At 43.2% G+C, this 43,746-nt stretch carries 39 protein-coding genes; 16 read left to right on the top strand and 23 right to left on the bottom strand.

The features are described 5' to 3' along the window. A partial coding sequence (locus U2P89_RS12925; protein ID WP_322191593.1) for a hypothetical protein occupies window positions 1–229 on the top strand: 229 nt, incomplete at its 5' end. 79 nt (window positions 230–308) lie between these two features. On the opposite strand, the gene U2P89_RS12920 is transcribed toward U2P89_RS12925, so the two are convergent. The 11 genes from U2P89_RS12920 to U2P89_RS12870 form a co-directional block, all read right to left on the bottom strand. Then, window positions 309–1,694, bottom strand: a complete 1,386-nt coding sequence (locus tag U2P89_RS12920; RefSeq protein ID WP_091909743.1) for an MFS transporter — start codon at window positions 1,692–1,694, stop codon at window positions 309–311. A 103-nt stretch (window positions 1,695–1,797) separates the two neighbouring features. Further along, on the bottom strand, window positions 1,798–3,297 hold the full coding sequence (hutH, locus tag U2P89_RS12915) for a histidine ammonia-lyase (protein ID WP_092027799.1): 1,500 nt from the start codon (window positions 3,295–3,297) through the stop codon (window positions 1,798–1,800). A gap of 148 nt (window positions 3,298–3,445) precedes the next feature. Beyond that, window positions 3,446–4,072, bottom strand: coding sequence for a cyclodeaminase/cyclohydrolase family protein (locus tag U2P89_RS12910; protein WP_076930461.1), 627 nt, complete (start codon window positions 4,070–4,072; stop codon window positions 3,446–3,448). Between the two features lie 72 nt (window positions 4,073–4,144). After that, complete coding sequence (gene hutI, locus U2P89_RS12905) at window positions 4,145–5,392, bottom strand: imidazolonepropionase (protein WP_091909748.1); 1,248 nt, start codon at window positions 5,390–5,392, stop codon at window positions 4,145–4,147. Beyond that, window positions 5,385–5,792 carry a hypothetical protein gene (locus U2P89_RS12900; RefSeq protein ID WP_322191592.1) on the bottom strand — a complete coding sequence of 136 codons (408 nt, stop codon included), beginning with the start codon at window positions 5,790–5,792 and terminating at the stop codon, window positions 5,385–5,387. The genes hutI and U2P89_RS12900 overlap by 8 nt, the downstream gene beginning before the upstream one ends. A gap of 58 nt (window positions 5,793–5,850) precedes the next feature. Beyond that, entirely contained in the window at window positions 5,851–6,747 is an 897-nt protein-coding gene (gene ftcD / locus U2P89_RS12895) for a glutamate formimidoyltransferase (RefSeq protein ID WP_091909782.1), read from the bottom strand. 61 nt (window positions 6,748–6,808) lie between these two features. Continuing rightward, window positions 6,809–7,147 (bottom strand): DUF86 domain-containing protein, encoded by a 339-nt coding sequence (locus U2P89_RS12890; RefSeq protein ID WP_091909754.1) that lies wholly within the window; start codon window positions 7,145–7,147, stop codon window positions 6,809–6,811. Further along, window positions 7,140–7,439 carry a nucleotidyltransferase family protein gene (locus U2P89_RS12885; protein ID WP_091909758.1) on the bottom strand — a complete coding sequence of 100 codons (300 nt, stop codon included), beginning with the start codon at window positions 7,437–7,439 and terminating at the stop codon, window positions 7,140–7,142. The genes U2P89_RS12890 and U2P89_RS12885 overlap by 8 nt, the downstream gene beginning before the upstream one ends. Window positions 7,440–7,650: 211 nt before the next feature. Continuing rightward, window positions 7,651–9,633, bottom strand: a complete 1,983-nt coding sequence (locus tag U2P89_RS12880) for a urocanate hydratase (protein ID WP_091909762.1) — start codon at window positions 9,631–9,633, stop codon at window positions 7,651–7,653. 494 nt (window positions 9,634–10,127) lie between these two features. Beyond that, on the bottom strand, window positions 10,128–11,030 hold the full coding sequence (locus U2P89_RS12875; protein WP_322191591.1) for a glycerophosphodiester phosphodiesterase family protein: 903 nt from the start codon (window positions 11,028–11,030) through the stop codon (window positions 10,128–10,130). Between the two features lie 245 nt (window positions 11,031–11,275). After that, window positions 11,276–11,686 carry a DUF5856 family protein gene (locus U2P89_RS12870; protein WP_076930448.1) on the bottom strand — a complete coding sequence of 137 codons (411 nt, stop codon included), beginning with the start codon at window positions 11,684–11,686 and terminating at the stop codon, window positions 11,276–11,278. A gap of 175 nt (window positions 11,687–11,861) precedes the next feature. Between U2P89_RS12870 and U2P89_RS12865 the strand changes: the two genes are divergently transcribed. The 3 genes from U2P89_RS12865 (at window position 11,862) to U2P89_RS12855 (ending at window position 15,949) form a co-directional block, all read left to right on the top strand. Next, window positions 11,862–12,617 (top strand): copper homeostasis protein CutC, encoded by a 756-nt coding sequence (locus tag U2P89_RS12865; protein WP_322191590.1) that lies wholly within the window; start codon window positions 11,862–11,864, stop codon window positions 12,615–12,617. Window positions 12,618–12,821: 204 nt separating this feature from the next. Further along, complete coding sequence (locus tag U2P89_RS12860; RefSeq protein WP_322191589.1) at window positions 12,822–13,469, top strand: hypothetical protein; 648 nt, start codon at window positions 12,822–12,824, stop codon at window positions 13,467–13,469. Window positions 13,470–13,612: 143 nt separating this feature from the next. Then, window positions 13,613–15,949, top strand: a complete 2,337-nt coding sequence (locus U2P89_RS12855; RefSeq protein ID WP_092027807.1) for a glycoside hydrolase family 20 protein — start codon at window positions 13,613–13,615, stop codon at window positions 15,947–15,949. 176 nt (window positions 15,950–16,125) lie between these two features. On the opposite strand, the gene nfo is transcribed toward U2P89_RS12855, so the two are convergent. Beyond that, complete coding sequence (nfo, locus tag U2P89_RS12850; protein WP_091909131.1) at window positions 16,126–16,968, bottom strand: deoxyribonuclease IV; 843 nt, start codon at window positions 16,966–16,968, stop codon at window positions 16,126–16,128. Between the two features lie 124 nt (window positions 16,969–17,092). Beyond that, on the bottom strand, window positions 17,093–17,713 hold the full coding sequence (locus U2P89_RS12845; protein ID WP_091909134.1) for an RNA polymerase sigma factor: 621 nt from the start codon (window positions 17,711–17,713) through the stop codon (window positions 17,093–17,095). A gap of 269 nt (window positions 17,714–17,982) precedes the next feature. Between U2P89_RS12845 and U2P89_RS12840 the strand changes: the two genes are divergently transcribed. The 6 genes from U2P89_RS12840 to U2P89_RS12815 all read left to right on the top strand — a co-directional run bounded on the left by U2P89_RS12840 (window position 17,983) and on the right by U2P89_RS12815 (window position 27,424). Continuing rightward, window positions 17,983–19,011, top strand: coding sequence for a FecR family protein (locus tag U2P89_RS12840; protein ID WP_322191588.1), 1,029 nt, complete (start codon window positions 17,983–17,985; stop codon window positions 19,009–19,011). Window positions 19,012–19,020: 9 nt separating this feature from the next. Next, the gene (locus U2P89_RS12835; protein ID WP_322191587.1) at window positions 19,021–22,401 is read left to right on the top strand and encodes a TonB-dependent receptor; all 3,381 of its coding nucleotides are present in this window, start codon (window positions 19,021–19,023) and stop codon (window positions 22,399–22,401) included. Between the two features lie 31 nt (window positions 22,402–22,432). Beyond that, window positions 22,433–24,208 (top strand): RagB/SusD family nutrient uptake outer membrane protein, encoded by a 1,776-nt coding sequence (locus tag U2P89_RS12830; protein ID WP_091909143.1) that lies wholly within the window; start codon window positions 22,433–22,435, stop codon window positions 24,206–24,208. A gap of 80 nt (window positions 24,209–24,288) precedes the next feature. Further along, the gene (locus U2P89_RS12825) at window positions 24,289–25,005 is read left to right on the top strand and encodes an endonuclease/exonuclease/phosphatase family protein (protein ID WP_313382256.1); all 717 of its coding nucleotides are present in this window, start codon (window positions 24,289–24,291) and stop codon (window positions 25,003–25,005) included. A 10-nt stretch (window positions 25,006–25,015) separates the two neighbouring features. Further along, complete coding sequence (locus tag U2P89_RS12820; protein ID WP_091909147.1) at window positions 25,016–25,780, top strand: hypothetical protein; 765 nt, start codon at window positions 25,016–25,018, stop codon at window positions 25,778–25,780. Window positions 25,781–25,873: 93 nt separating this feature from the next. Beyond that, the gene (locus tag U2P89_RS12815; RefSeq protein ID WP_091909150.1) at window positions 25,874–27,424 is read left to right on the top strand and encodes a hypothetical protein; all 1,551 of its coding nucleotides are present in this window, start codon (window positions 25,874–25,876) and stop codon (window positions 27,422–27,424) included. 201 nt (window positions 27,425–27,625) lie between these two features. On the opposite strand, the gene U2P89_RS12810 is transcribed toward U2P89_RS12815, so the two are convergent. The 7 genes from U2P89_RS12810 to pstS all read right to left on the bottom strand — a co-directional run bounded on the left by U2P89_RS12810 (window position 27,626) and on the right by pstS (window position 34,798). Next, on the bottom strand, window positions 27,626–29,383 hold the full coding sequence (locus tag U2P89_RS12810; protein WP_091909153.1) for an ATP-binding protein: 1,758 nt from the start codon (window positions 29,381–29,383) through the stop codon (window positions 27,626–27,628). A 94-nt stretch (window positions 29,384–29,477) separates the two neighbouring features. Then, the gene (locus U2P89_RS12805; RefSeq protein WP_313382254.1) at window positions 29,478–30,188 is read right to left on the bottom strand and encodes a response regulator transcription factor; all 711 of its coding nucleotides are present in this window, start codon (window positions 30,186–30,188) and stop codon (window positions 29,478–29,480) included. Then, the gene (locus U2P89_RS12800; RefSeq protein WP_019540744.1) at window positions 30,185–30,940 is read right to left on the bottom strand and encodes a phosphate signaling complex PhoU family protein; all 756 of its coding nucleotides are present in this window, start codon (window positions 30,938–30,940) and stop codon (window positions 30,185–30,187) included. The genes U2P89_RS12805 and U2P89_RS12800 overlap by 4 nt, the downstream gene beginning before the upstream one ends. A gap of 146 nt (window positions 30,941–31,086) precedes the next feature. After that, window positions 31,087–31,872 carry a phosphate ABC transporter ATP-binding protein PstB gene (gene pstB, locus U2P89_RS12795; RefSeq protein ID WP_313382252.1) on the bottom strand — a complete coding sequence of 262 codons (786 nt, stop codon included), beginning with the start codon at window positions 31,870–31,872 and terminating at the stop codon, window positions 31,087–31,089. Next, complete coding sequence (gene pstA / locus U2P89_RS12790) at window positions 31,860–32,735, bottom strand: phosphate ABC transporter permease PstA (protein WP_322191586.1); 876 nt, start codon at window positions 32,733–32,735, stop codon at window positions 31,860–31,862. Before pstA ends, pstB begins: the two co-directional genes overlap by 13 nt. Beyond that, window positions 32,732–33,589: a phosphate ABC transporter permease subunit PstC gene (pstC, locus tag U2P89_RS12785; RefSeq protein ID WP_091909159.1), complete on the bottom strand. Its 858-nt coding sequence runs from the start codon at window positions 33,587–33,589 to the stop codon at window positions 32,732–32,734. Before pstC ends, pstA begins: the two co-directional genes overlap by 4 nt. Window positions 33,590–33,736: 147 nt before the next feature. Next, window positions 33,737–34,798: a phosphate ABC transporter substrate-binding protein PstS gene (pstS, locus tag U2P89_RS12780; RefSeq protein WP_313382249.1), complete on the bottom strand. Its 1,062-nt coding sequence runs from the start codon at window positions 34,796–34,798 to the stop codon at window positions 33,737–33,739. 231 nt (window positions 34,799–35,029) lie between these two features. Between pstS and queC the strand changes: the two genes are divergently transcribed. Together queC and queF are read left to right on the top strand one after the other, a co-directional pair. Then, window positions 35,030–35,704, top strand: coding sequence for a 7-cyano-7-deazaguanine synthase QueC (gene queC, locus U2P89_RS12775; RefSeq protein ID WP_091909180.1), 675 nt, complete (start codon window positions 35,030–35,032; stop codon window positions 35,702–35,704). 78 nt (window positions 35,705–35,782) lie between these two features. After that, on the top strand, window positions 35,783–36,262 hold the full coding sequence (gene queF / locus U2P89_RS12770) for a preQ(1) synthase (RefSeq protein ID WP_276744904.1): 480 nt from the start codon (window positions 35,783–35,785) through the stop codon (window positions 36,260–36,262). Here queF and U2P89_RS12765 read toward each other — a convergent pair. Further along, a complete protein-coding gene (locus U2P89_RS12765) occupies window positions 36,219–37,007 on the bottom strand; it encodes a family 16 glycosylhydrolase (RefSeq protein WP_076930429.1) in 789 nt (262 codons plus the stop codon). The two genes, queF and U2P89_RS12765, sit on opposite strands and share 44 nt — an antisense overlap. 239 nt (window positions 37,008–37,246) lie before the next feature. On the opposite strand from U2P89_RS12765, the gene U2P89_RS12760 reads away from it, so the two are divergent. From U2P89_RS12760 to U2P89_RS12750, 3 genes are all read left to right on the top strand, one after another. Then, entirely contained in the window at window positions 37,247–38,491 is a 1,245-nt protein-coding gene (locus U2P89_RS12760; protein ID WP_092027820.1) for a pyridoxal phosphate-dependent aminotransferase, read from the top strand. Next, entirely contained in the window at window positions 38,445–39,692 is a 1,248-nt protein-coding gene (locus tag U2P89_RS12755) for an ABC transporter permease (protein ID WP_322191585.1), read from the top strand. The genes U2P89_RS12760 and U2P89_RS12755 overlap by 47 nt, the downstream gene beginning before the upstream one ends. A 124-nt stretch (window positions 39,693–39,816) precedes the next feature. After that, on the top strand, window positions 39,817–40,164 hold the full coding sequence (locus tag U2P89_RS12750) for a DMT family transporter (RefSeq protein ID WP_416188638.1): 348 nt from the start codon (window positions 39,817–39,819) through the stop codon (window positions 40,162–40,164). A 1,173-nt stretch (window positions 40,165–41,337) separates the two neighbouring features. Here the strand turns inward: U2P89_RS12750 and U2P89_RS12745 are convergent. Next, window positions 41,338–41,841, bottom strand: a complete 504-nt coding sequence (locus U2P89_RS12745) for a hypothetical protein (RefSeq protein WP_322191584.1) — start codon at window positions 41,839–41,841, stop codon at window positions 41,338–41,340. Between the two features lie 20 nt (window positions 41,842–41,861). Further along, window positions 41,862–43,109: a hypothetical protein gene (locus U2P89_RS12740; RefSeq protein ID WP_322191583.1), complete on the bottom strand. Its 1,248-nt coding sequence runs from the start codon at window positions 43,107–43,109 to the stop codon at window positions 41,862–41,864. A gap of 160 nt (window positions 43,110–43,269) precedes the next feature. On the opposite strand from U2P89_RS12740, the gene U2P89_RS12735 reads away from it, so the two are divergent. Further along, window positions 43,270–43,737, top strand: a complete 468-nt coding sequence (locus U2P89_RS12735; RefSeq protein ID WP_322191582.1) for a hypothetical protein — start codon at window positions 43,270–43,272, stop codon at window positions 43,735–43,737. Window positions 43,738–43,746: the final 9 nt, after the last annotated feature.

Genomic DNA, 43,746 nt, shown 5'->3' with positions numbered 1-43,746 from the left:
TGTCTTTATAATAATCGCTTCCCCGGAGGTTTTCATGCCCGGGAAGTTTCCGGTCGACGTCAAACAGTTGGATAGGGGCAATCATATTTGTGATGAACCTGATCCGGCACATGAGGGATATTCCCCTGTCTTATTTTGTCTCGTTACTATCGAAACTGATGAAAGTGAGAAATATAAACATTTATCCACTCAAGCCACAAATGGAATTGTGTGCATGATTGGGATTTAATAAGCAGACCCTATATACAAAACTTTTGGGGGCAAATTTATGGATTTGGTATTCTTAAGTAACTAACCACCTGGACACTTTATTTCTGAATATTGGGTGATTCCAATCCGTAACCTTTCTTTTTGTCTTCCGCTTTCAGTAAAAAGGCTACAATCAATGCCAGTATGCCAAAACCGGTAAAAATCATCATCGGTAATGTATAATCATATGTATTCACTGTAAGTCCGTCTCGGACAGTTTGTCCGGTAATACAATATTTTTCAAGGACCCAACCAATCAACAGGGGTACTCCAGCCAGACCCCAGTTCTGTACCCAGAAGATAAGAGAATAAGCGGTACCCAATCGTTTTTCGGGTACAATTTTGGGAACTGAAGGCCACATGGCCGAGGGTACCAGTGAAAAAGCAATTCCCAGAATCACTACCAGCACCATAGCAAAGATCCAACTGTTCAAACCTGGTATGGAGAAAAGTGCATGTACCAATATCAGCAATAATGAACCGATGATCATAATAGTAGCGCCTCTCCCTTTTTTATCGTAAATTCCTCCGAACAGGGGTGTCAGCAGGATATTCCCGAAAGGTAATAACATGGGTATCATTCCGGCCAGATCTTCTGCTACGCCGAATTTATTCACCATCAAATCAGTAGCATATTTGAGGAAGGGAAAAACGGCGGAATAAAACAAAACGCACAAGATAGCGATATACCACCATCCCCTGTTATTTAATATTTTCCCGATATCCGATATTTTAAACTCGTCTTCAGGATTCTTCTCTTCAGCATTATCTATGGCTTCCGAGGCATCCAGCTTCCGATCCATCACCATATAGGCAAAGAAGGCAATCAGCCCGATACAAAGACCAATCAGCGCTACTAATACCGGACGGGATACGTCGACAATACCCGTCGCTTTGGCAATCGGCACGGAGAAACCCAATGCAAGCGCAGTACCGATACGGGCCATAGCGACCTGCATTCCCATAGCAGTAGCCAATTCTTTCCCCTTGAACCATTTCACAATGATCTTCGACACGGTGATACCGGCCACCTCAACTCCTACGGCAAAAATGGCAAATCCGATACTGGCCCAGAAAACCTGTGCATCCAGCCCGAACAGGGTTGTCCCCCGTAACGATTCGGTAGATACCGCCCAGTATTTAAGTGCCGTCCCGATAACCATTACTGCAGCGGCTCCCACTCCTGTGAGCCTGACTCCCAGCTTATCAAGGATGATTCCTCCCAATATAAGCATCAACAGGAAGATATTGAACCAGCCATATGAACTGGTAAATGTACCGTACTCGGCCCGGCTCCATCCGAGTTGTGCTTCCAGCAGGCCGGCCAAGGGCGCCATGATATCTGTTAAAAAATATCCGCACATCATTGTGAAGGAGACAATGAAAAGTGCAGACCACCTTGCCGCTGCAGAATCTCTGAGCGATTGTCTGATTTTTTCTACCATTTTCTTGTTATTTTTTGATGTCTGTTTTTTTGAAGAGACAAATATAGTTAATCTTCACCATTTATCGGGGAAAACCAGTACTGTTTTTCATCTGTCAGGTTGCTTAAATATCATCTACCTCTAACCGGTTAAGAAATGAAGTCGTTTTTCGTATTTCTTTATACATCACAATATCTTCATCGATAAAAGGCACTTCTTTGCGATAAGCTTTCAGTATCTTTTCTATCAACGGGGAAGATTTAAGGGGGCGTCTGAATTCCATCGCCTGCGCCGCATTCATCAGTTCAATGGAAAGAATGATATCGAGATTATCCATCACTTTGAGCAGTTTGACAGCCGAGGTGGCGCCCATGCTCACATGATCTTCCTGGCCGTTGGACGAAACGATCGAGTCGGTACTTGCCGGAGCACAATACATCTTGTTCTGGCTCACTACCGAGGCCGCCACATATTGAGGTATCATAAAACCCGAGTTAAGACCCGGGTTGGCTACCAGAAATTCCGGGAGTTCCCGTTTGCCAAGGATAAGCTGGGCGGTACGCCGCTCGGATATATTTCCCAGTTCTGCCAGGGCGATGGCCAGGAAATCGAAAGCCACGGCAAGGGGTTGTCCATGGAAATTACCACCTGAAATGATCTCGTCATCATCCGGGAAAATGGTAGGATTGTCGGTCACAGAATTGACCTCCGTCATCACCACCGATTTCACATAATTAATAGCATCTTTGGTCGCGCCATGCACCTGTGGCACGCAACGGAAAGAATAAGGATCTTGCAAATGTTCCTTTTCTCCTGAGATGATGTCGCTTCCTTCCAGGAATCTGCGTATATTCCTTCCTGTTTCCAGTTGTCCCTGATGAGGTCGTATAAGTTGTAGTTTCTCTTCAAACGGTTCGAGATGGCCGTCGTATGCATCAAGCGACATGGCAGCGATCAGGTCGGCCCGTTTGGATAACCGCTCCGCTTTCATAATGGCATAGACTCCGTGAGCCGACATAAACTGTGTACCGTTCAACAGAGCCAGTCCTTCTTTACTCTTCAACCGGATCGGCTTCCATCCGAATTCATCGAGCACCACGCCTATATCCTGTTTCTTTCCTTTGTAGAAAACATCACCTACACCGATCAAAGGGAGGAAGAGATTAGCCAGCGGTGCGAGGTCACCTGAAGCGCCCAGTGAACCTTTATCGTACACGATGGGTAGGATATCGTTGTTAAACAGGTCAAGCATCCGTTGCACCGTCACCGCCTGCACTCCGCTATAACCCAATGAGAGGGCATATGCTTTAAGCAGGAACATCAGCTTGACGATCAATGGAGGCACCTCTTCACCCACGCTGCAAGCATGTGATTTCACCAGATTTTCCTGAAGTGTGCTTAGGTCGTCATTCGAAATCGTGCGGTTGTACAATGAACCAAATCCGGTAGTGATGCCATAGATCGGTCCTGTTTGATTTTCCATTTTCTTATCAAGGTAATCTCGGCATTTTTGTATCCGCTCCTTGGCCTCAGGAGACAGTTCCAGCTTTATATTCTCGGTAATGATCCATTTCAGGTCATCCAATGTAAGTTCTTTTTCCCCTATATAGTAGATATTTTTCATATGACTAAAACTATTATTTTCAATGGTGTCATATGGAACTCGCTTTTAGTCATGCTCTTATGTGAGAACAATTATCATGCTCGTTTCATAGGATTATTTTACTTTATTCGATATATGAAATCTTTATTTTCCGGTTCGTTCCACTCCATTAAATTATAGATTTCACCCAATCAGTCATTTCGTTCTCCCTGGTAATAGTATCTTTTTCAATCCTTTCACATTTTTCTTTTAGTTCTTCGACAAACACCGTATCGTTGATACCACCCAGGTTGATACGGACATTGAGCAACGCTCCCATAATGGCGGTACGACAAGCCATCAGGCCGACCATCCCGTCAGTCACGGCATTCTTATTTCCCTTTCGGATCGTTTCAATGATGGTATCTAACATTTTATGTGCCCGTTCTGCTACTTCCATCGGGACGAGCGAAGCAACCTTCATGGCTTCCTGAATTTTTTCGCTACGCAGTTTTTTTTGTTCATCCGTCTCCTTGGGCAGTTTGTAGGCATCCATCACCAAACTGTATGCATCGGCGTCACGATCGATGTCGTTGATGAAATGTAGCCTGTTCTCCTCCATCTCTTCCACGATTTTTTTCATTTGCTCCTCCACACCGGCATAATTTTTCTTGCCGACGGTCAGGTTGGCCATCATCCCTGTCAATGCCGAAGCGATAGCGGCATTCAATGCCGAAGAACTGCCGCCGCCTGGAAGAGCTTCATTAGCCGCGGTTTTTTCAAGAAATTCTTTTAAAGTTAAATCCTGTAGTTTCATAAATTAAAAATTGAAAGTTGAAAATTGAAAATTAATAGTGAAAAGTGGTGAATGAATTAGCACATTGGCATATTAGCACATTGAAAAGACAATCTCTCCTCTTTTTATTACCGTTTCCACGATATTCATCCCCACATGATAAGGCAGGAACTTATAGGAAGGGAATTGCAGCAATATCAGGTCTCCCTGCTTACCGACATCGATGCTGCCGATATAGTCAGCCCGGTTGATGGCTGCCGCACTGTTGATGGTAAAAGCAGTGACTGCTTCTTCGGGCGATAACTGCATATAAATACAAGCAATGGCGAAGAGCAACGGTACCGACGCAGTGAATGAGCTTCCGGGATTGAGATCGGTAGCCAGCGCTACCATACAATCGGTATCGATCATCTCCCTGCCCCGGGCATATTTCTCCCGCAATGAAAAGGCAGTAAGGGGTAATAGTGTGGCTACGACATCTGCTTCGGCCATGGCCCGAATTCCTTCGTCCGATGCCTGCAACAGGTGGTCGGCAGAGAGACAACGAAGTTCTGCTGCCAATTCAGCTCCTCCCATCGGCACTATTTCATCAGCATGCATCTTCAACAGGAATCCATGCTCCCGCGCCGCTGCCAGGTAGCGGCGCGATTGTTCCACGGAGAAAACACCTTTCTCGCAGAAGATATCGACCGCTTCGGCCAACTTTTCTCCTGCCACAAGAGGAAACATCTCACGGATATTGAAATCGATAAATTCATCTTCTTTCCCCTTCCACTCCTCCGGTATGGCATGAGCCCCCATAAAGGTTGGTATGATATCCATCGGATGGGTTTCATTCAGGCGGCGCATCACGCGGAGCTGTTTTAGTTCGGTATCCCTGTCGAGCCCGTATCCGCTCTTTCCTTCCACAGTGGTAATACCCAGCCGCATCATCGCATCGAGCCGCTGCCTGCCGGATTCTATCAACTCCTCTTCCGTCGCTTCACGTGTAGCACGGGCCGTATTTACAATGCCTCCTCCACGGTTCATAATATCCATATAGCTATCGCCCCGCATCCGCCAGGAGAACTCCTCCTCACGGTATCCGCCGAACACGAAATGGGTATGCGGATCGACAAACCCGGGAAGCAATGCCTTGCCGCTAGCATCGATCAGGGTGTAATCCCGTTCGCTTACAGGGATCCCTTCCCCGGGATGAAGCACATGAGATATGATACCGCCGGTCACGATCACCGTCCCGCCTTTAATCACCTGCAAGTCGGACATCTCCCTACCCCGTTTTCCTTCAAAACCGCTGCAAGTAACTACCTGGGCGGCATTTTTTACGATCAGGTTATTCATCTGTTCGTTTAAATTTATTCATCATCAAACCTCCGGTGAATGGAGCAAAACTTGCTATTTCAAACGATCTGCGATTCGGATCCATCTTGAAATAATAGGGCAATGACCCGCCATAACTTGATATTATATCTCGCAAATAGATACTATCTCCTGTGATCTCATACGTATAAATACCACTTCCTATTTTAGGAAGCTCGTAGCCATTTCTTTTTTCTTTTCCTCTTCTTAGTTCGAATGTTTTCTTTGAGGTAAACATCCTTGTATTAAAATCAATAGTATCTATTTTTGTGTCCGTATGCACCCATACACCATTTAGATATTTGGTATTCAATTCATCATTATTTTCCTTACTACACAACAACACAGTGAAAATAGACATTAATTGTAGTACTGTTTTCATTTTAATCGGTATTCAGTTGTTTGTTATTATTTTTCAATATTGTTTTCATGTAGTCCTATTATTCCATTAAACGGGTTTCAAGTACCTGATTGACAGAGAAATTCTCGAGTCCCAGATAGTATGCGGCCGTATCAACCAATGCTTCCATCGGAACAAGTCCGATCACTTCGGCGCCCACCACAGGCACTCCGTAACGTTGCGCTTCGATGCGCACTAGCTCATGGGCCCGGTAGATCGCTGTTTTGGTGTAGTCGGTCAGGTTCATCGATACCTGTGTGATGCCACGATCTTCCAGCACCACACCCATCGCTTTGCAGAACCGCAATCCTCCGCCGACATGGCGTACTTTTTTGCTGATAGCGGTCGCGATCTCCAGATTATTAGTACCCAAGTTCACATTGTAAGCCACCAACGGCATGCGTGCGCCGATGGCAACGACCCCGGCCGTGGGATGCGGTTTAAAAGGGCCGAAATCGGGTGTCCATTCCGGCAGTTTCATCTTATCGGACAATCCCTCAAATTCGCCCTTACGTACGGCGGAGAGATTTTCGCGGTGCGTTGCCGAAGCCGATTTCTCGTAAAGATAGACCGGAAGGCCGAATCTCTCTCCCACCGTTTGTGCAACCTCTTTCGATAGTGCTACTGCCTCCTCCATCGTCACATTTTTAATCGGGATAAACGGCACCACATCCACCGCTCCCATGCGGGGGTGCTGTCCGTGGTGTTGTGTAAGGTCGATCAGTTCCACTGCTCGTCCTATCGCTTCAATCACTGCGTTTTTCAATGCTTCCGGTTCACCTGCTACGGTAATCACCGACCGGTTATGATCCGCATCTCCACTGTAATCCAACAGTTTTACACCCTCTTTACCGCGGAATGCATCCGCAATCTTCTCGATCTTTTGTTTGTCGCGCCCCTCACTGAAATTGGGCACACATTCCATGATTTTGTTCATAATACCTCCTCCAACTCCCACTATAAGGAAGCGATTTAAAGTTTTATCAGTAATTATTTGACTATTTATTTAGAAACTCGTTCACTTCTTGTTTTAACAAAGGCAAATGATTTATTACAATACTCCATAATATATCCGGCACCAAAGTATCATAACCATGAATTATATAGTTCCGTGTATCAACAATCTGACGAGCATTTGTAATGGAAATATTACTGTCTGCTTTTAATATCCGGTTCATTGCTTCTCCTATTACCTCAATATTACGTTCAACGGCTCGTCTCAACAAAGTATTATTCAAAAATTCATCGTATTGTTTTGGTATCGACACAAAAAATAATTCAATTTCATCAATAGCATAGAGGATATCTTCCAGAGACTTTTTTATATTATCATCCATAAATTAATACTTTAGTATTTTCTATGTTATTCCTTAGATATGAATTACGGATAGGTTGTTCTTCCATTAGATCTACTTTCCTTTCAAATATATCTTCCAATGAATATTTAAAATCAAAGAAATGCAAAAAATGATCTTTGACGGTTTTTTTATCAAAATCCACAATCAAATCAATATCACTTTCTTCGTCAAAGTGATCGGTAAGTACTGAACCGAAAGCAAAAAGCTTGTTCACATTGTATTTGCGGCACAAATCGGCTATCTGAGAATTATATGCACTGAAAAAGTCCATAACAGATTATTTTAAACGATTAAACGGTAATTTTACAAAATACTTTTTGTGTTGCAATTTTAATTATAAATTTTCAATTCCGCGCAAACATCCTACTGCTCATTGCAAATATAGCGAAAGCTGAAAGCAGTGTCAAGCTTGCTTGAACACTGCCAAGGCGCATCCTATATTCTACAAATATAGCAATAATTTTACGTATCTCTACTCGTTATTATAAAATGATATCATTCAGTATCTCATCATCCACAAGATAAGGTTCGGTGATATGATAACCGTCTGCGTGTGACCGGTTAAACGCATTCACTGTACTTATAGCATTAGAGTTACGGGCCCATGAACGGCGTGCCACACCTCCCATCACATCCCACAACATGGCCGAACGTAGGATCTCATCCACCCGCCTGCTGCCGTCACATACCATACCAAAGCCGCCGTTAACTGCTTTCCCAATACCCACGCCGCCACCGTTATGCAGCGCCACCAGGCTCATGCCACGGGCTGCATTGCCGGCAAAGCACTGCACTGCCATATCGGCCATCACGTTGCTGCCGTCCTTGATATTGGCAGTTTCCCTGAATGGTGAATCGGTACCGCTCACATCGTGATGATCACGTCCCAGCATCACGGGGCCAATCTCACCGTTACGCACCATCTCGTTAAATTTCAACGCGATCTTCAGCCGTCCTTCCGCATCCTGATAGAGAATACGGGCTTGTGTACCGACTACCAACCGGTTCTTCTCCGCATCGCGGATCCATATCCAGTTGTCGCGATCCTGTCCCCGCCGATCCGGATCGATGCACTCCATCGCCGCCCGGTCGGTTCTGACCAGGTCTTCATGCTTTCCGCTCAGGCATACCCAACGGAAAGGACCGTAGCCATAGTCGAACAGTTCAGGCCCCATAATATCCTCCACATACGAAGGCCAGATAAATCCCTCTTTCTCGTCCCTGCCGTTCTTCGATATCTCCTTCACTCCGGCATCATACACCGCTTTCATAAAAGAATTGCCATAGTCGAAGAAGTAAGTACCTTTGTCCACCAATTTCCGGATTACATCGAAATGGCGTCGGAGCGATGCATCGACCAGTTCCCTGAATGTCAACCGATCTTTATGTAATAGACGGGTACGCTCTTCAAAGGTGATGCCGGCAGGGCAATAACCACCTGTATAGGGTTCATGACACGAAGTCTGGTCGCTTAGCAGTTCTATATGGATATTGTGCTGTTCCGCATATTCCAGCAGATCGACAATATTTCCGTGGTAAGCGATAGAAAGTGGCTCTTTGCGTTTAATCGCTTCATCCGCCCAATGGAATGCCTCGGGCAAATTGCCGGTAATCCGTTGCACCCATCCTTGTGAATGACGTGTTTCAATACGCGAAACATCCACCTCGGCAATAAGTGAAACCGCACCGGCAATATCGGCCGCTTTGGGTTGCGCACCACTCATCCCGCCCAGACCGGAGGAAACAAACAATCGTCCCCGCAGATCACCGTCTTGCGGAATACCCAGCTTTAGCCGGCCCGCATTCAATAGCGTATTGAATGTCCCATGGACGATACCTTGCGGCCCGATATACATCCAACCGCCGGCGGTCATCTGTCCATAGTTAGCTACTCCCATCTGGGCAGCGACCTCCCAATCTGCCAGATTATCGAACATACCCACCATCATCGAGTTAGTGATAATCACCCTGGGGGCATCCGGCCTCGACCTGAACAGTCCCAGCGGATGCCCGCTCTCGATCACCAGTGTCTGTTCCCGCGTCAACTCTTCCAGATACATTTTGATCAGCCGGTATTGCATCCAGTTCTGGCATACCTGCCCGGTTTCACCATACGTGACCAATTCATAGGGATAGAGCGCGATATCGAAACAAAGGTTATTATCGATCATCACCTGAAAGGCTTTCCCCTCCACGCATTTTCCTTTATACTGATCGATGGATTTGGCTTTCAGGCCTCCTTCGGGACGATAGCGGTAGCCGTAGATCCGGCCGCGCGTTTTCAGTTCTTCCAGAAATTCGGGTGCTAACTCTGCATGCAATTCCGTGGGAATATAACGCAGTGCATTTTCCAATGCTGTTTTTGTCTGGCTGCTTGTCAGGCTGAACCCACGATCAGGCGCACGACGGATTCCTTCGCGAAATGCAGGATATGAAGGCAATTGATTAGGTAAGGTTATTCGCATTGCTTTAAATTTTTAATTTTTAATGCTGGAAGTAGATCAACATACTTCTTTACAAAATTAGCAATTGGTAGCATTTTAAACAAACTTTGATTTTGCTTAAACCTAAGTTCAACTATCGTTCAAAGAATGAGAAAATATGCATAGGATAAAGCAGTTAAGATGGATCAAAGAACAGTAAGAAACAATCCTTATGTCAGAAAAATGATAAAACAAATAAATTCATTCTTCAAGTTAAACTGGTTCGTATTCGTTTGTGTATTGTCAGGAATAATTATCGGTTACATATACTGGTATTATTGGGGAATATATTACGGCACTCTCCCTCTCTCTTCCGTGTGCTGGGTAAATTGTACCTACGGAGGATTGATCGGGGGATTCCTGGGTAGTTTAATAAAGGAATAATTTTGAGGAACCCCCGATGACGTTACAAATATTACAAAAGTGCATACCTCAGCATTTATGCGAAACAGGGAAAGATAAGAGAAGACGGGGCATCAATCCTTCAGGGCTTTCCATACTTCAACCGGATAGTCTGACTCAATGATGTCGGGACTTATCCTGATTGCTTGTCTGTAGGCAGATTCTCTTTCTTCGGCTGTTCTTAGCCGGTCGAGTGATGGAGCGTATGACACCATACATCTGACACCTTTGGCCCGTAACTGTTCTACAATATGTCTGTTGGAGTCGTTAATCGTCTGTCCTACATAAGCAATCATGCTTTCCCAGGGAACACCCGAAATAGCAATATCTGCGAATTCTTCATCAGTCCTTGCGAATACTGACAACATGATTCCCGGTAATCTGTCGGAATAATATCTTGCCTGTGCTCCGGTGTGTACTGTAAGCATTACATGCTTTTCCGCCTTGTGCTTCTTGATCAACTCCACAATCATATGAAGCGGTACATCTTTCTTATCGAGATTGACAACGGTCTTACCTTTACTCCATTTGATCACCTCTTCGAGTGTGGGTATTTTGGCAGAAGTGACATTTCCTTCATGATCTTTTAGTCTTACCGATTGTAGCTCGGAGAAGGTATAATCAGAGAGATTACCGGTCGCATCAGTAGTCCTGTCCAGTGTGGCATCATGCATAAGTACAATAATACTATCTTTGGTCAGGCGGGGATCTATCTCGAAGAAAGCAGGCATTTGGCTCAACACATGCTGGAATCCTTCAATGCTATTTTCCGGATATCCGGCTTCACGACCTCCTCTATGCCCGCTTACCAAGATTGAGCTATCACCTTTATAGGCAAAATATTGATACGTATCTTTGAGCTTTTTAAATTTAATATAATTTTCTTCACCCTTTCCGGATTTGCAGCTGTTAAGAGACAGCAGTATAACCAACAAAAGAGAGATAGCAAAAAGTAGATTGTTATTGATTTTTATCATAATTATCCTATAGCTTATTCGAGTTTTGCAACATCGTATAATAGTAACTAAATCATGCGAAAGGTCTCAAAGAGTATTCGCTCTTCAAAAATATAACATAAAGATAGAAAAAACTAATAATATGCTCACTAAACGGATAAAAATATGTATGGGCAACCCAAAGAATAATAATACCGGACAACTAACAAGTATAAAAAAGAGCGAACAAAGCCGCTCTTTCCATTTTTTCATTTTTAAGGTTTTGGTTATTGCAATCTGACAAGACGGTAAAGGAGCTGTTGAATAGCTTCCTGGATATCATCGAGGATCGATCCTGAAAAGTCTTCTGTAAACAAATCACGTTTGGAATCCACATACTCGTAGAAGCCCGTAGCGTGTTTTACAATATCTCCCGGGACAGAAGTCTGGGGAATCACGATATCCAAATCACCCTTCAACGCGTAAGTAGTTTCGGTAATCCGGTCCAGCAAGCCAGTCAGAGTATCTATAGCCTGATCCAGAGCAATATGCTGGGCATAACTACCTTTACCTGTCACATGCCAATGATAAAGCTTTAAACTATTGTTAAATGAAAAAAGTTCTCCAATGAAAGTTCCGATTTCCTTGCTAGCGGAACTTGTCTTTGATTTTGGTTGTTTTGCTGTTACTGTGCTCATAACTATTATTTTTAGATCGTTAATATATATCAAACAAACCAGAAAGAAAAAAGTGCTCACTTGTTGATTGAAGATATTTATAACCCATACACTTTAACTATATATTAGTTACTTTATATCGCGAAATACCCGCCTAATTTTGTATCTTTGAAGATATTTTAAAAAAGATTGCAACATGAATTACAAACTGGAAATCTGTGCCAACTCCGTCGCCAGTTGCCTGGAAGCCCAAAAGGGAGGTGCTTATCGGGTAGAACTATGTGCTGCCATCCCAGAAGGGGGCACCACCCCGTCTTATGGCGATATTACCGTGGCAAGGGAATTGTTGGATATCAAGCTGAATGTAATTATCCGTCCGAGAAGTGGAGACTTTCTCTATTCGGCACTGGAGCATAGGATCATGCTGAAAGATATCGAAATAGCCCGCCAACTGGGAGTCGACGGTGTAGTGATCGGATGCCTCACGGCAGAGGGTGAAGTGGATATGGAGCGGAACCGGGAACTGATTGACGCTGCGGGGGAGATGAGCGTCACCTTTCACCGAGCATTCGATATGTGTCGTGATCCATTCGACAGTCTTGAAAAAATCATTTCTCTGGGATGCCATAGGATACTCACTTCGGGGCAACAGCAACAGGCAGAACAAGGTGTTCCACTTCTGAAAGAGTTGGTGCAACGCGCGGACGACCGCATTATCATTATGCCCGGCAGTGGCATCAACATGAACAATATAACTACCATTGCAAGGGAGACCGGAGCAAAGGAGTTCCATCTTTCTGCAAGAAAACCGGTAGAAAGTGCCATGATCTATCGCAATCCCAATATCAAAATGGGAGGCACTGCGGTGATGATTGAGGAATATGAACAACAGGTCACTAATTCGAATTTGGTACGTAATACGTTGAAAGCGTTGGAAAATCTTTCCATTTAAATAGCTTTTCTCTCAGCTTTCACTATATTTCCATTATATAGGATGCGCCTTGGAAAATCTCAAGCAAGCTTGGTTTTTCTCTCGGCTTTCACTATATTTGCATCATATCTATTTAAATTCCAACAATTATGGGTAGAAATAGTAAAATGCTAATGACAAAATAAATACTGTTTCTTGAATCGGGCCTCTAAATCATTTTGGAATATGAAACACAGTTGTCCTATTTTAATAGTTTTGTTTGCATTGATCATATCTTCCTGCTCCGAAGACGATGCAAAACTCATTTATGAGCCGGGCATATACAGGCCTTACAAACAGGATATCTCACCTATTTACGCTTTTACCGACAACAAAGAGATTGATGGTAGTTCTATAAAAGTAACAGGCCCGTCGGGAAAGACCGGTGATATTCATATTGTAGATATGGAACCCAGGGTGGATGCATTGAGAGAACCAACAATACGATATAACACCATTCTTCTGGGAAGAAGAGGTACGACCAGAGTCTTCTGTCCAACCTGTTTGGATGTCCCTATGCAAATAAGTGTAAAGAATGATAGCCTCTTTTTGGCGCCAAAAGATTTGACAGAGGCAGTGAAATTTGCCCCCTATACTGAAATGGGCCTTGCTGTTGTCAGCGGAGAGGAAGCGGAACTCCATACAACTTTACGGGGGAAAATAACGGAAGGAGGATTTATACTATCTACTTATAATATTTTCATTAAATCTTCAAGTAATACAAAAGGCACTGCTGATGCCAATTATCTCGATCTCGATTATCTGAAAAGCGAACTTAAGAAGAACGACACTTTGGTATATGTAAAAAAAGAAACTTATTTTAGGAAACCATAGGAAACTGGCCCCTTTCCATTATTGATGAGTCTATCAACAGATATGCAATAGAATTAAAAGACCTCAATAATAAAAAAGTAAAGAGTATCTTTGCGCTATCAATCGCGTAAAGAAAAAGTGAATAATTACAAAACCCAAAGAAAATGAAGAGAATCAAACAATTGATTATTGCCATAGTGATCGCTCTGCTTACTGTGTCCTGTAATACAGGAGGCAGTGGTATGGCGGAAGCCAATTATGAAGTAGTCCCCTTACCCAACGAAATTAACATAAAGAAGGGAATCCCTTTCACATTTTCCGGAAGTACCAGGATCGTCTATCCGGAAGGTAATGAAAAGATGCAACGCAATGCCGAGTTCCTGGCAGAATATATGGAATTATCCACGGGAATCAAACCGGTTGTCACGATTGACATTCATGATCAGAACGCCGTTATCCTGTCCACAGGATTAAAAAATGAAAATCCCGAAGCATACCAAATCACCGTCGACGAGCAAACCATCCGGATTGACGGTGCCTCTGAAGCTGCGGTATTCTACGGTATCCAAACATTGCGCAAGGCCACTCCTGTGGAGAAAACAGGAGCTGTTTCCTATGCCCCTGCCACGATTATCGATGCACCCCGTTTCGGTTACCGCGGCTCAATGCTCGACATAGCCCGCCACTTCCAGCCGGTGGAATTTGTAAAGAAATATATCAATCTGCTGGCACTGCATAATATCAACCGTTTCCACTGGCATCTGACCGACGACCAGGGATGGAGGATACAGATCGATGCGTACCCGAAACTAACAGAAGTAGGATCGATGCGTAAAGAAACGGTGATCGGCCGTAACAGCGGTGAATATGACGGTATACCACACGGTGGTTTCTATACAAAAGAAGAACTCAAAGAAATAGTGGCATACGCACAAGAACGCTATATTACCGTGATCCCCGAAGTGGATCTTCCCGGACATATGCTGGCAGCACTGGCTGCTTATCCTGAATTGGGATGTACCGGCGGACCATACGAAGTAGAGGGATCATGGGGGGTATTTGATGATGTACTCTGCGCAGGAAACGATTCCACCTATATCTTCCTTGAAGCGGTATTGACAGAGGTGATGGAGATATTCCCATCGGAGTATATCCATATCGGTGGGGATGAATCGCCGAAAACACGTTGGGAAGAATGCCCCCGCTGCCAGGCACGGATCAAGGAACTGGGACTGAAGGACCACGACGGACATACTGCAGAACACTACTTGCAGAGTTATGTGACTGCCCGCATGGAACAATTCCTGAACAGCCACGGAAGAAGAATCATCGGATGGGATGAGATTCTCGAAGGTGAACTGGCTCCGAATGCTACCGTGATGTCGTGGCGCGGTATGGGTGGAGGTATTGAAGCTGCACAGATGGGACATGATGTGATCATGACACCTACCACTTATGCTTATTTCGATTATTATCAGACGCACAATACCGAAGAGGAACCTTTTGGCATTGGCGGATACCTCCCTATTGAACAGGTTTATAGCTTTGAACCGGCACCGGAAACACTTACTCCTGCACAAAGAAGACATATCCTCGGGGCACAGGCCAATCTCTGGACCGAATATATCAAAACACCTGATCATGTGGAGTATATGCTCTTGCCCAGACTGGCTGCCATGAGCGAGGTACAGTGGATGCAACCCGAAAAGAAAGATTATCAGCAATTCCTAAAACGATTGCCGAGACTGCTGAAGCTTTATGACAAACTGGGATATAACTATGCCAGACATATCTTTGATGTGCAGGCCACACTTACTTCCAATACCGACAAGAATGCCCTTGATGTGGAATTCTCCACCATTGACAATGCTCCGGTATATTACACCCTGGATGGCAGTGAACCGACGGAAACCTCAACACGTTATGAAGGCAGATTCTCCATACAGGAGGACGCCACACTGAAAGCAGTCGCCATCCGTGAAGGAGGAGAAAATAGCCGCCTCTTCAATGAGACAATCAAAGTCACCAAGTCGACCTATAAACCTATCGAGTTATTGACAAAACCAGCCTCCGGCTATGCTTATACAGGGGCAACCATGTTGGTGGACGGCCTAAATGGCAGCAGCACCAATTACCGTACCGGACGATGGATGGGTTTTCAACGGGACGATCTTGTAGCAGTAATCGATATGCTGGAACCTGCGGAAATCAGTACTGCTGAAATCCGTACTGCTGTGGTTACCGGCGATTGGATCTTCAATGCTTCGGCCATTGAGATAGCCACTTCTGACGACAACAAGCATTTCACGACGGTAGCCACGAAGAAGATTGTAGACGATGCAACAGATAATTATGAAGGGATTTTCACCCATGATGTTTCATTTGACCCGGTGATTGCCCGCTATTTCAAGGTGACGGTGAAAACCTCTGTGATACCCGAATGGCATCCCGGAAAAGGAGGAAAAGGATTTATCTTTGTAGATGAAATAAGATTAGACTAAAATTAAACGGGATATGTACGGACAAAACCGTATTAAGACCCAATATATCAACAAGGCCTGCACGGGATACGATCCCTGATGCAGGCCTTGTCATCTATTATGAAACCGTTTACCAATATTGTATTCAAACAGGTTTACCAACCTTTCTGAACATTATATTTCCTCAACCTTATTATTTATTTTTGCAGCGAGTAAAGCAATTGGATTTCTTCGGCCCAGAGCGATTCATCCGGGGTCTCAAGGATTAACGGCAGATCGTCGAGCCGCGGATCGTTCACGATAAAAGAGAACATATCCATACCCATCACTCCCTTACCGAGGCTGTCGTGCCTGTCTACCCGAGTTGCCAACTCTTTTTTCGAGTCATTGATATGCATCCCTTTTAAATAGTGGAAACCCACTATCCGGTCGAACCGGCTGAACGTCTCATCATACCCTTCTCTCGTTCTGATCTCATAACCGGCAGCGAGAGTGTGTGCCGTATCGAGGCAGACACCTACCCTACTCTTATCATCTACCTTATCGATAATATGGGCAATCTGCTCGAAAGTGTACCCAAGGTTGGTCCCCTGCCCGGCGGTATTCTCGATAACGGCTGTCACTCCATTCGTCTTTTCAAGTGCTATGTTGATCGACTCGGCAATCCGGTCTAGGCAGGCATCGACCGGCATTTGATTCAGGTGGCTTCCCGGATGGAAATTAAACCGGTTCAATCCCAGTTGTTCGCAGCGTTTCATCTCATCATTAAAGGCTCCCCTTGATTTCTTCAGGGCCTCTTCTTCAGGATGGCCCAGATTGATCAGATAACTGTCGTGCGGAAGAATATGATCGGGTGAATAACCCAATTCTTCGCAACGCGACTTAAAAAGGTCGATATTCTGTTGGGTATAGGGTGATGCAAACCACTGACGCTGGTTCTTCGTAAAGAAAGCAAATGCCTTTGCCCTGATGGCGTGCGCGTTGAGGGGTGCATTCTCCACACCACCTGATGCACTGATATGAGCTCCGATAAATTTCATGATTTATTTTATTTTGATCGTATATTTGTTATTTAATGCTTTGAGGGTCGAAAATGTTCAGTTATCGATGTCCGGCAAAGATATGATGGTAAAGGTTCAATTACAAAAGAAGAATAAACATTCTTCAAAAAAAGAGGGTACGCAATGAAAATATCTTTTTGCCGTTTAAGGCCGAATTAAAATCTTCGATCAGTTCAGGATGATTGTTTTTCAGATGCGATCTCACAATCGACAGCGATTCCGAATATTTATTGTATACTGTTTTTTTGCTCACGGACAACATTTTTGCAGTTTCTTCCACCGACCAGTCATTAATCCGCAACCAGAATGTTTTCCGCACTACATAGGGCTGTTTATCCAATGCTTCACGAATTACCAGTAATAACTCTCTTTCATCCAGTCCAGCAGTAATATCCTGATAGTTAAACTCCATAGTTTCTTCCAATTGATCTATGGAGATCATATTTTTCAATGTTTCCCGATACACATCCAGCACTCTGAAACGAAGGTTTCTCAACATATAGGATTGTACTGACCCCTGTTCATTACATTTCAGGAAAGAGGGATCTTCCCACACCTTCATCCAGAATTCCTGAATAAGATCGTCTGTTTGCTCCTGATCGTTCAATGCCTGGTAAACAAATTTGTAGATTAATTTGATATAACGGTCATAGAGCAAAGCAAAAGCTTTCCGATCCTTTTCCGAAATTAACCCAAGCAAAAAATAATCCGTCTTTTTAATCATAGGGTCTCCTTAACTGCATCTGATTTCACTACAAAGAAACATTATTTCATCCATAAAAAGGAAGATAAACCGCATTAAGTTTTTACTACGAAAAAATTACAAAAATGTTACTATTTTTTCATTCATCGAAAAATGGTCAGTCCATAATCGTCACAATAATAAACATTATGAGATAAATCAAAAAACACATTAAGTTTTATTAACCAAAAAGTCAGGGAAAAACAAACTCTTAATTCCGTAATATATGTAAGAAAGAACCGAAAATGAATATGGATAAAGATAAGTTGCCTGAAAAAAATAATGAAGAAAAATTTTTATTAAAATATTTTCTTTGGCGCATTCATAACAATGAAACCACTCAAAAGGAGAAAAATGTCATAGAATTATTAAAGCAGTCTTATGAACCGGCTAGAGGAACAAGAAGATTAACCGACAAAGAGTTAAAACAAGCCATCACAAGGAACCGGAAACAAATCATGAAAGAGATCGGGACCTCCCAATATTCCAAAGGAAAGACTATACGGCGCATTCCTTTAGTTATAGGAAGCAGTGCCGCCGCAATTGCTTTACTTCTTATCTTATTGACATTCCCGTTCATCAAAGATCCATCTCTTACAGATACAACCGCAATACCGTTGGAATCTTCTTTGATTGAAAAACAATTTACAACCGGTAACGATATGAAAAAGATCGTACTGGCCGATGGCTCTACCATTTTCCTCAATCAGGGAACGACTATCAGCCTGCGACAGGGAAAATTTAATGCCCATACCCGTGAAATATGGCTGGATGAAGGAGAAGCATTCTTCGATGTAAAAAAAGAGGCAAGCCGACCTTTTATCGTTCATACCCCCAATGGGATCAGTACACAGGTATTAGGTACTTCCTTCAATATAAGAGCGTATGCCCAACTGGAAGAACAGGTAATCTCGGTCAATACGGGTCGTGTACAGGTATATGATGAAAAAGAGAATAAAATTATCCTGGATCCGGATTATAAAGTCTCTGTCAAAAACGGGAATAACGAGTTTGTAGCCGGTAAAACAGATGCCAGAAACATATCTGCATGGCGGTCAGGAACAATTATGCTGGAACAGGCAACCATCAGGGAAGTTGCTTTCAGGCTGAAACAGGCATTTAATATTACCCTGATCTACGATCATGCTGTAAATGACAACGAAAGGATAGTAACATCATTTACTTTAAACACACCACAAGAAGAAGTACTTACCACAATATGTAAATTATATAATGTGCATTATAAAAGAAATAACAACAGAGTTGAATTGATTAAATAGGACAAAATTATGGGAATTAAAATGGATGAAATGCGTAGGATCACCCTCTCAGTCGTGATATTGTGTTGGGTGAGTATTGGAAATTTGTCTGCCACTGTACAGAATGTCAGTAGTTTTCCTGCCGAGTCGATGATACACAGGTTGGAGCGACTCAATGAAATTGGAAAAACTACAGGGCAATCCGTATCATACAATGCTACAGAGATTCAGAATGAAGAAGCTCCTGCATTTGATGCCGAAACCAATAATATGGAAGAGTGGCTGTATAAATCACTGAGCCAATCGGAATTTACATATGAGAAGAGGAATAATAACCATTACCTCGTTTTTCGAAACAAGCAGGCAGAACCCGAACCGGAACAAACACAGCAGGTGTCTGTTCTCTCCGGACGTGTAACAGATATACTTAATGAGCCACTTATCGGCGTAAATATTGTAGAAAAAGGAACTTCCAACGGAACCGTGACTGATATGGAAGGACGGTTCTCTTTATCGGCTCCTGCCGATGCCGTTATCGTATTTTCTTACATTGGATATACTGCCCAGGAAATACCCCGTAACGGCCGGAGCACGATAGACATCGTATTGAATGAAGATTCTGAATTACTCGATGAAGTGGTTGTGGTTGGGTATGGTACACAACGAAAAGTTAATTTGACAGGATCTGTAGGTGTGATCTCATCTGAAGACCTGATAAAGAGACCGATAGCCAATGTATCTACCGGTTTACAGGGACTTGTGCCTGGGATGACTGTTACAGCCAATGCAAACGGAGGATTACCGGGGCAATCCAATGCTACGATACAGATCCGGGGTGTCGGCTCAAGAGGCAACAATAATCCCCTTGTATTGATCGATGGTGCGGAAGGAGATATGAACATCATCAATCCGAACGATATCGAAAGCATCTCAGTATTAAAGGATGCTGCTTCTGCAGCTATCTATGGGAACAGGGCCGCCAACGGAGTTATCCTGATTACAACAAAAAACATATCGGGAAACGAACGTGCACCACGTATCAATATTGACACATACTATGCCGTACAAACACCTACCAAACTCCCAAAAATGGCTGACAGCCCTACATTCATGGCATGGGAAAATGAGGCTCAGGCAAATGTGGGAGGTATTCAGAATTATACCCCGGAGGATATTCAGAAAGCCATTGACGGAACAGATCCCAACTATTATGCTAACACCAATTGGATTGACGCAACATTTTTATCATCAGCTCCGCAATACAACCTGAACGCCAGTATCGACGGGAAAGCACGAAATATGGGCTATCTGCTTTCTTACGGTTACCTGAATCAGGATGGTTTGACCGTGGGCAAATCTACACATACAAACCGACACAATATCAGGTTAAAACTCAATACAAGAGTAGCCAACCGTTTCGATATTACAGCTAATATGGGCTATATTGACCGCCAATTTTCTGCACCAAATGCGTCTTTCGACCTTACCGGAGGTGTATTGTATAACGCTATGCGGACACGCCCCACCGTACCTGTACACTTTACTGATGGGCACTGGGGCTACGGGGGCGGTCAAAGCAATCAGGTAGCTTATCTTACCGACGGAGGTGGGCAACAATTCTCTTCACAGGAATTTACAGGTAATTTCACAGTAAAAGTAGATATTCTCAGAGGATGGACCGCTTCGGCCAATTATATCACACGCCAGTCAAACAGTTTCAGAAACCTGTTAAGTAAGACCATTCATTTCTACTATCCGGAAACAAATGACATCTGGTACACAACGAACACCCCTAACTCTATAGAAAACAGAGACTATCGTACCTTAAGCCAAACTCTATTCGCACAAACCGATTATGAATTAACTATCGGCGATCACTCTCTCAACGCGATGCTTGGGTTTCAACAGGAATGGCAAAGAGCCGACCAGTTCAATGCTCTTAGAAGAAACCTGATCACGGAAAAAGACCCAATCCTTGACTTTGGTTCACCTGATTCTCAAGCCAACAGTGCAACAGCCAACCATTGGGCAATGCGTTCCGGATTTGGACGTATCAATTACAATTTCAAGGAACGTTATTTATTGGAAGCCAACCTGCGGTATGATCTTACCTCCCGCTTCATCAAAAGGAACAGGGCGGAATGGTTTCCCTCATTCTCAGGGGCGTGGCGTATTTCCGAAGAAGAGTTTATGAGTTCTACAAAGGATCATATAGATCAATTGAAAGTCCGTGCCTCATGGGGTATATTAGGTAATCAGTTCTCAACCGGATCGGACAACTATCCATATATGTCCCGTATCGCCAGTGTTACTGTTCCCACCATAGGTGCTGTGGCCAACGACGGGTATGCTGAAACCTATATCGGTAACCCCAATCTGTTATGGGAAATGCTGCATACAACCAATATCGGAATTGATGCCAACTTCTTGAACAACCGTTTAACTTTTACCGGAGATTACTATGTACGTAAAACCCGACGAATGATATACCAGAGAGAGTTACCCGCCGTAGGTGGATTTCCCTCGGTCATGGATGAAAACGGAGGAGAAATGCAAAACAAAGGCTGGGAACTTGAAATTGGTTGGCAAGACCGAATAGGACAAGATTTCACCTATGGAGCAACATTTATGCTGGCAGATGTGAAAAATAAAATCACCGAATGGGAAGGTTCCATTGTCGGATCTGATAATATTACTATGGTCGGTTATCCCAATCAGGCCCTTTACGGATTGGTTGCCGACGGAATTGCCGTGCCAACTGATTTTGAAAAATACAATCCTGTTTCAGGGAGATATGAAAATCCAAAATTCCCCATCATGTCAGGAGATGCCGGATTGGTACAACCAGGTGATATAAAGTACAAGGATCTGGATGGTGACGGTGTCATTGATCTTGATAATGACCGGAAAGTGGTAGGTAGTTCCATTCCCCGCTATACTTACTCTTTTAAGGGTAATATGGGGTACAAGGGATTCGATTTCAGTTTCCTGTTTCAGGGAGTAGGAAAAGTAGACGGATATATTTACGGACCTGCCCGCCATGCATTCACTGACCAGTCGACCTATCCACAATGGTTCCATGCCGACCGGTATCAGGCATCCAATCCCAATCCCAATGCAGCTTATCCGCGCTTCACATACAATCAGAGCTACAACCAGCGCTTTTCTACTTTCTGGATGGAAAATGCTGCCTATCTCCGGTTAAAGAATATACAATTAGGATATACGCTTCCGGCCAAACTAACTCAGAAAATCAATGTCGATCGGTGCCGGATATATACATCTGCTGATAATTTACTGACGCTTACGAATTATTTCTCTTCGGCCGATCCCGAAAGACCGGTTCAGGGTGGAGGAAACTATCCGCAAATCAAGACATTTGTTTTCGGTGTAAATATTACTCTTCATTAAACACAATAATGTAAAAAATAAAAATAATCGTATGAAAAAGAATATATTATTGATACTGGCTTTATTTCCGTTTCTTTTCTCCTGCAACGACAGTTTTCTGGAAAGAGCGCCTTTGGATGAACTCTCTGACGAAAACTTCTGGGAATCGGAACTACAGGTAAAGAATGCCGCAAATGCCTGCTATTGGGCTTTGGTAGGAAAGGACTTACCCATCAATATGTCGGAAGGGCTGAGTGACAATGCTCCCTGGTATACGATGAGTGGATGGCGGCAAATAGGTAGTGGATTGTACGGATCCGATTTCAGCACGCTGAATACCCGTTTCCGGGATTCTTACAGACAGTTAAGAAGATGTAACCACTTCCTTAATAATTACACGAGAGCTACAACGGTAGATCCCGAAATATTAGAACGATATGCCGGAGAAGTCCGTTTTCTAAGGGCGCTCCTTTATTTCTATCTTACCAGTTTCTGGGGAGATGTTCCTTTTGTAACAGAACCTGTAAATGCTGGAGATGAAGCCATGATGGCCCCTCGGACATCGAGGGAAACAATCGTCGACTTTATGTTGGATGAGTTAAGTGAAGCAGCTGAAAGTCTACCTCCACATATTGCCCCTGCAACTACCGACTTCGGACGTATCTCTGGTGCTGCAGCAAAGGCATTTGAGTCGCGTGTGGCATTACAAAACAAACGCTGGGAAAGAGCAAGGGATGCCGCCAAAGAGTTGATGCCCGGCGGGCGATTTGCCTATCATCAGCTTTATTCCACAGGCCGTCCAAACCAGGATTATTTTGACCTGTTCACGTTTATAGGAAGGGCTTCCAGAAATGCAAACAACAAAGAAGCCATCTTGTCGTATGTATATAATTTTGAACTCTCCAACCCGACCCGACATAATTTAAGCAGGGAATTACAGGTACCCGATCAGATCATTCGCTTCAATCCGACAAAATCTCTTGTCGACAGCTACTTATGTATTGACGGATTACCGATCGACAAATCGCCATTATATAAAGGAAACGGCACCTATACACCGGCATACAGCGCTTACGACAGTGTATTTGTAAATCGTGATCCCAGACTCAAACAATCCATCGTATATCCCGGCTACGACAAATGGCACGGAAGAGTTGACGGCAGAGGCACGACCAATCCTGACGAAGATGCTTCCAGAACGAACATTTTCAGATCTCCCAAATTCAATAACGACGGTAGAGGTGCCGTAACTTACACAGGATATTATTGCCTGAAATATTGCGAGCCTTCGAAAGTTCCGATTTACAATCAGGACGATAATGACATTATTCTCATTCGTTACGGAGAGGTACTCCTGAATTATGCAGAGGCTATGTATAATCTGGGGAGCCTGAATCAAAGCGTAATAGACGAAACCATCAATATCCTCAGAGACAGAGTGGGTATGAAAAGAATGGTGTTGAGCGAATTGGAAGCCAATGGCCTGGATCTGAAAACGGAATTGCAACGCGAACGCCGTGTGGAACTCTTCATGGAAGGACATCGTTGGTTCGATCTGGTAAGATGGGAACAAGGATATGAATTGGGAGTGGACAAATCTGAAACTCCCGAACGTCAGCAAATGGGTATTTTAAAAGGTATCCGCAGGGATTATGCCTATGACCAGTCGGTATTCACATCCAGCACGAAATTCGACGAGAACGGATTTCTCATTTTTGATGATTCCCGTGTTTTTGAAAATCCTAAAAATTATCTATTCTCCCTTCCCTACAGACAAATGGAACTGAATCCGAATCTGCGGCCAAATAATCCTGGATGGGACGACTAATCAGACTAAAACTGTACTCGATAATGAATAAATTAAAATATATAGTGTGTTCCTTATTGTTATTACTAACATGTGGGACATTGGCATCACAAACCACTATCCGGGTATTGAACATCAATACCCGGATGTCCGGACAAATGGCAGGATACAATGCTGCCCCCTTTGCAGATTATATAGAACAGTATAATCCCGATTTCGTGATGCTACAGGAAATAGATTACAAAACAGCACGAAACGGATTCCGGGATTTTACAACAGAACTGGCAGCGGAAACAGGATATTTTTCAGCTTTTGGACGCGCAATCACATATTCCCAGGGAGAATATGGAGTAGCCATACTCTCCAAATATCCTATCGAAAAAATATCCAATACACAACTGACCGGCAACGCCAGTGAAATGAAGGAAATGCGCACTGTCTTGTTTATTGATGTAACCCTACCCGGTACAGAGGAGAAAGTACGGATGGCAGTAACCCACCTGGATCACTCGACCAATGGTGTAAGACAATCTATGGTACAGCAGTTGAATGCCGCTATAGGAACCTCTCTTCCTACTTTACTGGCAGGTGATTTCAACGCATTTCCCAGTGAAACGGCAATAAGTACCGGGATGGCATCATGGAAAAGGGTATGTAATAATTTCGCTACATTTCCGGCTTCCAATCCAGCCAGCAAGATAGATTACATCTTTGCCAAACCAACGGATAAATGGAATGTCAAATCATACCAGGTATTATCCAATAGTGCAGCAATAACAGACCATTGTGCCATGTTGGCAGAGGTCGAATTTCAATAAGTATTATGTTATGAAACAAATCAATTTATACCTGATTGCTTCATTCTTCTGTTTTCTAATAACCGGTTGCTCAGGAAACGATAATATAGAGCCGGAACCCGGTACAGAATGGGATAAAACGCGAACGGCAAAAGTGACGTTTGTTTCCGATTTAACAGGTAATAATCCTTATACTACGAACAACTACAATGCTGTGAGTTTGGCAATAAAAGGAAACGACAGCCATGTTATTATACTGGACAGGGCTAATGTCACTTACGGAGCCTCAAGAATTAACCCGGGAGCCAATATTGCCGTTTCAGCCGAACGATTTCCCATTTTTGTTCCTGTTTCAACAACAGAAACGGAATACAGAGGGAGTGTTGTATTATATGAGAAACCTGTTCCGGAGATGGAACAAACAGTTGTTGCAGATGCATGCAGAATGATGCCGGTTGGTGTTGAAATTAAGCAAGGTCTTACAGCTCGCACGGCACTCCTCTCTTTTGATTCCGAAAATCAGATATCAGCTTCTGCCAGCCTGTTCAGATCGGCCCAAACATCTTCGACTCTGGTAACCGGTACAATCAGGAGAAACCTGGTGCCTGTTCTGGAATCCACAACTTCCACACTTACCGACGGCTCATATACACTGGAAATAATAGAGAATTCCGACAGGAATAGTGAATACGTTATTTATCTGTTCGGCTCTACGAAATGGAAGTTCCGGGATTTCACCGAAGGGTCGGTCAGCGGCAATATAAAAAGTTTTCTGTTACAGGTAGAGTTCTTATAGAATAAAACAAGATTATCAACAGGATAACATAGATCGGATCGTAGTTATCCAGGCATTAAAACAGAATATAAACAATTAAAAAACAGATATGATATGAAAAGGTGCAAACAGATAATTTATACGCTATTGGCATTGAGTCTGGCCATATTTGCCACCTGTAGCGATGGAGAGGTCGCTGTGGATTATACCGACGATAATGCTTATCCGCCGCCGGTAGTAAATATTACCTCTTCCACATCATTGGAAGAAGCCTTATTCCAACAAACCCAAACGGTAACAGGAAGTATTGAATCCAACAATGGATTACGCGACATCTATATTACATTACTCAAAGGCAATGCTGATGTCGGATATGAAGAAATAAGCAGAAATAACAGGGTCTTTCAAATACTCGATAGTTTCCCGAATGAATTAGATTTCTCTCTGAATATATCTCTTTCCGATGCGTCGACAACAGCGATAGGCATATTTGCTACCGACATTTATACAAAAACAACCATTGCTCCTATCGTGATAGAAAAACTCAAAGGAGTGCCGCCAAGGGTTACACTTAATCCATCGGAAATCGACCAGATTGAACTTAATGAGTCTGTAACTATCGAAGGAACCACCTCATCTGCCGAAGATTTAGCATCCATTACCTACGCACTGGTTAGAAAAACTCCTTATCTGGAATTGTCTACGCCTGGGCTGATTGAAGTTGGTTCCTCTGAAACAGAGAAGAGTTTTAGTTTCGATATCACGGTAGACGATGAAAGGGCAGATGCTATCAGTGTGGTTGTGACCGATAAAGAGGGATTTAAAACAACGGCATATGCAGATATCAAATCAATTACCGGTATACCGGAAGGCAGGGCACTTATATTTGAAGATTTTGAAATGGCTCCTGAATGGGAAATTATGTCTAACGCCGGAGTAATTCCCACACAGCCTTACCTGTTCTCAATAGAAGGAATTCAGGTAGGTAATGAAATAAAGAATGTAGTGACACTGAAAGAAGCAGTAGATGCTCCTTCCGGAAGTATTGACTTTGCTTTTGTCAATATCTGGAGAAATTCCGATCGGGTACCGGTTGGCAGCAGAGGTTTTGCATACGTAAGTGCTGCTCGTTTAAGTGGAGGTCCGGTAGGACGGCAGGTTGATACGGACTGGCTCGGCGGCATGACAAAAAATGCTATCGGATTTAGAATCCTTTCCCAAGAAGAGGTCGCTACCCTGGATCTGGATAATTTCTTTGAAACAACCACTGGGAACTGGGAAACATTCGAAGCTTTATCCGCTTTGGATAGTTATGTTGCTCCTGCTATGGTCAACAACGATGCCAATAGAATATTGAGACAGCGGACTAATGCCGGAGCCAGCGGAAATTGTAGTATGGAAATCACATCCGGCACATACATTGCTTTCAGACGGGTAGTTAACGGATCGGAGGATAAATTGGGTATCATGAAAGTTATTGAAGCCGCAGACGATATGGATGCAACCAGTGATGACGGCTGTAAGATAGCCGATCCAATCACCGGAGGTACTACCCCCGGAGCCTCTGCTCACTATACGGGCCCTAATCTGCCAGGATTTGTATACGAAGGAGTAACGAAACTCTACGGTAGAACTACTAAATTGAAAATAATTGTACAGCAATAATGCAATGTTAAAGATAGCATATTATTCCCGAAAAGCCATTAATTCAAAACAGCAGGAATAATATTGAAATAAACCCCAAAAGTTTTTCTAACTCTTGGGGTTTATTGATATCCGGACAGTTATTTTTATTATGAGCGTCCGTTGAATACATATACAACTTGTATAGGGTTACTTAATCAGAGTAGTTACCTTGTTTTAGGTTTATTTTATAATCTTCGGAAAAGTCATCAGGAAGCGTAACCCTCCTTCCGGCCGGTTCTTTGCCACGATACTTCCTTTATGAAACAACACTGCATTCCTGACAATGGAAAGTCCTAATCCTGATCCACCGGTATTACGTGTTCGACCTTCACTCACCCGGTAAAAGCGTTCAAAAATACGTACCAGGTGTTTCTCATCAACTCCTGTACCCGTATCATAAAACTCAAAGAAGTAGGTATTCTCATTTTCGTTATAACAACGCGCCATAATATCTATATTTTCACCGCCATAGGAAATAGCATTTTCTATCAGGTTCCTGAAAATAGAATAAAGAAGCGTGCGACTGCCATAAACCACCACATTATCGCTTACATCTACATTAAATGTACTACTCTTCTCCTTCAGTTTGTCAGACAGATCATTTCTCAATTCGCGCAGTAGCTCTTTCATATTCACCTGCTCCTGTTCGAACCGGTCGGGCGCCTCTTCTATCTTGGTCAGCATACTGATATCCTGAATTAATTCCGAAAGACGGATAGTCTGTGTATAAGCCCTGTCGAGAAAACCGTGAATACGTTCATTGTTGTCACCCTTATCATCGTAGAGGTTGAGGATCGTTTCCAGATAACCACGAATGCTGGTGACCGGCGTACGAAGTTCATGTGCGATATTATTGGTCATTTCCTGTTTGAGCAGGCGTGTTTTCTCCGATTTGGTAATATCACTGATATAGAATTCAAAACTCTCATCTTCAAAAATAATAATCCGCACATTAAATTGTCTGCCACTCTTCTCAATACGTTTCGAAAAAATATTTCCTTCTCTTGGTTTTGTATTAAGAAAATTGACAAACTCGCTGAAAATTGGATCTTCAAAGATCAGTTCAGTCTCCAATGTTGGATTATCCAAGATCATATTCAGGAATTGCAGGAAATGAGAATTAGCATAGATTTCCCTACGATCTTTCGAAAAGATGGCGATTCCCTCTTCAGAAAGTTGAAAATGCTGCAGCAGTTTCTCACGCTCAGCCGCCAGTTTACGTCGATTTTCCTGCAACAGGTTGTAGTTCTCCACAATATCGGCACTCACCTCTCCCACCTCATCATCGGCAAAAACGAAACTGGCCGGTATCTTAACATCATTTCTCACGTTCAACGAAAATTCCCTTAACTCTTTCAACGATCTGGAGAATCGGTTGGAGAAATAAAGCATCATCAGTATACACACCACGAAAAAGAGAAGTATATATATGATAAACGAACTCCCGGAATTGATAAATGATTGTAGTTTCACATCATACGGAACCGCTAACCGGATAAAATAACCTTCATTGTATTTTTTGGAATAATAGAGATATTTGATATTATCACTATCCGAGATACGGATATTCGACCCATTTCCAAAACCAATCGATTTCTGGACTTCGGGACGTTTCAGATGGTTCTCCATCTTACTGACATCCAAAAAGTTGTCGTAGAGTACACGTCCCTCCCAGTTTATAATGGTAAAACGCACATCAGAGGGCATATAGCGTAACAGTTCCCCCACCCGTTCCGGCTCTTTTTGCAAATCAATGCTATTCTCGTTGAGATACCGGTACACAATATCGGCGTTATTCTCAAGTGTACGCTCCAGACTGAGTGTACGTTCATTTTTGAACTGTTGCTGTTCAAACAGGATAATCCCCACAGTGAAAAGCCCTATGATCACTGAGAAGTTAAGTAAGATACGAGTTTTAAAAGATACTTTTCGTTTCATTTTCTAAAAACTAAAAGTGAATTTGCTTAAGACCGATGGGCAGGGGCAAATTTATCTGCATTATGTCGAGTAATGACAGAAAATCACCGAATCATCACATTGTCAAATCGTCTTTAGCGTCGATATTCAGATAATAACCGAATCCGGAACGATTTACAATAATACCTGCATAATCTCCCAACTTCTTTCTCAGGCGAGTAATATGCACATCGACAGTACGGTCGAGCACAAACTCGTTCTCACCCCATACGCTGTTGAGTATTTCCGTGCGGGTAAGCAAATTAGGCGATGTACGTGCCAGCAGAGAAAGGATTTCAAACTCTTTTTTAGTGAGTGATACCTCATTTCCGTCGATGGTCACACGGTTGCCCTGCAGATCAATATTCAATCCTTTATAGCTCCAGTCGGTCGGCACAGGCTCAGCCGGCGCCATTTTAGTGAGTGCACTACGTTTGAGCAATGCTTTTACACGGACAAGCACTTCTTTCACCGAGAATGGTTTGGCTATATAATCATCTCCCCCCAATGAAAATCCGGTCAGCATATCGTTTTCAGTATTCTTGGCCGTAAGGAAAATAATCGGCACGAAATTTCCCGATTTTCGTAATTTTTCGGCCACTTTAAACCCGGAAATTCCACCCATCATCACATCGAGGATAATAACCCCATGTATATCGGTGATCATCTCCAATGCGTCCTCTCCTGAATGGGCTACATCTACGATATATCCCTCGTTCTCCAGATTGAATTGCAGGATATCGCAGATATCCTTTTCGTCGTCAACAACTAAAATTCTACCTTTCATCTTGCTTCATCTCCTGATTTTTCACCGGCTACCGGTTTTTTGGATTCTTTCACATGGCGGATATCTCTTCCCTCGATCACATATACAGCCGATTCAGCTATATCCACCGCCTTATCACCAATACGTTCCAGATAGTAAGAGATACTGTTGAGGTTCATAATATTTACCAGTGACTGCGAACTCTGTACTTCGTTCTGGAAATCTTCTGCCAGTTGACGCTCGATTTTCCGTTCCAGTTTATCTACCTTATCGTCCATCTGTATGGTATCGTATGCCATTTCATTACTCACACCGGTAAAGGCGAAAAGTGCATTTTTCAGCATCTTGTCTGTCTGCACAAACATCTTATCGATAGGTTTTTTATATTTCTCGAATCCAGCCAACGAAAAATCTATTCCTTCCAATGCGAAAGCAATATTCTCGATCAGATCGCCCACCCGCTCCATCGAAATAGTCATATCGTGATAGGCCATCAGTCGGCGCAAATCAGAAGCCCGGGGTGTAAAAAGCATGATGGCGTTAATCACTTTTTCCTTGATAGTGACATCCAGCGAATTAATCAATTTCTCATTCCGTTTCAACTGGGGAATGATCTCTTTGTTACGATTATCCCGAACCAGATCAGAAGCCAGTTTTATCTGTGTCAGTACAATTTCCGAAATCAACTGGAAATCACCATGCAACTGATCTATATAGTTGTCTTTGATTCCCCTCACGTATGGGGCATTACCTTTTTCGTTCCCGCTGTTCATTGTTCCCTCATTATTTAAGATAATCTATGCTCCTGTTCCTAACAGGCAAAAATACTCATTTTTCTTTATCTCACAACGTAAACGTTTACTCCGTTAGTTGTTTTCAATATTCGGGGTTGACCCCGTATTATCTAACTAAAGTGCTCTTACCCAAAAACACCGGTCAGATACTCTTCTGTACGTTTGTTCTGTGGTTTGGTAAACATCTGTGTGGTATTTCCATGTTCCACGAGCTCACCCAAATACATGAACATGGAATTATCCGATATACGTGCTGCCTGCGACATATTATGGGTCACTATGATGATGGTGAAATCCTTTTTCAGTTGCAACAGCAACTCCTCAATCTTATTGGTAGATATCGGATCGAGCGCCGAGGTGGGTTCATCCATCAGTAATACCTCAGGGTTCAAAGCAAGCGCACGGGCTATGCAAAGCCGTTGTTGCTGGCCTCCCGAGAGGAATGATCCCCTTTTTGTCATCACATCCTTCACCTCGTCCCACAGTCCCACACTTTGCAGGCTTTGCTCCACAATATCATCTTTTTCCCGCTTTTTCAGGCGGATGCCATTCAGTTTATATCCCGCCAGTACATTATCGTAGATACTCATCGTAGGGAAAGGATTGGGTTGTTGAAACACCATTCCGGCCATACGGCGTACCTCCATCGGATCCATTGCCAGTACATTTTTCCCTTTCAGTATGATCTCTCCGGTGGTTTTGATATGGGGATAAAGATCATGCATACGGTTAATGGCGCGCAGAAGCGTACTCTTTCCGCAGCCCGACGGCCCCATGATGGCGGTGATGGTATTGGGATAGATATTGGTCGACACCTTATTCACGGCAAAACTGCCGGGTGAATAGGAGACCGACACCTCTTTCAATTGAAGAATGGGAGTCTTTCCGCTTGCTATTTTTACACTTTCCATTTACGTGCTACAATTTTGGCTATCCAGTTTAACAGGAATATTACGATCAATAAAAGGAGCGACGATGACCAGATCAAATCTACTAAGTTCGGGTCGTTGTAGAAATCCCAGATCAGCAGTGGAATTGCACTGGTGGGTTCCATCACTTTCCAGTTCACTACAGACGCTCCGAGTGCGGTAAGCATCAGTGGAGCGGTCTCTCCCATCACACGTGATACGGCAAGGAGTATACCGGTAAAGATTCCTCCAAATCCGGAAGGGATTAATATCCTGAATACCACGCTGGTGTATGACGATCCTAATGCAAGTCCCGCCTCTTTATAGGCTACAGGTAACATTTTCAGCGTCTCTTCGGTAGAACGTACAATCATCGGCAGCATCATAATAGTAAGCGCCACACTACCGGCCAGGGCCGAATAACCACCCAGCGGCTTCACTATCCATGCATAAGCAATTATTCCGATGACGATGGAGGGCATTCCCTGCAGCAGGTCGGTCAGATAACTCACCACCCCTGCAAACCGTTTTCCCCTGTTGTCGGCAAGATAAATCCCGATAAACAATCCCAGGAATACCGAAAAGAGGATGGCCATTCCCACGATCAGTACCGTACCCGTGATCCCGTTCAATATCCCACCGGGAATAGGTTCATCGTTCATCCGTGCCAGCATGGCATCCATCGACGAAGGGGTCACCTCTGTGAAGAGACGCAAATTGAAATTCTTATATCCTTTCGAGATCACATCCCACAAGATAAAGAACAGAGGGAACATGGCTACCAGTGAAAAAAGGCAAACCAGTACAAAGGTCGTTTTATCCTTTCCTTTCCGCCATCCCGTATGTGTTATTTTATGATGGTTCATGTCCTCGCTAACTTTTTCATTACCATTTTGGCTATCAAATTGATGAGTGCCGTAATAATAAACAGCAACAGGCCGATGGCGATCAATGCGCTTAGTTTAAGCCCGTCGGCTTCACCAAACTGGTTGGCAATCACACTCGCCATGGTATTTCCCGTATCGCGCAATCCCTGCGGTATCCTGTTAGTATTCCCAATCAGCATGGTTACCGCCATCGTCTCACCAAGGGCGCGTCCCAACGCCAGGATAAAGGAGGCTACAATTCCCGATGCTGCGGTAGGAAGACTGATATGCTGCACGACCTCTAACCGTGTGGCTCCAAGGCTATATGCCCCCTCTTTGAGCTTATTGGGAACCATTGACAGAAATTCAGCACTTAGTGACGAAGCATAAGGAATGATCATGATCGCCAATACGACTGATGAGAGAAATATACCGAATCCCTGTGCATTGACTCCTATCTCTATGATAATGGGACGAACGGTATAGAATCCCCATAAACCATACACAATAGAGGGAATACCGGCCAGCAGATCCACAATGGAACTCACAAAAGAGGATAGTTTGGTACCCTTAAAATATTCACCGTTGAACAGAGCTACTGCCAGTGCAAAGGGAATACAAAGCAAAAGGGAAAAAAACGCAGTATAGAGCGTTCCCATGATAAAAGAGAGCGCACCATATTCTTCCGTCGCCGAACGGGGATCCCATTCAGCATTGGTTACAAATCCCCAGATACCATATTCACCGAAAGCTTCTACAGAACGGCTCACCAATGCATAAATAATTCCTGCCGCAAGCAACAGGATTACTAACGCCGCTAAGAAAAGTACTATCCGGAATAATTTATCTTTCATTCATTTAATAATTACTAATTAATAATTACTAATTACAAATTGATTAACAGCCTCTTATTTTTTATTATTTCTGATTTCGACTAAATATTAGCAATTTCTCCCTGAATCAACAAATCGCTAAATCATCAAATTATCAATTGTCAATTGTCAATTGATTAACTCCCCGCCGTAATGTATCTCTCCGATCAGTTTTTTTGTCTTCTCTATCGCTTGAGCAGAAAGAGGCGCATAGTTTATCTGTGCTGCCACTTTTTGTCCACCGTCGCTGATTATATAACTAAGCAAGTCTACAAGCGCCTCCGCTTCTTTTTTTGTGCGGTTGCCATACTGCTGATCTTTATAAACAAGTATCCAGGTAAAAAGGCTGATAGGATAAGCATTCGGATCGTCCGAATCAATAATTGTCGCCCGCATATCGTCGGGCAACGCTACGTTGGCGGCTGCAGAGATGGTTTCAAGCGTAGCATCTACATAATTTCCCGCTTTGTTCCTGAGTTTGGCTACCGGAAGCTTCAGTGTGAGTGCATATTCCGAACCGATATATCCGACAGCTCCTTCAGTCTGCTGCACAATACCGGCTACTCCGGGATTTCCTTTTGCCGCGATACCCGCCTCCCATTTCAGGGCCTTTCCTTTACCCATCACACTGTCCCAATCGGAACTCACCATGGACAGGTATTCCGAAAAATTATAGGTCGTCCCGCTACCGTCCGACCGGTACACAGGGGTGATATCCAGATCAGGTAATGGCACATTCGGATTGATCGCCTGGAGTTTCGGGTCGTTCCATTTTCTGATATTTCCCAAATAGATATCCGCAACAAGAGGCCCTGTCAGCCGGAGGCTATCTACTCCTTCGAGGGTATAAGCCATCACTACACCGCCCATACAGGTTGCAACATGAACCACTTCCGCATTCATCGATGCGATTTCCTTACTATTCAGAAAGGCGTCGCTGGCACCGAAATCCACCGAGCGGTCACGCAGGCTGCGAATTCCTCCACCACTGCCAATGGCGCCATAGCTTACCTTTAAACCTCCGTTCAATCGCATGTAATCGCGAAAAACAATATTATAATAAGGATAGGGAAAAGTGGCACCTGCACCGGATAAAGACATTCCTGAGCCGCCTTTTTCTTCATTGGCTGAATTGTTGTTACAGGATATAAGTAAAACAAGCAGAAATAAAAGCTGAGATAATCGTTGCATCAATAAATATTGTCCTCCTTCGGATATTTTGCACAAAAGTACGACATGGATGTTACAATGTAGTTACAAAAATGTTACAAAATTATTAAGATTGTAGTTCAGGGATTTACCTCTTATCTGTAAAAAAGTATCGTTAAATCAACCTTTATGAGTAAAAAACGTTCGTATCTTTGCAATGAAAAGCTAACGCTTTTCTGTGTAGCTTAGGGAACCACATAAAAACAAAGAACAATGAAAGATTACAAAGAACAGGATGCCCTTGTGCTCTTCTCGGGCGGGCAGGACTCCACGACCTGCCTCTATTGGGCAAAGCAACAATTCAGAAACACCTACGCGCTCTGTTTCACCTACGGACAGCGTCACTCTCAGGAAGTTGAAAATGCACGACGGATCGCTGAAATGGCCGGCACTCCGTTTCAAGTATTGGATGCGGGTATCATCTCCCGATTGGCACCGAATTCACTGACCGATTTCTCCGTACAGATGGATGAAGAGCAACCGGCCGGCTCTTACCCTAATACTTTTGTTCCGGGCAGAAACCTGCTGTTTCTTACTTTTGCTGCAACTCTCGCCTACGCACAGGGAGTCAAACATTTAGTAACAGGGGTATCAGAAGCCGATTACAGCGGTTATCCAGATTGTCGGGATACTTTTATCCGCTCAGCCAATGCCACACTCAACCTGGCTATGGATAACCAGTTTGTGATCCATACGCCGCTTATGTGGCGCAATAAGAAAGAGGTATGGCGATTGGCTGATGAACTGGGTGTTTTCGATATTGTAAAAAATGAAACCCTTACCTGCTATAACGGAATTCTGGCCGAAGGATGCGGCCATTGTCCCGCCTGCCGGTTACGGAACAAGGGATTGCAGGAATATTTAGCAGAACGGGAAAACAGCCTGTAATTAACTGGACGGAAATACAGCCGACCCTAAATCCTACCCTTTAATTTATATTCGATTTTTCGAGAAACAACAACGGTTATGCAACACAAAGGACTCAGCCACCTGGGTGGCAAAACAGAATACAAGCAAGATTACGCACCGGAGATGCTGGAAGCATTCGACAATAAACATCCGGGAAACGACTATTGGGTTACATTCGACTGCCCGGAATTCACCAGCCTCTGCCCTATCACAGGCCAACCCGATTTTGCTACCATCCGCATCGACTATATACCCGACATAAAGATGGTGGAAAGCAAAAGCCTTAAGCTCTATCTTTTCAGTTTTCGCAATCATGGAGCCTTTCATGAAGATTGTGTGAACATCATCATGAAAGACCTGATCCGGCTGATGGATCCCAAATATATTGAGGTGACAGGTATCTTCACTCCCCGTGGAGGCATCAGCATCTATCCGTATGCCAATTATGGGCGGAAGGGTACCAAATACGAAAAACTAGCCGAAGAGCGACTTTTTAATTATTCGTTTCCGGTTCGTAATAACGTACCCAATCGATAAACATATCTACCGGTAATTCAGTAGAGTCAGTATCTTTATTGAGCCGGATCCCAATAAACAGATCAAGATCCATGTCATTGAACGGGAACTGTCCCGGGATATCAGTCAAGATACGTGGGTATTTTTTAGTACGGTTGTTATCCACAAAAAACACAACACTGTCAGGATAGGTCTCCACCCCATAGGTATGGAATTGATTGGGATTTACACCGACCAATGCGCTGGAAGGCGGATTATCCGGCATCCCCTCTGTGGTGGTATATTGTGAGGTAACTGACTGGTAGATGAACTCGTCATAACCATACCGCTCCATGATATCGATAGCGATATTTCCGGTTCCATCCGAAGGGAGTAATGAAACAAACGGTACAGCCCCCGCTACCGGATTCATGCGAGCCCTTACTTCAACCCTGCTTACACTGTTCTTTTTCACCCCTTGCCGGGTAATACCTCCGGTAAGAAATGGAATTTCCGCATTATTCCCGGCATTCTCTACTCCCCGGAGTACAAGTAGTCCGTCTTCCAAGATATAGAGAGCTTCATTGTCACTCATATATCGGCTCATGTGTTGTTTTCCTCTGGGTATCTTTGACCAGGTATCCAGCCCTGTTTTACCATCAAAATCATCCTCCCATGCCAGAGTCCACCCTTTTCTGAATTTATCCGGATCACTTTTTTGTCCTGTACAAGCAACCAGTCCGGCTGTAAGTGCAAGAATCATTACTAAGATTGTGTTACGTGTCATCTTTTTTCTTTTTTAATTTCAGGGGACAAACTTACTACAATCCTTTTTCAAGGTCTATTTCCATCACAATAATAAGTGTTAATCATTTAAAAAGTCTATAAAGCCCGCCTTCCAATCATTTTTCCATCTTTTCACTTTTCCACTTTCTGATAGAGTATACTCCAACTTTTTTATTACCTTTGCTCCCTATCTGTCATAAGGAAAAAAGATTTACAAAGGTTACAATCAACGCGAACATTATGCCGCACATATCCCAACGGGGCATACAGATGCCTCCTTCACCCATACGAAAACTGGCACCGCTTTCCGATGCTGCCAAGGCAAAGGGGGTAAAAGTATATCACCTCAATATCGGCCAGCCCGACCTACCTTCTCCCGCATCGGCATTGGACGCCATCCGCAATATCGACCGCACCACACTGGAATACAGTCCCAGTGACGGCTACCGATTTTACCGGGAGAATTTGGTTGATTACTATAAAAAGTTCAATATCAGCCTCACTCCCGAAGAAATCATCGTCACCGCCGGCGGATCGGAAGCAGTGCTTTATGCCTTTATGGCCTGTCTCAACCCGGACGATGAGATCATCGTCCCCGAGCCGGCTTATGCCAATTACATGGCTTTTGCCATTTCCGCCGGAGCGATCATCCGTACCATCCCCTCTACCATGGAAACGGGATTTGCCCTTCCCCCGATAGAAGAGTTCGAGAAACTGATCAATGAACGTACCAAAGGAATCCTTATCTGCAACCCCAATAACCCCACAGGTTATGTCTACACACCCCACGAGATGGAACAGATAAGGCAACTTGTCAAAAAATATGATCTTTACCTCTTTTCCGATGAGGTGTACCGCGAATTTATCTACAACGATACACCTTATATTTCTGCCTGTCATCTGAAAGAGGTGGAAGAAAATGTGGTGCTAATCGATTCGGTATCCAAAAGATATAGTGAATGCGGCATCCGTATCGGGGCACTTATCACTAAGAACCGGAAGGTACATGATACCGTCATGAAGTTCTGCCAGGCACGCCTCAGTCCACCCTTAATCGGACAGATCGCAGCCAATGCATCGTTACAGGAGAATGGCGCATATATGCAGCATAACTTCGACGAGTACAAGAGCCGCCGCGATTTCCTTATAGAACGGCTGAACAATATTCCCGGAGTCTATTCCCCCATGCCACAAGGAGCATTCTATACCCTGGCAAAGCTCCCTCTTGATGATGCCGATGCTTTCTGTGCTTGGTGCCTCTCCGATTTCCGCTATCAGGGCCAGACCATTTTCATGGCACCCGCATCCGGCTTCTATGTCACTCCCGGGTTGGGCAGAAATGAAGTTCGTATCGCTTATGTGCTCAATAAAGACGATCTAAACAATGCGCTCATAGTGCTGGAAAAAGCACTTGAAGCATATCCACATACCCATAAACATGAATGCGGAGCTCTTTATAGCGAGGCGGATTTACAAAGGCGATAAAAAGAACGATAAACGGGTCTCATCGCCTGCCATCAAAATTGCCATTGCCGGCATTGCGCTCGGTCTGGCCGTGATGATTGTGGCAGTATGTATCATTGTCGGCTTCAAAAAAGAGGTACGTGCCAAGGTGGTGGGTTTCGGTTCCCATATCCAGATCACCGCCTTTGAGAGCAACTCATCCTACGAACACGCCCCCATTGCATTCTCAGATACACTGGCGTCCATACTTACTGCCAACCCTGATATCCGTCACTTTCAGGAATTCATTACCAAACCGGCTATTATCAAGACCGACGATGATTTTATGGGCGTGGTATTGAAAGGAGTGTCAGAAAAATATGACTGGAAATTTTTCAGGAAAAACCTGCTAGAGGGAACTATTATCCAAGCCAACGATACTATTACGGCTAATCAGGCTATTATTTCAAAAGAGATTGCCGATAAATTACGATTAAAGACAGGGGACAGTTTCACCTGCTATTTCGTACAGGAGCCTGTCCGTGCCCGTCGGTTTCATATTAGCGGTATTTACAGCACCAATTTTGAAGATTATGACAAACTCTATGTGATTGTCGGGAATGAGATCCTTTCTTCCCTTAATGGATGGGATAGTGATATGGTGAGCGGGATCGAAGTACTGGTACGTGACTATGATAATCTCGACAGGATTGCACAGGATCTTTTCTTCGATATGGCATCATACAAAGACCGTCTCGGCAATGCCCTTTATACCCGTTCCATCAAGGACATCAACCCCATGATATTTAACTGGTTGAACCTACTCGACATGAATGTGTGGGTTATCATCATTCTCATGTTGGTAGTATCGGGTTTCACCATGATCTCTGGCCTGCTTATCATCATCCTCGAACGTACCAATATGATCGGCATGCTGAAATCGATGGGAGCAAGGGATTTCAGTATCCGCAAGGTTTTCCTGTATCTTTCAGCCTTTCTCATCGGACAGGGGATGTTATGGGGAAATATAATTGCTCTGGCTTTTTGCCTTATCCAGGATAAATTTCAGCTACTAAAACTCGATCCGTCCACCTATTACCTCTCAGCAGTACCGGTAGATCTCAACCCGCTATATATTATTCTTCTTAATATCGGTACGCTCGTCGTCTCCTTACTGATGATGATCGGCCCCTCCTATCTGGTCGCCAGAATCACTCCTGCCAAGTCCATCCGGTTTGAGTAGTTTACCGGTATATTGCCGACAATCCCAAATGTCTGCTATGTATATAGTTATTTTGAATACAATAAACAATTATAGATGGAAGTTTTTTGCTACCTTTGGGCAGAAATAATTATAGTCGTATAAAATGAACATTAACTGGATAATCCTGATTATTGGAGGAGTTTTCGAATCAATTTTTGCGATGAGCCTGGGAAAGATGCAACAGACATCAGGCAAAGAGATGTGGCTGTGGCTTGCGATATTTCTTGCCTGTGTAAGCCTTAGTATGTTTTTACTGTTCAAATCGATGGGAGGCAACCACCCGATTCCGACAGGAACCGCTTATGCTGTCTGGGCGGGCATCGGTGCTGTAGGAACGGTTGCCCTCGGTATTCTGGTTTTCAGGGAACCGGTCACTTTCTGGAGAATCTTTTTCCTTAGCACCCTAATTATTTCGATCGTTGGATTGCAATTCACTTCTGCACATCATTGATTTAAATTGCAAAATTGATTTAAAATACAAATTAGCAATTACTAATTACAAACGCCTTTCCACATTATTCATATTGGCGATGGTACATCACAAACCTTCCTATCTCTATCATCACATCAACCTTCCCACCTCTCCACTCTCTTAGTCAATCCAGCACACCACTGTTAATAACTTGTTGATAACCTGTTGAGAAGTTGTTCATAAAAACGACCAAAAATATTTGCAATTTATTTGTCCGGTATGTTATATTTGCAGAACAACAATGAGAGATAAAGTACGAATTTCGTACAAAAGACATACATAGGAGTTCATTGACATTTTGTACACAACGGGAAGAGTTTCATTCAAGAGATCGGCAAATCCGTTTGTTTTTCTCTTTGTTCATGAAGAGTGAGACATTGATAAAATGTTTCTATCGGATGAACCATAAGTTTTTCGTTATGTGATCCCCCTTGATAGCAGTTTATCTGTATATTTAAGGAAGTGATTGCAAAATAGCGACCGACTCGGACGAATGAACCATCTTCAGGCATTAGCAGAATTTGTGACTGCTTTTGTGTTCTATTTTGGTTGAAAGGTAAACCTTCACGGGCAAGCCAACTCGCCGGAAACAGATGCAAGAGTTTGTAAATTCCGGGAATAGGGATGAAAATCCGGTCTCAAACATTGATTTTTTACTACATCGGCCTTTTCCAAACCGGAAAAAATCCGACGGTAAGAATTCGAGGGCTGAAATACATGATTACATTCGTATGACTGATTCTGCTTCACAATCCGGAAAAATTATGTATCAAACGATTTAATGTTATCGAATTGAATGATATACAAGACTTCTCAGAACAGCTTTAACGGCTTCAAACACCGTTTCAGACGTTTTTTGAAGTATCCGCATTCTGAAGTATAAACCCCTGTAAAGATCATAAAATTGACTTTCCAAGCCAGTTTCAGTTTTTACAGAATTTGGGATTTTCTCAGGCAATTGAACACATTTCAGTTTTTGCACCGTTCGGTACAGAACGATTTGAACTCCTACCATATACAAAAAGCCGGCTTTGCAGCCGGCTTTTTTTGTTTCATCACATAAAGGGTTTACTATTTAAATTACCCGATGATCTTTTCTCCTGTTAAATCTCCTTCCGGAATAAGGTAACGATTTCATCCATAGAGCTGTTCCTAAAATGAGAATCCTACTCCTCCGGTAAATCTTATTCCACTCCAATTGATCGAAGCGGAATTATAGGCAGATTCTCCCCATTCAGCTTTAGCAACGAAGTCATAACCCACCGAAACATGTATATTCATCTTTTCAGTAATGTAATATTTAGTTCCTATCTGGGTTAAAAAAGAAAAACCGGATGTATTAAATATGTCATCAAAATTGTCCAGTTCTTCATCATTTACCACAAAAAACCCCCGGTTTTTAAATTGAGTCATAAACATACCGGGAGATACTTCCCCAAAGAAAGAGAAGAGTTCCCTGCCCCTCCTGTTTTCATAAGTAAAGAAGTAATTTTTATAATATATCCCAGCTCTGACACCATTCACAATAAACCTATTGGCATATTCTCCCGAATAATCTTTGAGAGACAGTTTTCCTCCTGTGGAGTGATATCCTCCCCCCTTTAAGCCAAACTCATGTTGTTCAAACAAATAACCAATATCTATAACATGAATCATATTTTGTGCCGGAAAATTATCTACGTTCTTTGCACCGATAATGGATGCAGGAGGTATTCCCGATAAGTAAGTTCTTCTTCCCTATCGAATTGTAGCTTCTCATAGTTTTTAAGATCATAGCTGACTAACTCGATACATCCACTCGAGGGAATGACTATCAATGAAGATTTCTCAGAGCAAAAAATCCGACCATTCCATGAAAGGGATAATTCATCTACTTCCCCCTGGTCTAATAATTCCAAATCATCCTTATCATAAATCCAAAAGTTATACCCGTTCCTGACAAATAATCTATTCGTTGGCGTATCCGTACAAATTTGAAAATCCAAATAACCGTCTTCAATGGTAATCAGACTGGGCGAATAGAGCACATCATAATGAATAGACCAAGCCCCATCTTTACTAATACTCTTCGTATCGAAAGGCACAACGTACAATTCATACAGGACACCTTGCGAAAAAGGGAACAGATTGTTTTTATCCCGCGTAAACTCTATCAGGTCATCGATCTCGAAATAATTTTCCTCCCCCTCGTATACTATATCGCCGTAGTAACCGGTTGCAAAAGCATATCTGGACTTATATTCGTTCTTCGGCCATGATATTTTTCCTGAATTGACTCCGGTATATTCAAACCGGATAGAATTTTTTGGAAATTCAATTACCGTTGTATATACATCTACCCAAGGTTCCCTTATAGCTTCTTTAAAGAATGTTTCTATCCTGTAATATAACGCACCGAACACGGCTAAACTGTCTACAAAACCTGTTTCATGAGGGTCGGTAATCTCTTTTACATACGTTTTGTTATTGTGATAATAGGTTATCCTGTATTTATCTACGGTATATTGTTCCAGCTCCGGTTTGTCCCAGGTCAGTTCAAAATGATCATCCTTATTTCTATGATGGACAATATTGTTGAGATGCAGCACCGCATCAGGAATAAAAACCAACGTATATTCAAATTTACCTATATAATTTTCAAATCCCAGCTTACCGGCAATACTTTCAGAATGAGGATCTACTTCTATATCAACTGTCAGTTTTTTTGTAGTCCGGACATTGCTGGTTGGTACGAGTTCGAAATAACCATCCATCAGATACATTTCTTCACCATTCAGACTGAACCGTTTTTTTAACACTTGCCCTTCCGGTAAGGAAAGTTGATAATGCAATTTTGTTTTCTTGTATATATAGATGGCAGCACCTGTAGGAAAATCAGCCAGATTAAGTATGATCTCCGTGTCATCCGGTTTCGGAACATCCACATAATACACATCGTCCCTATCATATTCACAGGCAGCGAAGAAGAATAAGATTGTGCACAGAATTAAATAAATTAATAATAGAGATAAATTTGAAAATAAGATTTCCTGAATTTTTTATTATCTTTGTTCCAATAGGATAACTCTTAACTCCGCAAGCGATATGAAACATTTTTATATTCCGTTTCTGATGATCCTTTTCTTCGTTCAGTCGAAAAGTTTTGCACAGGATATCCCGGTGAAACCGGATAGTCTGGATTTGAAAACCGGAATCGCCGGTGGATTGCCAAAACAGGCCGACTCTCTCAGATCCGGCCAGCTTCCGTTAAGATTACCCCGACTGAATCCGGCAGAAAATCTTCTGCCGCAATTTACTCCTTACCAACGGTTCACCCTGGAGCCACAACATTCGGATAAAGAAACTAACTTCCCCCAGATTCACTGGCACGGAGCCGCATCTGATTTCATCAATAGCAAGAGTCGCACGGCCATTGCTACAACAATGCCAACTTCCAACCTGCTATTACATTCATCGGCTACCATCGGTATGGTGGAGACTCCTTTTTTTGGTAAAGGCTATTACTATACTGATGTTTCGCAGTTAAAAATGAAGTTGATAATCAGAGGATAAGAGATAAAA

The sequence above is a fragment of the Proteiniphilum sp. genome, assembly GCF_034331125.1.
Taxonomy (GTDB): domain Bacteria; phylum Bacteroidota; class Bacteroidia; order Bacteroidales; family Dysgonomonadaceae; genus Proteiniphilum; species Proteiniphilum saccharofermentans.
This window is presented reverse-complemented; position numbering and strand designations above follow the sequence as displayed.

Coding starts and splice junctions, on each gene's coding strand:
- U2P89_RS12760 (WP_092027820.1), top strand. CDS start 37,247: ATGCCGCACATATCCCAACGGGGCATACAGATGCCTCCTTCACCCATA.
- U2P89_RS12880 (WP_091909762.1), bottom strand. CDS start 9,633: ATGCGAATAACCTTACCTAATCAATTGCCTTCATATCCTGCATTTCGC.
- hutH (WP_092027799.1), bottom strand. CDS start 3,297: ATGAAAAATATCTACTATATAGGGGAAAAAGAACTTACATTGGATGAC.
- U2P89_RS12845 (WP_091909134.1), bottom strand. CDS start 17,713: ATGATTAAAAAGACGGATTATTTTTTGCTTGGGTTAATTTCGGAAAAG.
- U2P89_RS12910 (WP_076930461.1), bottom strand. CDS start 4,072: ATGAAACTACAGGATTTAACTTTAAAAGAATTTCTTGAAAAAACCGCG.
- U2P89_RS12765 (WP_076930429.1), bottom strand. CDS start 37,007: ATGACACGTAACACAATCTTAGTAATGATTCTTGCACTTACAGCCGGA.
- U2P89_RS12745 (WP_322191584.1), bottom strand. CDS start 41,841: ATGATTCATGTTATAGATATTGGTTATTTGTTTGAACAACATGAGTTT.
- U2P89_RS12860 (WP_322191589.1), top strand. CDS start 12,822: ATGAAACACAGTTGTCCTATTTTAATAGTTTTGTTTGCATTGATCATA.
- ftcD (WP_091909782.1), bottom strand. CDS start 6,747: ATGAACAAAATCATGGAATGTGTGCCCAATTTCAGTGAGGGGCGCGAC.
- queC (WP_091909180.1), top strand. CDS start 35,030: ATGAAAGATTACAAAGAACAGGATGCCCTTGTGCTCTTCTCGGGCGGG.
- U2P89_RS12855 (WP_092027807.1), top strand. CDS start 13,613: ATGAAGAGAATCAAACAATTGATTATTGCCATAGTGATCGCTCTGCTT.
- pstS (WP_313382249.1), bottom strand. CDS start 34,798: ATGCAACGATTATCTCAGCTTTTATTTCTGCTTGTTTTACTTATATCC.
- U2P89_RS12890 (WP_091909754.1), bottom strand. CDS start 7,147: ATGGATGATAATATAAAAAAGTCTCTGGAAGATATCCTCTATGCTATT.
- U2P89_RS12840 (WP_322191588.1), top strand. CDS start 17,983: ATGGATAAAGATAAGTTGCCTGAAAAAAATAATGAAGAAAAATTTTTA.
- U2P89_RS12865 (WP_322191590.1), top strand. CDS start 11,862: ATGAATTACAAACTGGAAATCTGTGCCAACTCCGTCGCCAGTTGCCTG.
- U2P89_RS12870 (WP_076930448.1), bottom strand. CDS start 11,686: ATGAGCACAGTAACAGCAAAACAACCAAAATCAAAGACAAGTTCCGCT.
- U2P89_RS12810 (WP_091909153.1), bottom strand. CDS start 29,383: ATGAAACGAAAAGTATCTTTTAAAACTCGTATCTTACTTAACTTCTCA.
- U2P89_RS12815 (WP_091909150.1), top strand. CDS start 25,874: ATGAAAAGGTGCAAACAGATAATTTATACGCTATTGGCATTGAGTCTG.
- U2P89_RS12900 (WP_322191592.1), bottom strand. CDS start 5,792: ATGAAAACAGTACTACAATTAATGTCTATTTTCACTGTGTTGTTGTGT.
- U2P89_RS12830 (WP_091909143.1), top strand. CDS start 22,433: ATGAAAAAGAATATATTATTGATACTGGCTTTATTTCCGTTTCTTTTC.
- pstC (WP_091909159.1), bottom strand. CDS start 33,589: ATGAAAGATAAATTATTCCGGATAGTACTTTTCTTAGCGGCGTTAGTA.
- queF (WP_276744904.1), top strand. CDS start 35,783: ATGCAACACAAAGGACTCAGCCACCTGGGTGGCAAAACAGAATACAAG.
- pstB (WP_313382252.1), bottom strand. CDS start 31,872: ATGGAAAGTGTAAAAATAGCAAGCGGAAAGACTCCCATTCTTCAATTG.
- pstA (WP_322191586.1), bottom strand. CDS start 32,735: ATGAACCATCATAAAATAACACATACGGGATGGCGGAAAGGAAAGGAT.
- U2P89_RS12800 (WP_019540744.1), bottom strand. CDS start 30,940: ATGAACAGCGGGAACGAAAAAGGTAATGCCCCATACGTGAGGGGAATC.
- U2P89_RS12735 (WP_322191582.1), top strand. CDS start 43,270: ATGAAACATTTTTATATTCCGTTTCTGATGATCCTTTTCTTCGTTCAG.
- U2P89_RS12885 (WP_091909758.1), bottom strand. CDS start 7,439: ATGGACTTTTTCAGTGCATATAATTCTCAGATAGCCGATTTGTGCCGC.
- U2P89_RS12920 (WP_091909743.1), bottom strand. CDS start 1,694: ATGGTAGAAAAAATCAGACAATCGCTCAGAGATTCTGCAGCGGCAAGG.
- nfo (WP_091909131.1), bottom strand. CDS start 16,968: ATGAAATTTATCGGAGCTCATATCAGTGCATCAGGTGGTGTGGAGAAT.
- U2P89_RS12805 (WP_313382254.1), bottom strand. CDS start 30,188: ATGAAAGGTAGAATTTTAGTTGTTGACGACGAAAAGGATATCTGCGAT.
- U2P89_RS12875 (WP_322191591.1), bottom strand. CDS start 11,030: ATGATAAAAATCAATAACAATCTACTTTTTGCTATCTCTCTTTTGTTG.
- U2P89_RS12750 (WP_416188638.1), top strand. CDS start 39,817: ATGAACATTAACTGGATAATCCTGATTATTGGAGGAGTTTTCGAATCA.
- U2P89_RS12820 (WP_091909147.1), top strand. CDS start 25,016: ATGAAACAAATCAATTTATACCTGATTGCTTCATTCTTCTGTTTTCTA.
- hutI (WP_091909748.1), bottom strand. CDS start 5,392: ATGAATAACCTGATCGTAAAAAATGCCGCCCAGGTAGTTACTTGCAGC.
- U2P89_RS12755 (WP_322191585.1), top strand. CDS start 38,445: ATGAATGCGGAGCTCTTTATAGCGAGGCGGATTTACAAAGGCGATAAA.
- U2P89_RS12835 (WP_322191587.1), top strand. CDS start 19,021: ATGGGAATTAAAATGGATGAAATGCGTAGGATCACCCTCTCAGTCGTG.